The 57,671-nt window shown below is 57.8% G+C and carries 45 protein-coding genes (1 of these 45 running past the window's edge); 33 read left to right on the top strand and 12 right to left on the bottom strand.

The window, feature by feature from the left end; translation table 11 throughout:
- On the top strand, positions 1-68 hold the end of the coding sequence (gene glyA / locus MHM84_RS11850; protein WP_239266386.1) for a serine hydroxymethyltransferase. Its footprint begins 1,201 nt before the window's first position; only the last 68 of its 1,269 coding nucleotides appear in the window; the start codon falls outside the window, past its left edge; its stop codon occupies positions 66-68.
- Positions 69-190: 122 nt separating this feature from the next.
- Here glyA and MHM84_RS11845 read toward each other — a convergent pair whose 3' ends face one another.
- Positions 191-850, bottom strand: a complete 660-nt coding sequence (locus tag MHM84_RS11845; protein WP_239266382.1) for a hypothetical protein — start codon at positions 848-850, stop codon at positions 191-193.
- Between the two features lie 63 nt (positions 851-913).
- Positions 914-1,462 carry a hypothetical protein gene (locus MHM84_RS11840; protein ID WP_239266379.1) on the bottom strand — a complete coding sequence of 183 codons (549 nt, stop codon included), beginning with the start codon at positions 1,460-1,462 and terminating at the stop codon, positions 914-916.
- Positions 1,463-1,696: 234 nt separating this feature from the next.
- Here MHM84_RS11840 and MHM84_RS11835 point away from each other — a divergent pair, with 234 nt between their 5' ends.
- Positions 1,697-2,038, top strand: coding sequence for a DUF6506 family protein (locus tag MHM84_RS11835; protein ID WP_239266376.1), 342 nt, complete (start codon positions 1,697-1,699; stop codon positions 2,036-2,038).
- A 69-nt stretch (positions 2,039-2,107) separates the two neighbouring features.
- Here MHM84_RS11835 and MHM84_RS11830 read toward each other — a convergent pair whose 3' ends face one another.
- Genes MHM84_RS11830 through MHM84_RS11815 form a run of 4 tightly spaced genes read right to left on the bottom strand, consistent with a single transcriptional unit; the run spans position 2,108 to position 4,565 of the window.
- Positions 2,108-2,938, bottom strand: coding sequence for a CsgG/HfaB family protein (locus MHM84_RS11830; protein ID WP_239266373.1), 831 nt, complete (start codon positions 2,936-2,938; stop codon positions 2,108-2,110).
- Positions 2,939-2,976: 38 nt separating this feature from the next.
- The gene (locus MHM84_RS11825) at positions 2,977-3,387 is read right to left on the bottom strand and encodes a curli assembly protein CsgF (RefSeq protein WP_239266370.1); all 411 of its coding nucleotides are present in this window, start codon (positions 3,385-3,387) and stop codon (positions 2,977-2,979) included.
- A 27-nt stretch (positions 3,388-3,414) separates the two neighbouring features.
- On the bottom strand, positions 3,415-3,894 hold the full coding sequence (locus MHM84_RS11820) for a curli production assembly/transport protein CsgE (RefSeq protein WP_239266367.1): 480 nt from the start codon (positions 3,892-3,894) through the stop codon (positions 3,415-3,417).
- Positions 3,891-4,565, bottom strand: coding sequence for a LuxR C-terminal-related transcriptional regulator (locus MHM84_RS11815; RefSeq protein WP_239266364.1), 675 nt, complete (start codon positions 4,563-4,565; stop codon positions 3,891-3,893). The genes MHM84_RS11820 and MHM84_RS11815 overlap by 4 nt, the downstream gene beginning before the upstream one ends.
- Positions 4,566-4,905: 340 nt before the next feature.
- Between MHM84_RS11815 and MHM84_RS11810 the strand changes: the two genes are divergently transcribed.
- The 3 genes from MHM84_RS11810 to MHM84_RS11800 are packed head-to-tail and all read left to right on the top strand — an operon-like array spanning position 4,906 to position 9,545.
- Positions 4,906-6,693 (top strand): type I secretion system permease/ATPase, encoded by a 1,788-nt coding sequence (locus MHM84_RS11810; RefSeq protein WP_239266361.1) that lies wholly within the window; start codon positions 4,906-4,908, stop codon positions 6,691-6,693.
- The gene (locus MHM84_RS11805) at positions 6,693-8,069 is read left to right on the top strand and encodes an HlyD family type I secretion periplasmic adaptor subunit (protein ID WP_239266358.1); all 1,377 of its coding nucleotides are present in this window, start codon (positions 6,693-6,695) and stop codon (positions 8,067-8,069) included. The genes MHM84_RS11810 and MHM84_RS11805 overlap by 1 nt, the downstream gene beginning before the upstream one ends.
- 3 nt (positions 8,070-8,072) lie before the next feature.
- Positions 8,073-9,545, top strand: a complete 1,473-nt coding sequence (locus MHM84_RS11800; RefSeq protein ID WP_239266355.1) for a TolC family outer membrane protein — start codon at positions 8,073-8,075, stop codon at positions 9,543-9,545.
- Positions 9,546-9,609: 64 nt separating this feature from the next.
- Here MHM84_RS11800 and MHM84_RS11795 read toward each other — a convergent pair whose 3' ends face one another.
- Entirely contained in the window at positions 9,610-11,826 is a 2,217-nt protein-coding gene (locus tag MHM84_RS11795; protein WP_239266352.1) for a glycosyltransferase family 2 protein, read from the bottom strand.
- 296 nt (positions 11,827-12,122) lie between these two features.
- Between MHM84_RS11795 and MHM84_RS11790 the strand changes: the two genes are divergently transcribed.
- From MHM84_RS11790 to MHM84_RS11765, 6 genes are all read left to right on the top strand, one after another.
- Positions 12,123-12,953, top strand: a complete 831-nt coding sequence (locus MHM84_RS11790; RefSeq protein ID WP_275445754.1) for an ABC transporter permease — start codon at positions 12,123-12,125, stop codon at positions 12,951-12,953.
- Positions 12,943-14,367 carry an ABC transporter ATP-binding protein gene (locus MHM84_RS11785; RefSeq protein ID WP_239266348.1) on the top strand — a complete coding sequence of 475 codons (1,425 nt, stop codon included), beginning with the start codon at positions 12,943-12,945 and terminating at the stop codon, positions 14,365-14,367. Before MHM84_RS11790 ends, MHM84_RS11785 begins: the two co-directional genes overlap by 11 nt.
- A 22-nt stretch (positions 14,368-14,389) precedes the next feature.
- Positions 14,390-15,448: a class I SAM-dependent methyltransferase gene (locus tag MHM84_RS11780; RefSeq protein ID WP_239266346.1), complete on the top strand. Its 1,059-nt coding sequence runs from the start codon at positions 14,390-14,392 to the stop codon at positions 15,446-15,448.
- Between the two features lie 10 nt (positions 15,449-15,458).
- The gene (locus MHM84_RS11775) at positions 15,459-16,595 is read left to right on the top strand and encodes an acyltransferase (protein ID WP_239266344.1); all 1,137 of its coding nucleotides are present in this window, start codon (positions 15,459-15,461) and stop codon (positions 16,593-16,595) included.
- Between the two features lie 368 nt (positions 16,596-16,963).
- A complete protein-coding gene (locus MHM84_RS11770; RefSeq protein ID WP_239266342.1) occupies positions 16,964-18,712 on the top strand; it encodes a hypothetical protein in 1,749 nt (582 codons plus the stop codon).
- 170 nt (positions 18,713-18,882) lie between these two features.
- On the top strand, positions 18,883-19,644 hold the full coding sequence (locus MHM84_RS11765) for a SapC family protein (protein ID WP_239266340.1): 762 nt from the start codon (positions 18,883-18,885) through the stop codon (positions 19,642-19,644).
- A gap of 318 nt (positions 19,645-19,962) precedes the next feature.
- Here the strand turns inward: MHM84_RS11765 and MHM84_RS21455 are convergent, their stop codons facing one another.
- Positions 19,963-24,117 (bottom strand): hypothetical protein, encoded by a 4,155-nt coding sequence (locus tag MHM84_RS21455; protein ID WP_275445753.1) that lies wholly within the window; start codon positions 24,115-24,117, stop codon positions 19,963-19,965.
- Positions 24,118-24,210: 93 nt separating this feature from the next.
- On the bottom strand, positions 24,211-24,858 hold the full coding sequence (locus MHM84_RS11755; protein WP_239266338.1) for a tail fiber protein: 648 nt from the start codon (positions 24,856-24,858) through the stop codon (positions 24,211-24,213).
- 648 nt (positions 24,859-25,506) lie between these two features.
- Here MHM84_RS11755 and MHM84_RS11750 point away from each other — a divergent pair.
- From MHM84_RS11750 to MHM84_RS11735, 4 genes are all read left to right on the top strand, one after another.
- Positions 25,507-26,805, top strand: a complete 1,299-nt coding sequence (locus MHM84_RS11750; RefSeq protein ID WP_239266336.1) for a DUF3100 domain-containing protein — start codon at positions 25,507-25,509, stop codon at positions 26,803-26,805.
- Positions 26,806-26,834: 29 nt separating this feature from the next.
- Entirely contained in the window at positions 26,835-27,989 is a 1,155-nt protein-coding gene (locus tag MHM84_RS11745; protein ID WP_239266334.1) for a M20 aminoacylase family protein, read from the top strand.
- A 130-nt stretch (positions 27,990-28,119) separates the two neighbouring features.
- Entirely contained in the window at positions 28,120-29,022 is a 903-nt protein-coding gene (locus MHM84_RS11740; protein ID WP_239266332.1) for an NAD(P)-dependent oxidoreductase, read from the top strand.
- Positions 29,019-30,569, top strand: a complete 1,551-nt coding sequence (locus MHM84_RS11735; RefSeq protein WP_239266330.1) for an aldehyde dehydrogenase family protein — start codon at positions 29,019-29,021, stop codon at positions 30,567-30,569. Before MHM84_RS11740 ends, MHM84_RS11735 begins: the two co-directional genes overlap by 4 nt.
- A gap of 44 nt (positions 30,570-30,613) precedes the next feature.
- Here MHM84_RS11735 and MHM84_RS11730 read toward each other — a convergent pair whose 3' ends face one another.
- The gene (locus MHM84_RS11730; protein ID WP_239266328.1) at positions 30,614-31,561 is read right to left on the bottom strand and encodes a LysR family transcriptional regulator; all 948 of its coding nucleotides are present in this window, start codon (positions 31,559-31,561) and stop codon (positions 30,614-30,616) included.
- A 345-nt stretch (positions 31,562-31,906) separates the two neighbouring features.
- Here MHM84_RS11730 and MHM84_RS11725 point away from each other — a divergent pair, with 345 nt between their 5' ends.
- From MHM84_RS11725 to MHM84_RS11705, 5 genes are all read left to right on the top strand, one after another.
- Complete coding sequence (locus MHM84_RS11725; protein WP_239266326.1) at positions 31,907-36,859, top strand: tandem-95 repeat protein; 4,953 nt, start codon at positions 31,907-31,909, stop codon at positions 36,857-36,859.
- A gap of 235 nt (positions 36,860-37,094) precedes the next feature.
- Complete coding sequence (locus MHM84_RS11720; RefSeq protein WP_239266324.1) at positions 37,095-37,880, top strand: SapC family protein; 786 nt, start codon at positions 37,095-37,097, stop codon at positions 37,878-37,880.
- Positions 37,881-37,929: 49 nt separating this feature from the next.
- Positions 37,930-38,148, top strand: coding sequence for a DUF6447 family protein (locus tag MHM84_RS11715; protein WP_239266322.1), 219 nt, complete (start codon positions 37,930-37,932; stop codon positions 38,146-38,148).
- 125 nt (positions 38,149-38,273) lie between these two features.
- The gene (locus tag MHM84_RS11710) at positions 38,274-38,465 is read left to right on the top strand and encodes a DUF2283 domain-containing protein (protein WP_239266320.1); all 192 of its coding nucleotides are present in this window, start codon (positions 38,274-38,276) and stop codon (positions 38,463-38,465) included.
- Positions 38,466-39,093: 628 nt separating this feature from the next.
- On the top strand, positions 39,094-39,606 hold the full coding sequence (locus MHM84_RS11705; RefSeq protein WP_239266318.1) for an opioid growth factor receptor-related protein: 513 nt from the start codon (positions 39,094-39,096) through the stop codon (positions 39,604-39,606).
- A gap of 27 nt (positions 39,607-39,633) precedes the next feature.
- Here MHM84_RS11705 and MHM84_RS11700 read toward each other — a convergent pair whose 3' ends face one another.
- Entirely contained in the window at positions 39,634-40,278 is a 645-nt protein-coding gene (locus tag MHM84_RS11700; RefSeq protein ID WP_239266316.1) for a hypothetical protein, read from the bottom strand.
- Between the two features lie 345 nt (positions 40,279-40,623).
- Here MHM84_RS11700 and MHM84_RS11695 point away from each other — a divergent pair, with 345 nt between their 5' ends.
- The 5 genes from MHM84_RS11695 to MHM84_RS21450 all read left to right on the top strand — a co-directional run bounded on the left by MHM84_RS11695 (position 40,624) and on the right by MHM84_RS21450 (position 48,943).
- Positions 40,624-41,688, top strand: coding sequence for a hypothetical protein (locus MHM84_RS11695; RefSeq protein ID WP_239266314.1), 1,065 nt, complete (start codon positions 40,624-40,626; stop codon positions 41,686-41,688).
- Between the two features lie 508 nt (positions 41,689-42,196).
- Positions 42,197-43,912: a hypothetical protein gene (locus MHM84_RS11690; RefSeq protein WP_239266312.1), complete on the top strand. Its 1,716-nt coding sequence runs from the start codon at positions 42,197-42,199 to the stop codon at positions 43,910-43,912.
- Positions 43,891-44,475 carry a hypothetical protein gene (locus tag MHM84_RS11685; protein ID WP_239266310.1) on the top strand — a complete coding sequence of 195 codons (585 nt, stop codon included), beginning with the start codon at positions 43,891-43,893 and terminating at the stop codon, positions 44,473-44,475. The genes MHM84_RS11690 and MHM84_RS11685 overlap by 22 nt, the downstream gene beginning before the upstream one ends.
- Positions 44,476-44,798: 323 nt before the next feature.
- The gene (locus MHM84_RS11680; protein ID WP_239266308.1) at positions 44,799-47,030 is read left to right on the top strand and encodes a hypothetical protein; all 2,232 of its coding nucleotides are present in this window, start codon (positions 44,799-44,801) and stop codon (positions 47,028-47,030) included.
- Between the two features lie 230 nt (positions 47,031-47,260).
- Positions 47,261-48,943 (top strand): trypsin-like serine protease, encoded by a 1,683-nt coding sequence (locus MHM84_RS21450; RefSeq protein ID WP_275445752.1) that lies wholly within the window; start codon positions 47,261-47,263, stop codon positions 48,941-48,943.
- Between the two features lie 52 nt (positions 48,944-48,995).
- Here the strand turns inward: MHM84_RS21450 and MHM84_RS11665 are convergent, their stop codons facing one another.
- Entirely contained in the window at positions 48,996-50,387 is a 1,392-nt protein-coding gene (locus MHM84_RS11665) for a hypothetical protein (protein ID WP_239266306.1), read from the bottom strand.
- A gap of 138 nt (positions 50,388-50,525) precedes the next feature.
- Here MHM84_RS11665 and MHM84_RS11660 point away from each other — a divergent pair, with 138 nt between their 5' ends.
- From MHM84_RS11660 to MHM84_RS11625, 8 genes are all read left to right on the top strand, one after another.
- Positions 50,526-50,882, top strand: a complete 357-nt coding sequence (locus MHM84_RS11660) for a GtrA family protein (protein WP_239266303.1) — start codon at positions 50,526-50,528, stop codon at positions 50,880-50,882.
- Between the two features lie 2 nt (positions 50,883-50,884).
- The gene (locus MHM84_RS11655) at positions 50,885-51,823 is read left to right on the top strand and encodes a glycosyltransferase family 2 protein (protein WP_239266301.1); all 939 of its coding nucleotides are present in this window, start codon (positions 50,885-50,887) and stop codon (positions 51,821-51,823) included.
- A 115-nt stretch (positions 51,824-51,938) separates the two neighbouring features.
- On the top strand, positions 51,939-53,012 hold the full coding sequence (gene rfbB / locus MHM84_RS11650; RefSeq protein ID WP_239266299.1) for a dTDP-glucose 4,6-dehydratase: 1,074 nt from the start codon (positions 51,939-51,941) through the stop codon (positions 53,010-53,012).
- 17 nt (positions 53,013-53,029) lie between these two features.
- Positions 53,030-53,917, top strand: a complete 888-nt coding sequence (gene rfbA / locus MHM84_RS11645) for a glucose-1-phosphate thymidylyltransferase RfbA (protein ID WP_239266297.1) — start codon at positions 53,030-53,032, stop codon at positions 53,915-53,917.
- Positions 53,914-54,459, top strand: a complete 546-nt coding sequence (gene rfbC, locus MHM84_RS11640; protein ID WP_239266294.1) for a dTDP-4-dehydrorhamnose 3,5-epimerase — start codon at positions 53,914-53,916, stop codon at positions 54,457-54,459. Before rfbA ends, rfbC begins: the two co-directional genes overlap by 4 nt.
- On the top strand, positions 54,456-55,364 hold the full coding sequence (gene rfbD, locus MHM84_RS11635) for a dTDP-4-dehydrorhamnose reductase (RefSeq protein ID WP_239266292.1): 909 nt from the start codon (positions 54,456-54,458) through the stop codon (positions 55,362-55,364). Before rfbC ends, rfbD begins: the two co-directional genes overlap by 4 nt.
- A 174-nt stretch (positions 55,365-55,538) precedes the next feature.
- Positions 55,539-56,312, top strand: a complete 774-nt coding sequence (locus tag MHM84_RS11630; protein WP_239266290.1) for an FCD domain-containing protein — start codon at positions 55,539-55,541, stop codon at positions 56,310-56,312.
- A gap of 10 nt (positions 56,313-56,322) precedes the next feature.
- Entirely contained in the window at positions 56,323-57,351 is a 1,029-nt protein-coding gene (locus MHM84_RS11625; protein ID WP_239266287.1) for a TRAP transporter substrate-binding protein, read from the top strand.
- Positions 57,352-57,671 lie beyond the last annotated feature (320 nt).

The following is a 57,671-nucleotide window of genomic DNA, read 5'->3' as shown; positions in this document are numbered from 1 at the left end:
CCGAGGCCGAAGTGAAAGCCAAGGTCGAAGCCGTCTGCGCACGCTTGCCGGTGTATCGCGACGCCTGATTACGCATGACAGGTTGGTGAAAACGGTCGAGCCGCTCCGAGTCCGGAGCGGCTTTTTCATGCGTCTTCAGCAAAAAAGAAAGCCCCACACGAGGTGGGGCATAAGTAACGCAGGAACCGTCTTAGTTTTGTACGACCACAGAGCTGTTGCCGCTGCCATACTGAACGATGGAAGAGTAGTTTCCATTGGAGAGCTGCTGGACATTGGCAGTGTTGCCGTTGAAGAAGCTCTGCTGAGAAATCACAGATTCATTGTGAGAACCCACCTGCTTGACGAAGGCGTCATTGCCAGACCAGCCGGTCTGGGTGATCTCGGATTCGTTGCTGTAACCTCTCTGGTAAACATTGGCGTAGTTGCCATCACCGTCCTGAGAGATATCCGACCAGTTGTCGTTTCCTTTTTGCGCAACGATGGCGTCGTTGTAATCGCCGTCCTGGTCGATCTTGGAGACGTTGCCGTAACCGTCCTGGTCGACTTCGGCATAGTTTTTCACGCCATCTTGCCAGATCTTGGACGTTGACTCACCGTCCTGATAGACGTCAGCAACGTTGCCGGTACCGTCTTGTTCGACAAGGGAATAGTTCTCGCCGATCTGCTTGATGCGTGAATCGTTGAAGTAACCGTCTTGCTCGATCTTGGAGGTAGAGGCGCCAGTCTGCTTGACTGTGGCATCCTGGTAACCGCCTTCCTGGTCGATTTTGGATTCGTTGGCTGCCATGGCGGCGCCAGAGCTGAAGGCCAGGCTGACGAAAGCGGCGATGAGTGTCTTCTGCATTTTCATGAATGTTCCCTTTGCTTGGATGAGCTTGCTTGCTTGTTGAAAAGGCAGTACGTGCAAGTGGTACTACCGGGTTTCGACCGTGACAGTCATGCCGGTACCGGATCGAGACAATTGCTCGATACTGACTCCGCGACTGGCACTTCCGAACTGGTTGACGGAGGCTTTTGCATTGACGCCGAATTGTTTAATGGCGGCGTTCAATTCATTGCCCGTCTGATTGATGCTGGCGGAAAAATCGTTGCCTTTCTGCAATACGATGCCGAGGTTGTTGCCTCCGGCCTGGCTGATATCGGCAACGTTGTTGTATCCATTCTGATAAAGCCAGGCCAGGTTGCCCTGTGAATAGCCATTCGTAAGGCTTTGCTCAATCCTGGCGCTATTGTCGCTGCCAATTTGCTGGATAATGGCGCCGTTGCCCCGCTGGTTTGGCAGTATTCCCGATACGATCAAGGACTCTTCAAGCTGAACTGAGCCTTGGGTATGTTGTGCGATGCGGGCGGGAGCACTTTCGTTGGCCGACAGGGCGATCGGTAAGGCCAGCATGGCGATGCCGGCAATGATTGGGCAGTACCCTTTCTTGCCATTCCGCTGCCTGAAGCCTGGTGCGTCCATGCCCTTCTCCCGTGTACCCGATTTTTATATTGATGGCTCGTGCTTTGTACCGTTATGTTAAGCATTATTCTGGCGTGTAATAAAAAGTTATCCATAAGCTGTTTTTCTTAAATTATTAATGAGATAACTAATGCTTCTTAAGAATTAAATTACCAAACATTTAATGCCAAATTAGTTGTGGCTAACGAAGCTTTTGTCGAATGAAGCATCCTCGAAATGACAGGAGGAATAGTTATGGTTTCCTGGTTCATAAAAGCTGCAAGAGTGGGAGGCATGGGTATGATTCTTGGCGCTACGAGTGTGGCGACGCAGGCCGCAGAGCACGAAGCGTTTTTCGTGCTGATACCAAAACCGGGCAATACCTCGGTCAGTAGCCAGAGCAGTAATGGCTATACGCTGAGTCTGGCGACCTTGGGGAGCGTGGAAGCCGCGCAGCGTCTTGCTAAAGAGTTGGCTGCCAAGGGCGTCACAGCGATTGAGCTGAGTTCGGGCTTTGGCGAGGATGGATTGTCAGCCGTGCGAGATACCGTAGGCGATAAGGTCAGGGTCGGCCTCGTGCGCTACGACTGGAAATGAAGCAAGGAGAAAGAAAACAGGCCACGCCGAAGGTGGCCTGAAGCAACAGGAACTATCGATTTATACCCCTCAGAGCATCGGTGTAGGCGCTTGGAGATAGTCGTTGAGTACGGAAGTCTCCAAGGCTTCTGCGTCCTTCAGGTTCCACAGGTTGGTGGTGATCCCACGCGCGATGAGATGGATCACTGCCGACTCGATGGCCGACATGGTGGCCAACTGGGTCGGCTCGTTGGTCGTGACGCCCGCTTCGGCCTCCAGCAGGCGCTTGAAGTCGATGAAGCGATAGACGCCCGCCCTGATTTCCTTGGAGTAGATGGTCTTGGTGGTGGTGACGTTGGCCAGCACTTCACCGGAAGAGATCTCGACTGCACGCAGGTTGATGGTCACCTGATCCACCTGATACTGCCCCGAAGTGCCGATACCGAAGTACTCGACGCCGGCTCCCCCGGTGCGAATGTTCGACTCATAGGCAATGATGCCGCCTTCCAGCAGGACGGAGGCAGAGCGCAACGACGGTAACGTGTCCGGTCGGCCGTAACGTTCGGATTCGGCGCGGATGATCTTGCGCTCGGTCAGCAGGTTCTGCAGGCCGACCCGCTCCAGCGGCGTGAACCAGCCCGAATCGACCAGGGCGCCCATCAGCATCGCTGCGGCGCCCTGTGTCACCGCTGTGGAAAACGTGCTCGCCGGGGCTGGCTTGTACTGGCCGGTCATGTCCCGGAAATCGTAGACTGCAGCATAGATTTTACCGGCGGGCGGGGGCAGGGCAATCAGATCCTTGTAAGTCCCGCTGCGTGGCGTCAGCGTCGTCGGTGTGCCTTCGAGCCCTTCCGAATGACTGACAACACCGGCGCAGCCGCTCAGTACAGCGCTGAGCAGTATAAGAATGACGAATCGCATTTTTATGTTCCCTTGAGTTCCCGGAAATGCCGTTCTTGTTATGGATTGAAGTTCAGGCCGCCGACATCGATCGACGTCACATCGCCCGTGACCTTGTCCGTCACGCGTAAGCTCAGCCCGCCGCCCGTGTCGTCGACGATCACGATGAAGTCATCGCTTTCGAAAGAGCCTTGTGTCACATCGCCCGAACCGACATCCGAGATCAACTGCGAGATGAGCCGGCTCTCGAGGCTGCTGACCAGGCGATCGGTCGCTGACAGCGACTCATAACTATCGAGACCGGGGTCCTCGTGCGTGTCCTGGGCCTGGGCCTTGCCCAATAGATAGCTTCCGTTGAGCGGGCTCCCGCCAAAAGACGGATTGATGGGCTGGTAGACCAAGTCACCGGCATTGGCGTGGGTACTGCCGATCAGCAGGGCGCCACCCAATAGGCCAATCATGCGTTTCATGTCCGTTTCTCCTGCGTCGCTTCGGCCTCAGAATTCATCCTCGGCCAGGTCCTTGCTTGGCTGCAGGGCTTGCTGCAGCTTCTGTTTGATTATTCTGTCGCGCACGATGTCGACAGCCTGTTGCGCAATGTCCTCAATACCCGCCAGGCGTGGCGAGACGGTGGTCTGGAAATGGATGCGGGAACCTTCGCTGATCCATATCAGGCTGCCCCAGCGTGCCGAGGGGCGCTCGTGAACCGTCAACGTAACGGCCGAGAGGATGGGATAGTTCAGGCGTTGCTGGCTGAATGCGTCGTAAAACGTCTTGCCCGCCAGGCTGATGGTTCTGTCGACCAGCACGCCGCCCAGTTCGTTACCCGACTGCCCGGGAGATGTAAGCGGTGGCCCATCGGGGCTGGCAGGCGTCTCCTGGACTGATTCGCCATTCATCGCCTCTTCCGCCAGCGTCGTTGCCGAGCAAGCCAGCAGGCAAAGCCAGAGCGGGACCGTTAGCCAGAGGCGTGTCATCCGTTTTCCACCTCGCGCAACGGCAGACTGACGGGAGCAGGGCAATGGCGTCTCATTCGGTCGATGGCCTGAAACCGATTGCAGACGTTCAGCTTTCGGAACAGGTTGTAGAGATGTGTCTTTACCGTGTGGTCGCTGATTTCCAGCTCCCTGGCAATCCGAGCATTGGATGCGCCCAGGCCCAGCAGGTCGAGTACTTCGGCTTCACGGTGGGTAAGCCCCGCCAACGACGCATGAGCGCTGGTTTGCTGAGCGCGGTAAAAGCCGATCAGACGCGCCATCAATGAGCGCGATAACCACCACTCGCCATTCTGCAGCGCGTCAATTCCCTTGAGCAGCTGATTCAGGCTGTCGCGGCGATAAAAAATGCCTTCCAGATGGAGGGAGGCGAGAAGGGCCGCTGCGTGTTCGTCGTCCGTTACATTGAAGGCGGCAATGGTGAGCAACGGGTCATCGAGTGCCGCTTCGTGCCAATGCTGCATGCCTAGCTTGCCGACATGATTGACATCCAGCAGGACGAGGGTGCTTTCCCGGATGTCTCGTTCGACCGGTTCCTCAGGAGAGACAACCGTGACCGGCCACGCCAATCGCTCGACAAGACAGTCGTGGAAAAGCTGCATTTGCGGACCGACGGTCGAGACCAGCCATATCTCAGGCTTCCCTTGGCTCATGAGTGACCTCGAGTTACGGGGCTTATCCGTGTTGATGCCCGGGCAGGTATTGTTGGTTAATGGTTTATAAATTTATCTGTTCTGTAAAGATTAGTTGTCTAGTGTTTTAATGCTGAGGGATCTAGACGTGGCGGGAAAGTAGCGGGAGCAGAAGCGAGAAGCGGGCGAGGCCAGAGTCGAGGCACCCTGAAGAATAGGATGAATTAGACAGTACTGTAGTGGCTTTTCCTCCTTAACCCGAACGGCATTTCTGATATCCTGTGGCCCCTTTCCGCTTGGGCCGAGTGCGTTCGAGCCTGGCTGGAGTTTCCTGTTACAACATTCTCAGTGAGCAGTGCCCATGGCTACCCGTAAAGAAGCCACCGACCTGCAGCGCGCCCTCAAGGCCTGCAGGGGCTCCTTCGTTTCCGTGGGGTTTTTCAGCATGTTCATTAACCTGCTCATGCTGGTGCCCCCGCTTTATATGTTGCAGGTCTACGATCGCGTCATCACGTCACGCAGCGAATCGACCCTGCTGATGCTGACCATCGTGGTCGTGTTCCTGTTCGCGGTCATGGGCGGACTGGAGCTGGTGCGCTCACGCATCCTCATCCGCGTGGGTAACCGGCTCGACTCGATCCTCAACGAGCGTCTCTATTCCGCCATGTTCCGGCGTAGTGTCATGACGCAAGGCCAACAGACGGCGCAGCCGCTCAGCGACTTGACCAACATTCGTCAGTTCCTGACCGGCAATGGCCTGTTTGCCTTCTTCGATGCCCCTTGGGTGCCGGTCTACCTGGGCGTGCTGTTTCTCTTTCACCCCTGGATGGGCATTTTCGCCACCCTGGCCGGCATCATCCTGCTGGCGCTGGCGATCGCCAACGAGAAAGCCACCAAGAATCTGCTTGCCGAGGCCAGCAGCGAGCACATCAAGGCCCAGGACCTGGCTAACAGCAACCTGCGCAACTCCGAAGTCCTGCATGCCATGGGCATGCTGCCCGGCATCATGGGCCGCTGGGCCGGCAAGCATCATGAATTTCTCTCCAAGCAGTCCCAGGCCAGCGACCGCGCCGGCGCGTTGAGCAATGCCTCCAAGACGCTACGCATGCTGTTCCAGTCGTTGATTCTCGGCCTCGGGGCGTACCTGGTGCTCGAAGGCAGCATGACGCCGGGGATGATGATCGCCGGCTCTATCCTCATGGGACGTGCCCTGGCGCCCATCGATCAGATGATCGGCAGCTGGAAGGGCTTCGTCAGTTCGCGTAGCGCCTACCAGCGACTCGACGACCTGCTGGAACAGATTCCCGACGAGCAGCGGCGCATGTCGTTGCCGGCACCCCACGGCGAAATCTCCATCGAGTCGGTGGCGGCGGCGCCTCCCGGCGTGCGCATGGCCACCATTCGCGGCATCAACTTCGACGTGCCCAAGGGCGAACACATCGGCATCATCGGCCCCAGCGCCGCGGGCAAGTCGACGCTGGCGCGCGTGCTGTTGGGCATCTGGCCTTCACAGGTAGGCAAGGTGCGTCTCGATGGCGCCGACATCACCCAGTGGAATCGCGACGAGCTGGGGCCGCATATCGGCTACCTGCCCCAGGACATCGAACTCTTCGACGGCACGATCAGCGAAAACATCGCACGCTTCGGCGAGGTGGATGCCGAGAAAGTGGTCGCCGCCGCCAAGAAGGCGGGCGTCCACGAGATGATTCTGCAGTTGCCGAATGGCTACGACACCTACATCGGCGCCTCCAGCGGTGCCTTGTCGGGCGGTCAGCGGCAGCGTATCGGCCTGGCGCGGGCGCTCTACGGCAACCCGGTGTTTGTGGTCCTCGACGAGCCCAACTCGAACCTCGACGACAACGGCGAGCGGGCCCTGTCGAAGGCGCTGCAACAACTCAAGCAGGAAGGTGTCACACTGTTCGTCATCAGCCACCGGACCAGTGTGCTCAAGAGCATGGACAAACTCCTGGTGCTCAAGGATGGCCAAGTCAGCATGTTTGGCCCGCGGGACCAAGTCTTTGCGCAATTCGCCAAACAGAACTCCAGCCAAGGTAAGAGTCAGGTTGCGCAGCAAAACAGCACTCGCCTGTCGGCCATTCAGGGCGGCCAGGCAGGCAGCAAAGAGACGCAGCCGGGAGAGCAACGTTAATGGCCAACGATATCGAAAGGCGCAGCATAGATATCACGCCGCCTCGCGAGACGAGCGCATCGGAATCATCTCAGGCTAAGGAAAAGCAGTTGCCAACTGGTGACAAGGGCTATCGTCGCCTGGGGGCAATCATCCTGCTGGTGGCCTTCGGTGGGTTCGGCGGTTGGGCCGCCACCGCCGATCTGGCCGTGGCCGTGGTGGCGCCTGGCTCGGTATCCGTCGAGTCGTTCAAGAAAACCGTGCAGCACCTGGAAGGCGGAATCGTCAAGCAGATCGCCGTCCAGGATGGCGACCATGTCGAGGCGGGCGACACACTGGTGGTGCTGAACAATACCCAGGCGCTATCGCAGCTGGAAATCGCCCGTTCGCAGTACCTGATCAACCGCGCAGCCGAGGTGCGCCTGCTCGCCGAGCAGAAGGATGCCGACTCGCTGACCTTCCCGCAGGAGATCCTCGACAGCAACTCCCAGCGTGTCAGTGAAGTGCTCGCCGTGCAGCGCGCACTCTTCCACGCCCGGCGGGATGCTCTCAGGGGCACGCTCAATGCGCTCGACGAGCAGGTCGTGCAGATGCGCGAACAGATCGACGGCCTGCAATCGATGATCGAGGTCAACCAGTCGCGCATGGCCTCGCTCCAGGCCGAAGCCAAGGATTACCGTGAGCTGTTCAAAGAGGGCCTGGGCGACAACCAGCGCCTGCGTGAGCTGGAGCGTCAGGTGTTGCAGTTCAAGGGCGAAATCGCCCAGCATCGCTCCGAAATTGCCCGCCTCAAGTCGCAGATCAGCGAAAACGAAGTCCAGAAGCAGGTCAAGCTGCAGGAATTCCAGAAAGAAATCGGCGAGCAGCTGCGCGAGGCGCAGGCCAATATCGCCGATGCCGAAGAGCGCATGACGGCACTCAGCGACCAGGTCAACCGCACCGTGGTCACCGCCCCGGTCAGCGGCACGGTGGTAGGACTGCAGGTGCATACCGTGGGCGCCGTGGTGCGCCCCGGCGATCCCATCATGGACATCGTGCCGTCCGGTGACGGTTTCGTGGTCGAGGCGCGCATTCCCGATCGTGACATCGACAACATCTACCGCGGTCAGGACGCCGAGATTCGCTTCAGCGCCTTCAACCAGCGCCTGAGCAACGTCATCGAAGGCGAAGTCATCCACGTCAGTGCGGATACCTTCGAGGACGAGGCGACCGGCACCTACTACTACAAGGCACGCGTCAAGGTCACTGAACAGGGGAAACGCGACATGACCGATAACATGCAATTGCTTGCCGGCATGCCTGCCGAAGTCATGATTCGCACTGGCGAGCGTACCTTTGCCAGTTACATTGCCAAGCCGATCACCGACATGCTGGCACGTGCCATGCGGGAGGAATAAGGCGTGTCGTTGACGAAGTCGCTGCTTGGATGGCTCCCGCTTGGATTCACGTTGGCTGCCTTGCCCTCCGCCGTCATGGCGCAGGCGCAGATTGCCGAGCCGAGTGCCACACTCCCCGAAGACAACTATCCGTCAAGCGAGGCCGAGGCAAAGGCAGCGGGTGCGCTGCCCTCGCTACCGGCACTTTTCGCCCTGGCGCTGCAGCACGATGCCCAGCTTTCCAGCCAGCGTTATGACATGGAGGCAACGGCCCAGCAGATCCCCAAGGCACGGGCCGGGCTGCTGCCGCAGGTCGATGCCAGTATCGGCTACGTCTATCAGGACTCGGAAAACTACTACACCGGCAATCCGGCATACGATCCTTCCAATGAGCGCATCGATCCCGAGTACGAAGCGCGTTACCTGGGGCAGACCGAGGACACCACCTGGCAGGTGCAGTTGACCCAGCCGCTGTTCAGCCTGGAGCGCTGGCGTCAGCTCGACAAGGCATATGCCCAACGCGATGCCGCGGAGCTGCAGGTCGCGGTTGCCGAGCGTGATCTTGCCCTACAGCTTTCCGAAGCCTATCTGGATGCGTTTCTCGCCTCGCGCAAGCTCGGCCTGCTGGCTTCCAAGCGCGAAGCGCTGGAATTGCAAGTCAAGCAGGCACAGCGTGCCTTCGACCTGGGTATCGGCGATCGCATCAATCTCTACGAATCCCAGGCGCGCTTCGACCAGGCGCTGGCCGAGCAGATTCGTGCCGAGAACGAACTGGACAACGCGCTCAGCGATCTCGAGCGCCTGACCGGCCAGCTGCCTCGCTTCGATACCAGTACTCTGGGCGATCTCAGCGAGTTCGAGGTGCCCAGCGACTGGGGTGAGCCGCAAACCTGGCTGGAGCGCACCCAGCAGAACGTCGAGGTGCTACTGGCCAAGCAGCAGCAGCAGATTGCCCAGGAAGATACCGACGTGCGGCGTGCGGGCCATTACCCGGAACTCAACCTCAACCTGTCCTATGTGGATCGTGGCTCCAACGACCCGTTCCGCGAGAGCGAGAACGCCTCGGCCAGCGTGGAACTCAACGTGCCCATCTACCGGGGCGGCTACACCTCGGCAAACGTGCGTCAGGGCGAGTTGACGGCGCTTTCCAGCGCGGCGGCGTACACCAACACGCTCAACCTCGCGCAGCAGGAAGTCCGCACCCGCTTGCGCAGCCTGAACGGGGACGTTCGCCAGCTCGAGGCCCTCAAGCGTTCCATCGAGTCCAGCCGTCTGTTCCTGCAGGCGGCGGAGAAGGGCGAACAGCTCGGCCTGCGCGATCTCGTCGATGTGCTCGATGCACGGGCCGACCTCTACGACCTGCGTATCCAGTTCGTCGAAGTGGTACGCCAGTACATTCTGGACTCGCTCAGCCTCGAGGCTGCCGTGGGCGATCTCGACACCCGCGATCTGGTCGAGAGCATGGTCAAGCTGGAAGCGTTGGCGGGGCAGGGGTAATAAACTTCACGGGAACCGCCGGCAGGGCGGTTCCCGTATAGATTATCTGCTTAGTGCATGTCGATCACTGATAAGAGCCGGCCCGTTTCGGTGTGGCTAGCTGACCGGCTTTCAGTTCCTCGTCGGTGAGTGCCTTGACATGCCGATAGGCAGCATCCAACTGGGCCTGACGCGTCTGCGAGTTGGACGGATGGGCCGGCGTTCGGAACAGCGATGTGGTCTTTTTGATCAGTTGGAAGTCGTTGCCGTGAGCGTAACGGCGCCACAAATTCCAGTCTTCCAGGTGTTCCAGGGATTCGTCGAAACCACCGCGTTCCGTGTAGAGCTGACGCGGGAAAAGAATGGACTGGATAGGAATCAAATTGCATTCGGCCAAGCGTTCATGGTCGAAATCCATGCAATGCAGGGGATGCAGGTAATATTCGTATTCGGTGATCTGACGCTGGTCATGATCGACATCGCAACGTACGTCCCACGCTAGCGTAATAGCGGCTATCAGATTGGCATGGCGGCGCAAGGTGTCGACCAATATCTCGATATGGTCGGCATAAAGCAGGTCATCGTCGTCAAGGAAGAGACACCAGGTTCCTTCAGCCATAAACAGGCCCAGGTTGCCAGCCGCACTCCTGCCCAGCTTTTTCTGCGACGCGAAGCGCACACGGCATGGGGCCGATTCCGCCAAGGAGTGAACCAAGTCCCGGTTAGTCTCGCCGCCATCCTCGACAACAATCCATTCGAGATTGGGGTAAGTCTGGTTGAACACACTCAACGCAGCTTGCTTGAGCAGCCAGTCCCGACCCTGGTAAGTGCGCGTGATTACCGACACGAGTGGCGGCGAGCCAAGATCGCTCTCTGGCGCAGGCACCTCAACGAAAGCGCCCTGCCGAGTCAGCTCGTAATCGAACCCCTTGAATACGCCGATGCCGGAGCGGTTGGCCGCTTTACGTTCCCTGCGCAGCGTCGGGAGTTGACGTAACAGCTTCCGGTATTCGCTCAGCAAGCGGCGCCTGGCACCAGGGAAAGGCCGGCGGCTCAGGCTGACGGCGGCCAGCCCCAATGCTGACAACTGGTCGCGCGAGGTACCGTAACGCAGGCGCAGATAAAGGTTGGCCCGAGTGCTCCCCAGGTACTGAGCAGGCTTGACCTGGTTGGCTTCTTCATAGGTGTAATGTGCAACGGTGGCTATCGGGCAGTAGCGCAGCCGGTAGCCGGCCTCCCGGCACCGGAAGGAATACTCGACGTCCTCACCGTACAAGAAGATGCGTTCGTCATAGCCATCGATAGCCTCGAAAGCCTGACGGCTCAACAGGATACAGGCATGCGATGACCAATGCGTTTCCCAGCTTACCGGGTCGTAATGCTTGGGGTGTTCGAAGGGCCGTTGTCGCAGTTCCCAAGAGGCTACGTCCGGCGCATCATGCGTGGCGATATTGACGATTCGGGTGATCGATTCGGCGTCGAACTCCAGATCGGGGTTGGTAATGAGAATATACTCGGCGTCGCTGTGCCGGACCGCCCAGTTGTGCGCCGCTCCGAAGCCCAGGTTGGGGCGTGGATGCAGATCGATGCCGGCAAAATGCTTGCCATGCCTCTCGCGAATCTTCTCGACGACCTCTCGCGTGTCATCCGACGAATCATTGTCGACGAACACCAAGTGCAGGCGGTCCAGCGGGTAGCGCTGCGCCAACAGGCTATCGATCAGCGACGGCAACCAGCGGGCGCTATTGTAAGTCACTACCGAGACAACGACCTTTGGGAGCGTGGCGGGAGGAGAGGCCGCGGCGGCAACCCAGCCTCCTCCCAGGCTATCCAGCTCTGCCAGGCGTCTTTCGCCCATTGCCTGAAGGGCAGGCAGCCCGCTGTAGTCGGCCATGGGGGAGAGCAGCAAGCGCTGCATGCCGTTGTGAAACGGCCTGAGACAGCGTTTGACAGGACCCGGCAGCCGGCGCGCTACGGCCATGCCATGCCAGTAGGTATGTCGCAGGCCCGCACGAGAATACCAAAAGGCATGTCTCCCCCCGGCACAGGTTATCCAATACCCCCGACGTAAGGCTGCGCGCAGGTGCCAGTAGCCCTGCCGGGCATAACGTACGCCGTCTCGCATTGGGCGGGTCAGGCGCCATGAGCGAGAGGACTCCAGCTCGGCCAAGGCCTTTTGGGCTTCATCTCGCTCGGATAAGGCACTCTGCAAGGCCTGGCGTAAGTCATTGACCTGCTGCTCTTGGTCGGAGCGGTTGCGGCCACTCCCTGACCGGGGATCGGTGTCGTTAAGCTGATCCACAGAACGTTCCTGAACAAAGTAAGGGCAATGGGGGCCGGTAGCATATAGCATCGTTGCCTAGGGGTCGACTTGGTAACGGCTATCGTCCCTAGGCTGATTGTGTGCCTGGAGGAGCTGGCATAGAATGGCCGCCTCGTATTGTGAGCCTGGGATCTAACGCTGGGAATTACCGAAGGCTTTGGCCTTGCCAGCCTCAGCATTGCGATGTCCACTCACGATCAGCTTAGCATCTTGGCCTAGACGCGGCCGGATACGTATGCCAGGAAGCGCCCCAGCTGTTTTTCGCAAAGGATGCCATGAATCCCCACGCTTCAAATTCGGTTTCTCCCGCTCATCTGGTTCGGTCGCTTCTACAGCATCGACAGCTACTCGGTAAGCTGATATGGCGTGACGTCATTGGCCGCTATCGGGGCTCCTTGATGGGGTTGATGTGGTCCTTTGTCCACCCCTTGGTAATGCTGATCATTTACACCTTTGTCTTCTCGGTCGTCTTCAAGGCGCGTTGGAACATAGGCGAAGATGAGCCACGTGCCCTGTTTGCCCTGGTGTTGTTCGTCGGTTTGATGCTGCACGGCTTGATCGCGGAGATACTCAACCGCTCGCCGGCAGCCATTATCAATAACGTGAATTACGTCAAGAAGATCGTGTTTCCTCTTGAGTTGTTGCCGGTGGTCATTTTGGGCGGAGCGCTTTTTCACCTGGCGATCAGCTTTGGCGTCTTGATTCTCGTCATTGCCTTGTTGGGCATGCCTTTACACAGTTCGATATTTTTGTTTCCCGTGGTCCTGCTGCCCATGCTGCCGCTGATACTAGGTATTGGATGGGGTTTGGCCGCACTTGGCGTTTTCGTACGTGATATCGGACAGCTGATGGGCATCGTGACTACGATGCTGCTGTTTCTCTCTCCGATCTTCTTTCCCATCGAGGCTTTGCCTGGCCCCTATCAGGTCGTGCTCAGGTTGAACCCGCTGACTCTGATTATCGAACAGGCGCGTGGCGTGCTGCTCTGGGGTGAAATGCCGGACTGGCCGTGGCTGGCGCTTTATATGGTTCTATCGCTAGGTGTCTGCTGGTTGGGGTTTGCCGCTTTCCAGAAGCTGCGCAAGGGGTTTGCCGATGTGCTCTGACATTGCGATTCGCGTCGACTCGTTGATCAAGGACTATCGGATCTATACGAATCCCTCGGATCGCTTGAAACAAGCGATCGTGCCGAAATTGAAGCGTCTCGTGGGCAAGGCGCCCTCGTCCTACTTTCGCGAGTTCAGGGCGCTTGACGATGTCAGCTTCGAGGTATATCGAGGACAAACCGTCGGCGTGATCGGGCGCAACGGTTCCGGCAAATCCACGCTGCTACAGATCATTTGCGGAACATTGACGCCGTCATCGGGAACCGTCGAGGTCAACGGCCGGGTGGCTGCCTTGCTTGAGCTCGGCGCCGGTTTCAACCCCGAGTTCAGTGGCCGCGAAAACGTCTACCTCTTTGCCTCGGTGATGGGGTTATCCCAAGCTGAAGTCAGCGAACGTTACGATGCCATCCTCGATTTCGCCGACATCGGTGAGTTCATCGATCAACCCGTCAAGACCTACTCCAGCGGCATGCTGGTCCGCTTGGCCTTTGCCGTCATTGCTCATGTCGATGCCGATATCCTCGTCATCGATGAGGCGCTAGCCGTTGGCGACGCCTTCTTCGTGCAGAAATGCATGCGCTTTCTACGCAAATTCATGGAGCACGGCACCGTACTGTTCGTCAGTCACGATAGCGCGGCAGTGACTAACCTCTGTAACTATGCCGTCTGGCTGGAGAAGGGGGGCGTTCGCGAAAAGGGCGAGCCCAAGCGTGTGTCGGAACACTATCTGGAAGCTCAGTACGGGAGTGAAGGGAATCAGCAAGACGCGGCAGCAACCGTTCAGGAAAGCGATGAAGATGCCATTGCCGATGACGGAAATGTGCCGGCGTTTCGTGAGACGACGAAAGAGGGGGAAGCGCGGGACTTTGACGAGGCCGACGACTTTCACGACATGCGTCGTGACCTGATGCTAGGTTCAACGCTGCGCAACGACCTCGAATTGTTCACCTTCGATCCTGATGCACCGGGTTTCGGTGAAAAGGGTGGCACGGTGGAGCAAGTGACGCTGAGCGACCGTCATGGACGAAATCTCAACTGGGTCGTCGGCGGGGAATCCGTCGTTCTGACGATCGAGTGCCGTGCCCACCAGCTCCTGAACAGCCCCATCATCGGTTTTATCGTCAAGGATCGCCTGGGGCAAACCCTATTCGGGGACAATACATTTCTGGGAACGCGCCCGCTGAGTGTGCAACCGGGCGAGGCCTTTCGTGCCTTGTTCGAGTTTCGTATGCCCATTCTTCCCATGGGGCAGTACAGTATCGGCGTTGCCCTGGCCGACGGCACCCAGAACGACCATCGCCAGCATCACTGGATACACGACGCACTGATCGTGACCTCCCATGCCAGCTCCTTGGCCCATGGACTGGTCGGGCTGCCCATGCGGCGCATTGCGTTGGAATCCCTGGCGCGCTGAACAGATGCTAAACGAGAGACTCATGAGCCAAGCTGAAACTCCTTCGTCCTGCCTTGCCCTCGATGAAGACCTGCTTTTCGAACCGCACCGGATCGTCGAGCCCTCGAGTTGGGCGGGGCATGTGCCCTTTGGCGCCTGGCTCGTCGCCAAGCATGCGCCGCGCCGGTTGGTCGAGCTGGGCACGCATACCGGTTTCTCGTTCAGTGCGTTCTGTCAGACTGTACAGACCAAGGGGCTCGATACGGAGTGTTATGCCGTCGATACCTGGCAAGGCGACGAGCATGCGGGGCGCTACAGCGATACCATTTTCGAAGAGCTCAGCGCCTATCACGACAAGCGCTATGCCGGGTTTTCCCGTCTGCTGCGCATGACGTTCGATGACGCGCTCGCCTATTTCAGTGAAGGCAGTGTCGACCTGCTGCACATCGATGGGCTGCACACCTACGACGCCGTGCGGCACGACTTCGAAACATGGTTACCCAAGCTCTCCGATCGCGGCATCGTACTGTTTCACGATACCAACGTTCGTGAGCGCGGCTTTGGTGTATGGCAGCTCTGGGAAGAACTCAGCGGGCGCTACCCGCACATTGCCTTCGACCATTCCAATGGGCTCGGCGTGTTGCTCGTGGGTAGCGAGATTGGCGAATCGGTCCATGCGTTGGCCAAGTGCTACGCCGAACGGCCTGCCTGGGTGCGCGGCCTGTTCGCCCAGCTTGGCGGCAGGATCGAGAACGAATGCGAGATCCGTCGCTTGCGGCCTCTTAACGAAGCGCGCGGTCGCGCCTTGGAAGAGCGTGAGGAAATGCTCATCTTGCGCGACAACGCCATCGCAGAGTTGCAGTCCGCCCTGGGCCGTCAGGAACGTCACGCCAATGACCTCGCTCGACAGGAAGAGGCTACCCGGCAACAGCTGGAGGCATCCCGTTCCTCTCAGCAGCAGCTTCAACGCGACCATGACGAGCTGAAGCAGGCTTTCGAGAGTTTGCAGCAACAACATCAGCAAGTGCTTGGCTCGAACAGTTGGAAGCTGACACAGCCGTTGCGTACCTTGATGTCGCGTCTGTCCAACTCGCGTTCCTGATATACAGGCAATGGCTCCATATGCTGAGGTGGCGGCCTCGCGCAACTTCGGGCTCGATCTGGTCCGTGCGCTAGCCATTTTGCTGGTATTGGCGGGACATGGCAGCTTGCTGGCGTTTTTCGACGACATGCAGGTCGCTACACGTCACATGCTGATCTATCAGGGTGGCTTCTTCGGGGTCGAGCTGTTCTTCGTGCTTAGCGGCTTCTTGATCGGCGGTATCCTGCTGCGCCTGTTCGACAACGGCGGCGCTCGCCCCGGTCACCGCGATATCCTGCAGTTCTGGGTGCGTCGCTGGTGCCGCACCCTGCCTAACTACTACCTGTTCCTTCTGCTCAATCTGACCCTTTTCGCCGCCTGGTTCGGCCCTCGGGGGTGGCAGTGGGGCTATTTCCTGTTTCTTCAGAACCTGGCATGGCCTGCCGGGCAACTCATGCCCGAGTCGTGGAGCCTGGCCGTGGAAGAGTGGTTCTACCTGACTGCGCCGCTGGGCTTTGGCCTTGCCTGTCTATTGTTGGCTTCGCGGCGCCACGCCATGCTCGCAGCCATCGTAACCTGCCTATTGCTGTCCAATCTGGCGCGCCTGGGGGTGGTGATTTGGACGGATCCTTCCTGGGACGAAGGCATTCGCAAAATCGTGCTGCTGCGCCTGGACAGTATCGCCTGGGGGTGTCTCATGGCCTGGCTGGCTGCCTATCGAGCCGACTGGTTATCGCGTTGGCGATATCGGTTGGCCGGGGCTGGCAGTGTGCTAACGCTAGGGGCGATCCTGCTCCTGGCGATGGGGGTGCGGCAAGGGTTTTCGCCGCTATGGCACGGCCTGTTGCTTTTTACGATGACCAGTGCAGGCTTTGCATTCTTATTGCCTGCCTTTGCACATTGTCCTCGGCCCAAGGCTTGGCTCGCAGCTCCCATTACCGGCCTTAGCCTGATTTCCTATTCCGCCTATTTGGTGCATTTCTCTCTAGTCATTCCTCTTTTGCGTCGCCTTGTTGGGAGTGAGCATTCACTAACAGGGGTCGACCTGGTCTTGTATCCATTGCTCACTATCGTTATTTCGACGTTAGTCTATTGCTACTTCGAAAAACCGATGACGGCTATTCGGCGTTATATCGGCATCAAACGAGCGTTTCTTAACAAGAGCTAGTCAACACTTTTTCCACGCTGAAAACCGCCTTAAAACACCCGCTTATCAACGCTTGCAAAGCTAACATTATCCCACTAGCATCCACGAAAGGTGATTTAGCTAGTGCATCGTCATGAGGCGGTTTTACATTACCGCTGACGCTACGATGTACGCTTTCTCATCTTAGGGAGCGGGCCAATACCAGTAGCTTTCGTTACTTGGGTGTCAGGCTTTCCCGTCGTGATCAGCGCTGATCGCAGGGACAAACCCTGCGTGAACCGCACGGCAAGGCCGTATCGGCAAGCGCAGGGTTTGGAGCCTTTTTGGATCCAAAAGCGGCATTTAGCCGCAATAATGGCAACAATTGCATATGCAAGGAGACTGCCGACATGGCAATCAGCTTCGACCGTAATTTCTATCTCGAACAAAAACTGGCTCAGCTGCAGGCAGCCGGTAACACCGAGTACACTACCACCGCTGACGTGCTGGCCGCTTTCCAGGAAGCCGGTCTGACTGCCCAGGCACACTACGAAATGTGGGGCGCAGGCGAAGGCCTGAACCCGTCCGCTGAATTCGACACCCAAGCCTACCTGGAAGCCAAGCTGGCCCAGCTCCAGGAAGCCGGTTATTCTGAATACTCCACCACCGAGCAAGTGCTGGCTGCCTTCCAGGAAGCCGGTCTGAGCCCGCTGGAGCACTACAACCAGTACGGTATCGATGAAGGAATCGAAGCCGTTCCGGCTGGTCAGTCAACTGCAGGGCTCACTGCAGCTCTGGCTTCTCTGGCAGCAGCCAACGAAGGTCTGACTTCTTTCTTGGAATCTGCTGCTGAGAACGAGGCTGTTGCTGCCGAGATCGCGGTTGAAGATCCGACTTCAGCGCAAATTGATACTGCGCTTGATGATGCATTGACCACTACTACTAATGCGGTCGACGATCTGCTTGTCAGTATTTCAGGTATTACTGACGACGCATTTGTTAATGCTGGTGCCAATACCAAAGCTGGTCTGATCGCCGATGGGCGTGAAGATGCCCAAAATGCTATCGAGACTGCCCAGACTGCACTGAGCGATTATCAAGCTGAAATTGCTAAAGTGGATGGCCTTGCCTCTGCTATCAGCGCAGCCGAAGCTGCTGAGGAAAGCCTCACTGCAGCGCAGAATTCGCTTACAGAAGCTCAAGATGCTTACGCTGGCGTTGAAGCAACTTTCGAAGCCCAGAATGAAGCTGCAGATGGCGACTTGACTACTAGCGCTGATGTCGTACTTCAGAAGTCTGACGGAGCCGGTGGTTTCGTTGCTTGGGATCCTGCTACTGATACCGTCGCTGATTTGGCCCGCGTTCAAGATACCGGTAACAGCCAAACTCTCTTCACTGTTAATGCTGATGGTGAGCTCGTCGCCGAGAGTGGCCTGTCTGCTTACACGGGACTGAGCACTCTGCAATCCTCTATCCAAGCTGTAATCAATGCTCAAGCTACTGTCGAAGCAGCTGAGCAGGCCGATACTGCTGCGCAGAATGATCTTGCCGCTATTACCGACCTGTCCGCGGGAGATTTCACTACCGAAACTAACGGTCAGGATGTTTATACTCAGCTCAACACTCTCGAGCAGAACCTGACCGCTGTTCAAGAGCAGCAGCAGAACCTTGAGGAAGCTATTTCTACTTGGCAGGGCGTTGTTGAACTCGACTCCCAGCGTACTGATCTTGAAGATGCGATCACTGACGCTGAGCAAGCCATCGAAGGTGAGGAAGGCCTGAATGTCACTCTGCGCGACGGCGCAGAAAACTTTGCCAGCGAAGATGAAGTATATCTCTTCAATGCTGACGAAGGTAACCAAAGCCTGTCTGGCTTCGGTGCATCCGGTCAAGATCGCATCTACTTCGGTGAAGAGTTTACTTTCACCCAGATTCCGGAAGGCAGCGATATTTCCGACAATGTCGGTTCTGTCAACGCTCTAGAAATCTTCTGGGAGCAGGACGGTGCGAACCTGAACCTGTACGTCGAAGAAGAGACATTCGCAGGTAATAGCAGTGCCGGCGCAGCTGCCGACATCACTACTATCACCCTGACCGGTGTTAATGCAGAAGATGTTAGCTTCACTAACGGTTACCTGACCGCAGGTGAAGTCGCCTAAGCCATAGGCTTAGCGATTTGAGGATCTTCTGATCCTCACGTAGCACTAAGCCCCCGGCCCACAAGGCTGGGGGTTTTTCGTTGCTGGTTTTGTGTCGATAATGACCATTTTCTGTGTCGACAATGTCGGCATTTTCTGTCAGTCATTTCTTACAATTTAAAGGAGGGTCTGTGCCTAACTTGTTGGCCATCAGCCCCAAGAAATGCCAAGGGTTGACCTGGCATCCACCGCGTGATCTGAGTTTTGCCGCTCAGCATCATCTAATCCCCCTGCACGCCGGTGAACTCGCCCAGGCTGCCTCGACCATGCCGCTCGCGCTTGTCAAAGGCGAGCAGGGCTGGCAACTGGTCGGGGTGTGTAGCCTGGAGCCTGGCCACAACCTGTTTATCAAGGATGGGCAATGGCTGGGTCATTATCGCCCGCAATGGCTCGCCACATGGCCGTTTGTCGTCGTGCAGGCAGGCGAGAAGAGCATCGTCGCGTTCGATCGCGACAGTGGCTTGCTGGGGGCGGAAGAGGGCGAGCCGTTCTTCGATGCCGAGGCCCAACCGGCTGGGCGGGCTGCTGAAGTGATCGCGACGCTCAAGGCCAACCACGGCAAGCAGCAGCGCACCCAGGCGGCGCTGGCAGCCTTGAACAAGGCTGGCGTGCTTACGCCCTGGCCGGAATCGCTGCAGTCTCAATTGGGCATGGCCATTCCCGGCCTGCACATGATCGGCGAGCGCGCCCTGGCGGAACTGGATGATGAAGCCTTCCTCGCGCTCAGAAAGGCTCAGGCGCTGCCCTTGGCCTATGCCGTCAACCTGTCACTGTCACAAACGCACCTGCTGACCCGGCTGGCCCGAGTGAATCCAGGCAAGGTGTCAGTCGGGGAGAGTTTCGATAGCTTTTTCGGCGATGACGATGAGCTGAGTTTCGATTTTGATCGTTAAAGAAGCGGCAACGAAATGGTGCCGAGTCGCCATAGTCGCGTCAGCGGCGCTGTTGAGCGGCTGCGTGCCGTTTGTGCCGATCATTTGAGGAGTGGGTCGTGTCGACTTTCACAGCCTACTAGTATGTTGTCGCCTTTCTCGGCATGGGCTCCATGGATTGCATCCCGCATGCTGTACCGTGCACCGTCAGCTGCCTGGTTCGTCGCTACTGCGCAGCTATATCCCCACGTCGTGGAATATCGGCCTTATTCAATCTCTCACCACCCGGTGCGGTAAGAAAGGCGCCGCCGGTATCCCGGCGCCGCCTTGCCGTGTTACCTAGCCCCACAGATCTCCATCGTTGGCACTGACCACACGGCCCTCCGTGCTGCCCCACATCAGGTAGTGCATTAACGGATCCATGCCGGCAGCTGCCACATCCGGATGCGCTGACTGGTAGGCCTCGAGGTCCATCCAGGCCGAGGGATCACGCTTCTCCCCCCAGCCGTAGGCCAGGTAGTGCTCGTAGCCGCTATCGAAGTCGCCTTGGCCAACCGCGGCCGCGACATCCGAATTCACCTCCAGATACCAGCTTTCATCGAACAGGGCATTGGGATCACGACCCTCAGCCTGCCCGTACAGACTGTAATGGGTATACGCGTCGATAATGTCGCCTGCCTGGATCGCTGCGGCCACGTCGGGGTTCTGCGCCAGGTAGAAGGCCTCGTCAAACGCCGGGGTGCTGTCCGAGACGCTTCTGCCTTCGCTTTGTCCGTACATGGCGTAATGCTCATAGCCACTGCGGAAGTCTCCCCGCTCGACGGCAGATGCCACATCGGGGTTCTTGCTCAGGTAATAGGCCTCATCGAACGCCACGCCACGCTCGGCGGTATTCCGGCCTTCGCTCGCGCCGTACTGGACATAGTGCGCGTAGCCGCTGGCATAGTCGCCACGTGCCACGGCCTCGGCTACATCCGTGTTATTCGCCAGGTAGTAGCTTTCCTCGAAGATCATTATCGGGGCGTTGATCAGCTCAGGCGCCTTGGCCAACACCACGCGGTCGTCGAAGCGTAGCAGCTCGATATTCTGAAGTGTGTCCGTGCCGGTGGCGGCCGTGGTTACGGTCAGCGTGCCGTCATCGTTCCAGGTCAACGTGGCCTGGTCGAAGCGGGTTTCGAAACGAGCCACGTCCACGCCGGTCTCGCCGTCGAGCTGGTCGTTGCCGGTGCCGCCACTCAGGCGGTCGTTGCCATCGCCGCCAAACACGACATCGTCGCCGGCATCCCCGAACAGCATATCGTCGCCACCCTTGGAGCCCACGGTATCGTTACCGGCTCCGCCATGCAGCACGTCATCGTCAGCGCCCAACACAATGGTCTGACTGGCGCTATCGCCCCAGACGCGCTGGGAACCAGCCCCCCCCGTAATGGTGGCTGTGCCGATCACTGCCGCAAAGTCGACGTTGTTTAGCTCAAGGAGGATTCCCGAGGGTAGCGCCGTCGTGTCGATGACTAGCGCCGTCGAGGCCGGGCTACTGGCGCCTGGGTTGCCATTGATGACCAAGGGCCCGGTCGGCACTGTGCCGATGGGCACGCTGGGTACGAGGGTCTGTACCAACAACGGCGCTGTCTGCGGCAGGGCCCCCAGAAAGCCTGACCCACCGCCAGTCAGCAATGACTGGTCATCCGAACCGGCTTGGGTGTGTGCCTGGATTTCCCGAATCAACCCCGTCAGACCGGACCCGACCGCTACCGGTGCGCCAGTGCCGGTGACTTGCAGTCCATAGCCGGTGGGCACCTGCGCCGACAGGAGGGCCTCGCCCGCCGTTCCCGTGGTGACCAGCGGAATGTCCGCTACGGTGTTGTTGCCAACCTGCTCGGCGCGATCCGCGGTCACGATCGGAATAGTGACCACACGGGACGTGGTGCCGTCGCCATTGTTCACCTCGCCGATGCCAACAGGCACGCCATCGACCGTCTCGTTCGGTGTGGCAGGCGGTGTTGGAGGAGTCGGCGCAGGCGGTGGCGGTGGCGGTGGCGGGGTTGGTGCCGCAACAACCGTAATAGGCGTAGACAGCACTTTTTCGACCGTTCCCATGGCATCGGTATAGCTGATGCCTACGGTAATGGTCTGTCCCGCCAGGTCGGTCTGGACTTGTAGGGTATTCCCCGTCGCATCGGGGATCGGCACCCCATTGGCCAGCCATTGGAAGTGCAGGTTGCCGAGCCCATCACCATCGTCCAGGCTACTGACGTCCAAGCCCAAGGTTTCGCCAACCGCGGCGTTGCCGGTGATGGTGACAACCCCGGTGGGCTCATTGTTGATGTTGCTCACCACGCCGGACGGTATCGATTTGACGGTTTCGGCTGTGCCCTTGAGATCCGTGTAAGTCACATGTACCGAGACGGTCTTGCCCACCACGGACTGCTCGAGTACCAGTGTGGCGTCGGTCTGTCCCGGCAACAGCACATCATTGGCAAACCACTGATAGCTGAACGCCCCCAGGCCATCGGCATCGTCGAGTCCATGAACGTCAACGGTCAGCGTCTCGCCTTCCATTGGAATGCCCAGAAGCACCACGTTGCCTGTAGGCTCGGTGTTGAGGTGGCCAACTGCAGCGGTAGGGGCCGAAAATAGTATTTCTGGCGTGCCTTGGTTATCGATATAGCTCATCGATACGGTAATTTGCTTTCCTACCAGATCAGCATCCAGCAGTAATGTATCAAAACCCTGCGCATACGCGATCTCTACACCATCGGCATACCACTTATGCACGAAGGGTAAAGCCATGCCGTCCCGGTCGGAAACACTTCTTAAGAAGGTTAACGTTTGTCCTTGGGTGGGAGTCCCCACGATCGTCAAGGTGCCGGTGGGCGGATCGTTGACGTTCACCACAGGTGGGGTGGCAGCCGAGTAAACCGTATTCGCATGGCCATCACCGTCTGTATAGCTGACCTTGACGGAAACGGGCTGGCCCACCTGGGCCTGACCCAAGGTCAGGCTGGCAGCGGTCTCACCGAGAATTTCTGTGCCATTGGCGTACCATTGATAGCTGAACACGCCCAGCCCATCCACGTCAGCCAACGTAGCGATGTTCGCTGAGAGAATCTCATATTCCTGGGGTACGCCATCAATGATGACATTGCCGGTCGGTGCGTCATTGACGGCAGTCCCTTGCAGGGTGATCGTGCCATCCGCCGGGCCCGTGCCATGCTGATCACGGATGCGAGTGGAGATGGTGACGGTATCATTCCAGTCGGGGCTGGGGGCAAAACCGACATTGGCCAGGGCCGCATTCACGTCAGCGACCGAACCGGCCACACTCCAGACGCCGGTGCCGGCATTGTAAGTCGAGGTGGCTGAGCCGTAGCTGCCCGGGGATAGCGTCCCCGCCGCCGGGTCGCTCATAGTCAGCGTGGCGGTGACCGTGTCGCCCGTGTCGACCTCTCGGACCACGATGTCGTCCAAGGCGATAAGCCCGGCATCTTCAATAAAGGACTTGCTTTGAGTCAGGGACGTAGCCGTGGGGACGTCGTTGACTGAGCTGACCGAGAGCGTAGTTGATGCTGTGCTCGAGGAGAACGCTGTCGAGCCGCCATTGACAGTCGTATCGGCTGTCGAGGGACTATTTGAGCTGGAGGCGGTGCCCGTAGTTTGGTCCCAGCCACGGAAACTGAATGTCGCAGTGGTCGCATTATCGCTGGCCGGCAGAAAGCGCACCCACGTGTCTGCGGAAAGTAGCAGGGAGGCGTTCGCGTTGACGGCACCGAACGCTGTCCATGTCGTCTCGTCAGTCGAGTACTGCCATACTCCTTCACCCGAGACTCCAGTAATCGCGACACCACTTGCCGAGCCTTCATCGCTGAACCCGACGCCGGACAATAGTGTACTGACCTGGGTTGCTGAAGAGGGGGCGTCCTCACTGGTTTCGGCCAAGGCAAACTCTGCCCCGTTGGTGATGGTCGGTGCGGTATTGGGGACAATCGCAGGGCCAACATCAATGTCGTCAATATCCAGATCCAGACCACCGGAGCTTAACCCGGTAATCACGACTTCATCCAGATTATCCCAGCCGGTGAAGGTGATCTTTCCAGCCCAGCCATCGGGAATGGCGGTATAGACGGCGCCACCATTCGAGGATGAGAATCCCAGATCAAGAGTGGCAGTAGCGACAACAACGCCATCACGCTTGCCCTCGATCTTGATCGAGTCATCACCGAGGCCACTATCTATTTCAAATCCCTTGAGGGCGAAGTCATCGCCACTGGTCGTGCGGAAACTGACTGTGGTGACCTCTTCTGGGGCATTAGGATCGCCCAGGCCCCCATAATCGAAACGCAGAGCGCGATCCCCTGGCGAAGCAATAAGGCTATCACCATCCATGATGGCGATATTGGCGCCACCGTCCCCTGTAAATGTGAAGTCACCGTATGCTGCGGTATGATTGTTCGTAGCCCCGACGATTTCGGTATTGAAATCCAGATCTGAAGCCATTTTCCCAACTCCCAATCGTTTGTTTCATTTTTTTCGTTATTCAGGCGGGCGGACTCGACCGTGCTGCCTGGCATGGTTGCAGCTGGGCCAGCATTAGGGGCGGTGGGGGTATAACCCTTGCACTGCAATGCACATGCGTACCCCTAACTGCGGAGGCACTGTGGGGATAGGAAGATTATTGCCGGTCGCGCCAATAGATTGAGGGCTGAGCTCAGTCATGGTGTTCGGTGCGGCATTCTCCGCATAGCCTGTCAGAGGAATGGGTTGGCCACGCACTTCCCCTGCGGGGTTGGCCAGCCAAGCGTTCGTGCTGACTTCCTCAGTTCCCGGCTGGTTGGCGGCGAACAGACCATGAGTATGCGACGGGAGTTGTGCGGTAGTCAGCGTGACGGAGTTCTGGCCCGATTTCTGGCCCAAGGCTACCGGAGGCAAGTTAACGCCAGTTCCGTCACCCACGGGTGAGCGGCCACGAAGGTCGGGCAACTGGAACGTTGTACTTCCATTGCCGCCATAAGTCGTTCCAATCAGAGAGTACAGCGCTGCGTTCTGATTGATGGTCAAGGTCGCACCATTCGCCTCGGCATATTCCGGGCTAGGGCAAAAGGGGGCCGCCGTCATGCAGATCGAGCCCACATACGGCTCCGAGGAACAAGAGGCGTGAGCGCTTGTGAAGGGCGTCAGGGCAAGCCCGGCCATAGTCAGGGCAATGCCCAGGCGGAGAGTTTTGTTGCGTTTTTTCATCGATTCCTCGCGTACACAACACAGGCGCTATCGCACCTAATTTTTCTGATGACGATGTAGGCAATATCGGCACAGTCCACACCGAACTTTATCCAGCTACCGGTGAGTCATGCTTTATTAGCACAAAATTACTACGCGAGTATGTAAGGGTTATATGCATTCTAGCTCCAGGGTTCTTGAGCATCCCGGAAGGGGGTAGGGTAAAAGAAGGAACCCCGGCACAGGCCGGGGTAGTGACGCATAGAGGAGACGGTCCCGATGGGAGCGAGTAAAGCAGGCGTCATGAGTAGTTTACTCATACCCGCCGAAGGCCAATTGAAACATATGCTCGGTTTTTCGAGGCTTAATTGCAGCTGAGCTTCATGTTGACCACTAAGCCGATAATTGGTTAACCGTCTTTTTTCGCAGCCTTCTCAGCTCCCAACCTCGATTCGAGTTCTTCAGGCGTAACGTTCAACTACCCGCTGCCGCCTGGGTAAACGGCCGGCTGAGAGTCGGCTATCAAATCCTGAAGATGCGCTAAATAACAGAACACAATTGTTCTTTTATTAGAACGCTACCTCCTTCAATACTCAAAATGTCGGTGACGGTTCGGCCTTCCCAGGCTTTGAGCTGTCGTGGCCGGAATTACAACAACAGGACAACTCCATGAAACTCTCCATGCTCCTCGACTGGCGCTTGCACGGCATCGTGGCTGTTGCTGCGCTGATCTCAGAAGCCATTGGGATCATCAAGATTCCCCTTGGGCCCGGCACCTTGCTGCTGCTGCCGCTGTTTTATGCCTTCATCATCGGGCTCTTGCTCAACCCTCACCTGTTTTCGGCCACATCCCGCCTGGTGCCGGTGAAGCTGAGTGAAGCGGCGGCCCCGATCATTCTGCTATCGATCATGCCGTTCATCGCTCGATTCGGCTCGACGATCGGGCCGGCCATCGAACAGATCCTCAATGCCGGACCGGCCTTGATCCTGCAGGAGCTGGGCAATCTCGGCACCATGTTGCTGGCCATGCCGTTTGCCGTGCTCGTCTTGAAGATGGGCCGGGAGGCCATCGGTGCCACCTACTCCATCGCGCGTGAGCCCAACATCGCCATCATCTCCGACAAGTACGGCCTCAAGGGCCCGGAAGGCGTCGGTGTCATGGGTGTCTACGTTGTGGGAACCATGTTCGGGACGTTGTGGTTCGCGCTGATGGCTGGCTACCTGACAACCCTGGATATCTTTGACCCGCGCGCGCTGGCGATGGCTTGCGGCGTCGGTAGTGGCAGCATGGTGGCGGCCTGCTCGGGGGCCATCGTCGGCGCCTTGCCGGAGTTGCGTGAAGAGCTGCTGGCATTCGCAGGGGCCAGTAACCTGCTGACCTATGCCACCGGGCTGTATATCTCCCTGTTCATTGCCTTGCCGTTGGCCGAACGCATCTTCAAATGGTGCTCAGGGCGCCGCGTGGCCCATTCCGTGGGTGCCAAGGTCGCTGCGGAGCCGGAGTTTGCGGCCACGGTCAGTGAGGAAGAACGCCCCGAGCGTCATCTTGGCCAGACCGCAATCGTCATGGCGGTGGTCTGCGCGGTCGCCTGGGTCAGCAATACCATCAATGGTGGCTCTCTCGTGGAGGCGCTGCCGGGCATGCTGATCCTGTATGTCATGACCATGCTGGGCCTGGTCATCACTCGTTTCGCCCCGTTTTATCTGCCAGGCGTCGCCTGGGTCTCCCTGGTCAGCATTGCCGTGACCTTGCCCTGGTTCCCGGGCAATGGCTGGATCGTCGCGCAACTCCAAGCCGTCAATTTCCTTGCCATCGTGACCCCGGTACTGGCCTATGCGGGGCTGGCACTCTCGCCGCGCGAATTCACCATGTTCCGACAGGTCGGCTGGAAGCTGATCATCGTATCGCTGCTGGTATTCACCGGTACCTTCATCGGTTCGGCTGTCGTGGCCCAGGCGCTGCTTTAATGGATAGGACTGCAATTAGGGAAAATGCCATGTCGATGATTAACCGGGATACGCTGCGCGAATGGCGCCATGAATTTCATCGCCAGCCGGAAACCGCTTTCGAGGAGCATCGCACCAGCGCTCGCATCGCCGAGATCCTCGAGAGCCTGGGAATCGAGAAAGTCACCGGGCTCGGCGGGGGGACCGGCGTGGTGGCCTGGGTCGATGGTCGTCATGGCGGCGACCGGGCCATCGGGCTCAGAGCCGATATCGACGCGCTGGACGTGACCGAAGCCAACGATTTTGCGCATGCCTCCCAACACCGGGGAAAGATGCACGCCTGCGGGCATGATGGCCACACTACCATGCTGCTGGGAGCGGCCTGTGCGCTGGCTGAGAATCCCGATTTTGCCGGTCGCGTCTATTTGATCTTCCAGCCGGCGGAGGAGAATGAGGGCGGCGGGCGTGTCATGGTAGAGGAAGGGCTCTTCGAGCGCTTTCCGATGGAGGCGGTCTACGGAGTCCATAACTGGCCGGGGATGGCGGTGGGGGAGGCCGCTGTCCACGATACGGCGGTCATGGCGGCATTCGATGCGTTTAGCGTGAAACTCTCGGGTAACGGGTGCCATGCCGCCATGCCCCATCTGGGCACGGATGTGGTGCTGGCGGCCTGTCAGTTGGTCAACCAGCTCCAGGGCATTATCAGCCGGGAGACACCGGCTCACCAGACCGCCGTCATGAGCGTGACCCAGTTCCATGCCGGGGATGCCTTCAATGTCATGCCCGAAACGGTAACGCTGTGTGGCACCGTGCGCTGTTTCGACGCCGATTTGCGTGATTATCTCGAGACCCGCTTTCGCCAGGCGATTGCGGCCATGGCCTCCTTCCACGGCCTGGAGGCGAGTATCGACTATCAGTCGCGCTACCCGGCGACCTTCAATACGCCGTCACACGCCAATCGCTGTGCCGAGGTGCTGGAAGCGATGCCGGACATACGCCAGGTACACCGAGACCTGCCGCCCTCCATGGCATCGGAGGACTTCGCCTTCATGCTCCAGGAGCGCCCGGGCGCCTACATCTGGCTGGGGAACGGCAAGGACAGTGCGGCCCTGCATAACCCGCATTACGACTTCAATGACGAGTTGACGCCGATTGGCGTGGCGTACTGGACCGCCCTGGTCAGGACGCTACTCAGCGGGCGCTGACAGGGGCAGACCAGCTTCTCTCCAATTCAAGCGTTATTTCGCCATGTCTTTCGGGACATGGCCCAGTGCCCCTCTGCCTGTATTCCGGCGATGGAGGCTCTTACCAGACAAGCACAAACCGGGAGTTGTCATGAAGATTGTAGTGATCGGCTTAGGCCACATGGGTGGCAATATGGCACTGACCCTGCAGGCAGCCGGGTTCACGGTCGTGGGCACGGATGTCGCTGAAACTGCACGGGAGAGCATGGCCTCGCGGGGCCTTACGGTGGTCGGCCCGGATGCGTTGCCGGCCGTCGATGTCTATCTGTTGTCATTACCCACGTCGGCGCATGTCAGGGACGTGATCGAGTCCTCGCCGGGGCTTCTGAAGCAGGCGCCGAAGGGCAGCGTGATTGTCGATACCTCGACCAGCGATCCGGCGGTGACCCGGGAGCTGGCAAAAAAGGTGCTCGACGCCGACCTTGAGTGGCTCGATGCCCCGGTAAGCGGCGGACCAGCGGGCGCTGCCGCGGGGAGCCTCGGCATGCTGCTGGGTGGAGAAGCGTCGACCATCGAGCGCGTCGAGCCCATGCTCAAGGCGATGTCGGCTCGCTACACCCATGTGGGCGCGGCAGGCAGCGGGCATGTGGTCAAGCTGGCCAACAATTATCTCTGCGCAGCGCATCTGCTGACCACGGCCGAAGCCGTCGCGTTGGCAACGCGGGCAGGGGTAGAACCGCAGGCCTGCCTGGCGGGGCTGAACAGTGGCTCCGGCCGGAGTGCCGTGAGTGAAGTCAATTTCCCCAAGTGGATTCTGTCCGAGACCTTCGATTCCGGTTTCACCACCGGGCTGATGCGCAAGGATCTTCGCCTGGCACGCGATGCCGCCAGCGACATGGGGTTGTCGCTGGAGCTTTTGAGCCGGGTCGTGGAGCGTTGGCATGCCGATGCGGATGGCCTGCCCGATGGCGCCGATTTCAACCGGGTCACCGACGCGATTTTGGGCCTCGCACAAGCGGATGGCACACTCTCGAGCCAGGAGGCGGTGAAATGAACTCCCTCAACAACCAGGCCATTGAGCGCCTCAGCGAGCTGCTGGCAACGCTGGGCATGCAGGCTGAGCTTCTATTGAGCAACTGGATTGCCGGCGAGCTGTTGCCGGGCCAGGGCGAATACATTGAGCTTCTCGATCCGGTAACCGGGTTGCCGCTGGTTCAGTATCGCGATGCCGGTAACGCCTTGGTGGAGCGTGCCGTGGAAGCGGCGACCCTCGGCCAGCAGGAATGGATGTTGCTCACGGCCAGCGAGCGTGGCCGGCGAATGACGGCGGCCGCCTGGGCTCTGCGCGGCCACGAGGAGACCCTGGCACAGCTGGAAAGCGTGGTGGCGGGCAAGCCCATCCGTGATTGCCGTGGCGAGGTGAACAAGGTCCGTGAAATGTTCGAATACTATGCCGGCTGGTGCGACAAGCAGCATGGTGAAGTGATCCCGGTACCGACATCGCACCTCAACTATGTGCGCCATGTCCCCTATGGGGTCGTCGGCCAGATCACGCCGTGGAATGCGCCCATGTTTACCTGCGCCTGGCAGTTGGCGCCGGCGATCGCGGCAGGTAATGGGGTCGTGCTCAAGCCCTCGGAAATGACACCTTTCTCGTCGGTGGTGATCGCCATGCTGCTGGAACGCAGTGGGCTGCCCAAGGGGCTGATCAATATCGTCAACGGCATCGGGCCAACCACGGGGGCTGCACTGACCGGCCATCGAGGGATCAGTAAGCTGGTCTTTGTCGGTTCCCCGGAAAGTGGTCGGCGCATTGCCCAGGCGGGTGCCGAGCGCCTGGTGCCGAGCGTGCTGGAGCTGGGCGGCAAGTCGGCCAATATCGTGTTTGCCGATGCCAAGCTCGACGACGCCGTGGCCGGTGCTCAGGCCGCGATCTTTGCCGCAGCGGGGCAGAGCTGTGTCGCCGGGTCCCGCCTGCTGGTACAGCGCGAGGTGTTCGAGGTGGTCTGTGAACGGCTGGCACGCGCAGCGGGGGATATTACCGTGGGGTTGCCCAACGACGAGGCGACCCAGATGGGGCCGGTACAGAACGCCAGGCAGTATCAACACATCACCTCGATGATCGAAAAGGCACAGCAACACGGTGCTCGGTTACTGTGTGGAGGAAGGCGGCCGGAGGGATTGCCGCAACAGGCCGAGGGCTATTTTTTGGCGCCCACCGTGCTTGCCGATGTCACGGAAGAGATGACCATTGCCCAGGAAGAGGTCTTCGGGCCAGTGGTGGTCGTCATGCCGTTCGACACTGAAGAGGATGCCGTGCGCCTGGCCAATGCCACGCGCTTCGGGCTGGCCGGGGCGGTGTGGACGCAGGATCCGGCACGCGCCCACCGAGTCGCGGCTCGCTTGCGGGCGGGTACGGTATGGATCAATAGCTACAAGGCGATCAACGTCATGTCGCCGTTCGGTGGCTTCGGTGACAGTGGCTTCGGACGTTCCAGCGGTGTCGAGGGGCTCAAGGAATATACCGTGGCCCAGAGCGTGTGGGTGGAAACAGCGACGTCTGCCAGCGTGGCCATGGGTTACGGCAACGGCGTTGGCTAATCGCTGGCCCTCTGCAGCCAGGTGCGCCTGGCTGCAGATCTCGATTACTTGCGGGGAGGGTGAGCCTCGTTGCCCGTATTCTTGAGTGAATTGAAGGCTCGCATCCAGCGTTCCAGGTGACGCAGCAACTGCAGGCCCGCCCTGGGCATGCGACGCCCGACCCGCGTGATGATATGGGCATGGGCTCGCCGAAAGCGCTCGCAGTCCACGTCAAGGGCGACGAGCAGACCGTCTTCCAACTCACGGGCCGCCGCGAAGGCAGGCAATAGCGTAAGCGTCAGCTCGGAACGGGCGGCATGTAGCAGAACGGAAAGCGAGTTGGTCTGCATGCTCACCTGTGGCCGTAGGCCCGCCTCTCGGAAACCCTCGTCGACCAACTGTCGAACTCCATGACCGGTGCGCCACAAGGCCAGGGGGTGGTCGCTGAGAGAGGAAAGCGACAAGCCATCCTTGGTGCCGGCCAAGGGGTGCATTGGAGACATCAATGCCACCAGCGGCTGACGGCTGGAATGCCAGAAACGCAGTTGGGGATGGACCCGCTCATGATACATCAGTCCAATATGCGCCTCGTCCTCGACAACTGCCTCGATGATCTCGCTGGTGCTGCCTGTATTCACATCGAGACGGACACCGCGATATCGCTCGGTAAAGGTCCGTAGGGGCGTATCGAGCAGGTCCCCGACGAAGCCTTCACCCACGGTCAGCGACAGGTGGCCGGTTTCCAGGCGCTGGTAGGCATCGAGTTCTTCACTGAAGGTGTCGTCGAGCGCCGAGCGCTTGCGGCAGTATTCCAGCAGCATCTCTCCCACTGCCGTCGGCACCACCCCATTGCGCGAGCGCTCCAATAGCGGTGCGTCAAGCGCGGCCTCGATCAGCGCCAGCTGGCGACTGACAGCAGAAGGCGCGATATTCAGGCGCGCTGCGGCCTGGCGTACGGAACCCGCCTCGATCGTCACCTGAAAGTACACTAACCGCTGGTGGGGAATGTCCATTTTCTATTCTCTGGCTGCCGCGTAATAGGCGGCGTATATAGCCTGTAGCTTCGTCAGTCTCGAGACGTAAATCGACACGCACTTTTCAACGCTTGCCACTAATACAGTTGCCTTATACTGGCTCGGCCAGCTGACGCCAGGACACCTCCCTTCAAGCACCGCTCGACCGTTTCGCATGATATTGCCCTCCGTGGCCCGACACAGCGTGTCGTGGCGCAGTGTAAAACGGCTGGCTCATGGTCATGGATGTTAGGTCATCGCCTTGGTGAGGTCTTATCCGGCAGCGGCTGCCAACGATGTGTATGCCAGCCGGCCCCTTGACCTCACTTATCATGGAAATCGTGAATGAGCGATCTTCAAATCAATCCCGTCGGTACCATCAATTACAACGAATCGACCGATGGTGATGTCGATGCATATTCGGCCAGAACTGACAGCCTGGGGCAGCCGACTCGGGCATTCTGGATATTGGATGATCCGGGTGCGAACGTATGGCAGGGATACCTGGATTCGGGCGGACCTAACGACGGGGCGGATACGATCCCGTTCGAGGTCGTCCAGGGTACCCGGATTCAGAGCTACTCGCTGACGCTGTCCAATGAAGCGATCAATAGCGGTACGAGTTTCTACCTGACCACTACGACGGGGTCCTATTATGAATCCCGTGCGTTGGAAACCTTTACCGGCGGGACTCCACTGGAGGCCGGGCAATATACCCTGACCATGGGCAACGGCACTGTCGTGCTCGATTACGTGCTGACCTTCGATGTGGTTTCCTTCTTGCCACAGCAGGCGCCTTCGCTAACGGCAACGCCGAGTAATCCCGTCTATGCAGAAGACGCCGCAGCGGTCGGCCTGTTCAGCGGCGCGTCAAGCGCGACCAACGATACGGGGCAGACCTTCTCTGCGTTGACGCTGACGGTTAACAACGTGATGAATGGCGGCGCCGAGCAGCTAATCCTGGCCGGCCAGGAAATTGCCTTGGCTGCCGGTAGCAGCGGTAGCCTGAGCGTGGGCGGGAGTTACGCGGTCAGCATGGCCGGCGCCACGGCCACGCTTTCCCTCGTCGGCCTGACGCTGGATGCCGTCGCCCTGGATGCGCTCGTCGAGGGCCTGACCTATCGCAACCTTAGCCAGGCGCCGGTAGGGGGCAATCGCGTCGTCACGCTGACCAGCGTCACCGATAACGGCACTCAAGAGCCTGCAACCCACACGACGACGCTCAACCTGTCTTCCACCGTCACGGTCCAGCCGAGCAACGATAGCCCCGTGATCTCAGGGACGGCAGCGCTGAGTGGGGTCGTGGAAGACAGCGGGGCACGCATCATTACCCAGGCTGAACTGCTTACCAAGGCGATGGATCTGGAAAACGACCCGTTGACGGCGTCTGGCTTGAGCGTCGTGTCCGGAGGCGGCACGCTGGTCGATCAGGGAGACGGCACTTGGCGCTATACGCCAGGCTCCGATGCCAACGGCGACGTGACGTTCAGCTACACGATAAGCGATGGCAAGGCTTCCGCAGTGGCGACTGCGACATTGAGCGTGGCGCCGGTGAATGATGCGCCCGTGATAGGTGCGCTTGGCGGCACGCTGACGTATCGAGAGGGTGATGCGCCTGCAGTGATCGATGCCGATGCCAGCGTAGCGGACGTCGATTCACTCGACCTGGATGGCGGTACATTGACGGTGTCGCTCTCGGCGAACCGGACGGCTGACGAGGACGTGCTGGGCATCCTCAACCAAGGCACGGCAGCCGGACAGGTCGGGATCGATGGCCTCACTGTCAGCTATGGCGGTGTGGTCATCGGGACGTTTGCGGGCGGTACCGGCAACGACGATCTCGTCGTGAATCTCAACCATCAGGCGACACTCCCAGCCGTTCAGGCGCTGATTCGTAGCGTGACTTACGTCAATACCGAAGCGCTGGCCCCCGAGATCGGAGGCCGCACGGTCAGCTTCGTACTGACCGACGGCGATGGCGGTACCAGCCACATCGCCTCGTCCATGGTGTCGGTGAGCGCGCTTAACGACGCGCCAACCGCTTCTGTGGCCAACGGTTACGTCAACGACGGGGCTGCTACCACAACGGGCAACGTGGTCACCGTTACCCCCGCGATGCTTCACGAGGGCGATCCCGACGACGATGACTCGGGCGTCACGTTTATCCTCGAGACCGGGCCGGCGAGTGGTACGCTGTTTCTCGATGCCAATGCGAACGGTGTCATCGATGGCGGCGAATCGCTATCTAATGGCGCCACCTTTACCCAGGCGGATATCGACCAGGGCCACGTCAAATACCGGCATGGCGGTGGCACCGAAACGCAGGACAGCTTCACCTTCGGCATCGCGGATGGTGGTGAAGATGGCGCGGCGCCGCTGAACGGTTTGACCTTTTCGATCGATATCGCCAGTCGGCCGGTCATCGACGGTAATGTCGGCTCGCCGGCCTATGTCGAAGATGCGGCGGCTGTTCTCGTGGCGCCTCAGCTGACGATTTCTGATGCCGATAGCCTGATCATGAGTGGGGCCAGCATATCGATCACCGATGCAGTCGATGGCGATGTACTGTCTTTCACTGATCAGAATGGCATTACGGGCAGCTATCTGGCCGGCACGCTGACACTTTCTGGAAGCGCGACGCGTGAACACTACGAGAGTGCGCTTCGCTCCGTCAGCTACTCGAATACGGGCAATAATCCGGCGACCGGCGTCGGCAACGGTAACCGCAACATTGCGTTCACGATTAACGACGAGAGCATAGCCAGCCTCTCGAAGAACGTAGTGATAGCGGTTGCCAACACCAACGACGCCCCGGTATTGGATAGTGCGGCTTCGCCTGTAATGTCGCATGTCAGCGAGGACGCCGCTGCGCCCATTAACGGCGGCATTGCTGGCTCGACGCTGGTAAGCGAACTGCTCGTCGGAGTGAGCGATGTCGATACCGGGGCGCTGTCGGGTATCGCCGTTACAGGGGCAAGCGACCGAGGCACGCTCTGGTACTCCATCGATGACGGCACAAGCTGGGCACAGATCAGCGCAAGCGTATCGGAGATCAACGCCTTGGTGCTTCATGGCGACGCACGGCTCTTCTTTCAGCCCGCACCCGATGTCTACGGCACGATCGACGACGCAATCACGTTTCGTGCCTGGGATCGCAGTGGTGCGGTCGTGCCGAGCAATGGTGCAAGCGGGATCGACGCCAGTAGTCATGGCGGACAAAGCTCCTTCTCGGCTGCTAGCGATACGGCGGCCATCGTTGTCGCCGGGATTAACGATGCACCGAGTCTGAGCGCGAAGGCGGCGACTGGCGCTCATCACTTGGCCGGTAGCTCGAGCGGTACGCTGTTGTTTTCGGATGTGTCGATAGCCACGCCGGAGGAGGAACAGAGGATTCTCCTTGTCCAGCTTCGTGTCGAGGGCGTAAAGGATGCAGGCAAGGAAACGCTGGTGATTGCCGATAAGGCGCTGGTCCTGGCAAATGCCAGCTCAACGTCGTTTGGCGCTACTGGAACGGCCAACGTGACCGATGACGGTAACGGCGTGTTCCTGGTAAGTATCGAAGTCGGCGGTGGGATGACCGTGGCCGAAGCTCAAACGCTTATCGAGGGCATTCGATACCATAACGTGTCGAGTTCACCGACACTTTCCTCATCGCGCACGATAGAGGTCATAGGCCTGCAGGACGATGGTGGCGGTACCGATACAGCCGTTCTCACCGGCTTGTCGGCCCACGCAACCGTGCAGGCGCCGCCTCCAGCGCCCCCACCGTTGCCCTCGCAACCGGCACCTGTCACGACCACGGTAGATGGCGTTGAGGTACGGACAAGCATCACTACGAACGGCGACGGCAGTGTCACGCGTACGCTCATCGTCCCGGTGGTAACCTCCAGCCGGACGGAGCAGATCGGCAACAATACGCTGGCTGACATTCCGCTCATTACCGACACAGCCGGTACGGCGTTACTTACCGCCCAGGTGCCGGTCGGCCTGGGGCTGCAAATGTCGGGGTCTCCTGTATTACAAACGCCGGAGGATGCACTGCTCAGTTTGCTCAAGCAGATCACGAGCCTGACAGCAGGGGAGCCATCCGATCAGGCGAATCTTACCGGAGGCGGCTCCGGCTTCCTGAGTGGCCTGCCGGGCGATGCATCACTGGTTATCCAGTCGATCCTGGGCACCGTGTCGCCGGTTGCCGGGGTGCCCACCGAACCTTTGACGATCCGTGGCACACCGGTGTCAGATGGCACACTGGCGACCGCCCTGGTCATCGACGCGCATAGGCTGCCTGTGGGGACGGTCATCCAATTGCAGGACGTGGATTTTGCAGCGGTGGTCGGCGAAGTCACCCTGGGAGGTGGAGAGGGGCGGCAGCATGTCTGGGGTGACAGTGCTGCCCAGACGATTGTGCTGGGCGCCGATGATGATGTGCTGCATGGAGGCGGCGGTAACGATACCGTGGGGTCGAAGGGTGGCCGCGATCTTCTGTTCGGTGATGCCGGCAATGACATCGTGTTTGGCGGTGATGGTTATGATCGACTCAGCGGGGGCAGCGGTGACGATACGCTCTTCGGCGATGCGGGCATGGACGCAGCGCGTTTCGATATCTCGTTTGCGAGTGTGACGCTAGACCGCAAAGCCGATGGTACGCTGAGCGTCAGCTCGACGGAGACCGGAAAGGACACGCTGCTCGGCATCGAGCTGCTGCATTTCGACGATCAGGTGATACTGGTAAATACGCCCGATCTGCTGAGTGTCGCAGCTGGTAGTTTCGATGAGGTGTATTACCTGTATCGGTACCCCGATGTGGCTGCTGCCGTCGCTCAGGGCATATTCAGGAATGGCTATGAGCACTATGAACAGTACGGGCAGCAGGAAGGACGCCAACCTGCGATACATGAAGTTGCGTTCGATGAAGCGTTTTATCTTTCACAAAACTCCGATGTGGCTGCTGCGGTAGCTCAGGGCGCGTTTGCCAATGGCTATATGCATTATCAGCAGTACGGTGAACGCGAGGGTCGTGATCCCAACGCACTGTTTGACGAACAAGGCTATCGGAAATCCAACCCGGATGTTGACGCAGCCATCCAACAGGGAATCTTCGATAGCGCCTACGATCACTACCGTGCCTATGGCGAGAAAGAAGGCCGTAACCCATCGTCCTGGTTGGATATCGGGGCCTACCGAGAAGCCAACCCCGATGTTGCGGCTCATGGGATAGATCCTCTACAGCATTATCTGTACTACGGCCTTCTGGAAGGACGAAAGATTGTCGCTGCCGATGATGGATTGTGGGGGTAGGTAGGAAATCACAGGCAAGTAATACCAGACGGAGTCCCGCCTCAAATGAGGCGGGATTTTTCATCGTAGGACGAGCCATTGGTACGCTAAGCCTCCAACATGGGCTGGGGACTATTCGCTATGCCGCGCTTTGCCGCCAACGCAGTGTTCTAGTATGTCCGATAACGCTTTGCAGGTAAAAGAAAAGGTTGTCAGTGTGATCGTCCCATCTTGTCAATAACCATCAGGAGGCGGCATGAGCCAATGGATCGCGGTATCCCGCACCGAACACGTCGACAAATATTTCTGGCCCCGCCAAGGTTATGGTTTTGCCGCCCAGGATCAGGTCGTTCCTGTCCTGATCGCGGAACTGACCAAGTTGCTGCCGCACTATGCGTTGGCCTTTATCCAGCAGGGCGAAGGCTATCAGCCCGTAGCCCTGACCGGGTTGGCTGGGGAACGTAACCTATACGTGCATTCCGATGGCCGCTGGCTGGCGAGCTATGTGCCTTCCGTGCTGCGCGGTTATCCGTTCCGCATGGCCAACACGGACAACGGCCAGCAGGTCTTGGCGATCGAGCAGGACAGCCTGACCGACGAACCTTCCGCTCAGCCGCTGTTCGATGAGCAAGGGAAGCTGGCCGAGAAGGTGCAGCAGACGCTGAATTTTCTGACCCAGTGCGACCAGAACCGCCAGGTGACCGCTGCGGCCTGTCAGGCGCTGTCTCAGGCAGGCGTCATCGAGGCATGGCCGTTAACGCTGGAACGTGGGGAAGGGCAGGAACCGGTGAAGGTGCAGGGGCTGTATCGCATCAGTGAGAAGGCCTTGAACGAGTTGGACGCGGAGCCCTTCGCCAATCTGCGTAGTCATGGTGCATTGCCACTGGCCTATGCCCAGCTGCTCTCGATGAGTCAGCTATCCCAACTGAGCGAGCGCGTGAAATTCCACGCCCAGCATCATGCCAGCCAACCGGCCACCGATAGCCTCGATGAGCTGTTCGGGGAAGGGGATGGCGATCTGACCTTCGATTTCGGCGACTGATCCCGTACCCTAGGCGATGCATTTTTTATGTTAACAGGGGCGTTTAACCATGGCGGATACCGATACCCAAGCGAGCCGGACCGTAACCGTCAACGGCACCGATTACAACCTGGCTGACCTGTCCGAGAATGCCCGTAGCCAGGTGGTGAACCTGCGTGTCACCGACCAGGAAATTGCCCGACTGCAGCAGCAACTGGCGATTGCTCAAACGGCACGGACTGCGTATGCCAATGCGCTGCAGCAGGAACTACCCAAGGCTGAACACTGATGCGCGTGATATTGGTCCTTGCGCTGGGGCTATCTTTGGCTGGTTGCGTGCCGTTCGTGCCGATCATCTGAAGATAGCCTGATCGTCAAAACCGTCATACATCACTTCCAGTGGGAGGAATGACCATGCGCACCACATACGACGAAGCTGACGATATTCTGGTCGTGCATCTTTCCGAGAAGGCCATTGCCAAGGAAGCTTCGCAGGACAGGAATACGCATATCAGCTATGCGGAAGATGGGACTATTGTTGAAATCGTGATTCTGGAAGCTTCCAAGCAGGGGGCATGGCCTTTGTTACGTAGCCATGCGGCTTGAAAGGACATGAAACTAGCCAACTGGCGGATCCTGTCCGAGTCAGGTGGTGAACCTGCGTGTCACCGACCAGGAAATCACCCGGTTGCAGCAGTAACTGGCGATTGCTCAAACGGCGCGGACTGCGTATGCCAATGCGCTGCAGCAGGAACTACCCAAGGCTGAACACTGATGCGTGTAATACTGGCTGTTGTGCTGGTGCTGTCTTTGGCTGGTTGTGTGCCATTCGTGCCGATCATCTAAATCAGGTAAGTCGGGAAAGTGTAGGCGAACTCACCAGTATCAGCATCGAGGCGACCTCTTCATTGGAAGAGGCCTTCGGCTTGGTTTCCGAGTCTTCATAACCTGACAGCTTCGTTGCCTTTGAGCTGGAGGGAAACACGTATATCTATGCCGATACGGAGACTCAGGCTGTCGATGAAGATACGGGTGTCGTTAGTGATAGGCAGGGGCTCTCCTATAATGATTTTGCCATCGAATTGATAGGCGTTACCGGCGAGATCGAGGCTATTGTCTGAACGCTGCCTTCATTGAGTATGCTACTACGAAGGACCATTTTCATCGGGATCGGGCTGCTGTTGGGCAGCTCGTGCCGTTCGTACCGATCATCTAAAACCAGGAGCACCGGCGGATGGGCGAGCCTTCGAATGCATTGATCGAGTTCTACAGCGGCCGATCGAGGGATCACAAGGGCCGCACCCTCGAGGATATCTGGGCCATGCCGCCCTTCTGGCTGGAGCATACCCACGACTATATCCAGTGGTTGTTTCCGATTCCCGAGGCGGGGCGCTTCAACAGCTTTGCCCCGTTGCTGGGGGAGTGGGAGAGAGCCGCCTTTGAGGAATCCGAGACGCTCCAGGCAAATCAGCGCCGCTCGCTGGATGTGATGCTGGCCTTCTTTGGCTTGACCCGTGAAGCGGCATATATCGCGGCCTTACCCGAACTCAACATGCGCGAGCATATCTGGCTGAAGCGTGGGGGGCATAACCACCTGCGGATTTCGCGGATCATTCGCAGCCTGCATCTTTGTCACCAGCCGGCGCTGGCGGCGGCGTTTCAGCACGCCGTCATCGAGATAGGCTCCAGCCAGGGCGCGGTGTCCGAACAGAGCATCGGATATTGGCGGGCAGCCAACCGGTCGTAATACCGGTGGCCTGTATCTGGTGTCGCGTCAGCCCTGGATTTCGAGAATCACGATTTGGAAACCGCGGTTGGCCACAGGCTCGTGATCGTGATTGAGAAAGGGCGACTGTGGAGCGGAGTGGTCCAGGGTAACGACCAGATCGCTCAGCCCGGCCTTTTCCAGGGCGGTGTCCAGTCGCTCGATGAGACGGTCGATGGTATCGACTTCCGGCGGGCATCGGCGAGTCAGCACCAGGTAGTTGGTCTTGAGACTGTGCCGCCCCGCATGTCGGCTGACCTTGGCCAGGCGGCGGATGTCGTTGATCATTCCGCGTGTCGAGTCGCCGCGTTTGAACTCCAGAATATGGGCTGTGCGGCCTCGCTTGCCGGTGCGCAGCACCAGGTCGAATCTGCCATCCGGGCGTAGATCCGGTTCGGTCAGCAGCCGTGCAATGTCGCTATCCCGAATGTCCGACTCTTCAAAGGTACGCTTGACCTGTGCCTCCAGCCGGTAGCCAAAGTTGGTGAAGTGCGTTGCGAAATAGTCGGCGACGCGCATGGCCATGAAGAATTCCGGCATGCGGTGCAGTGAAGAACAAGATAGCCGCTTGGCATCTTCGTGGGCGGCCAGCAGGGCATCCTTGATGGCGCTGAGACGGTTGTTGGGGGATGACTTGATCCGTGCCGATGACAAGACTGGCTCCTTTGGTCATGAGAAGGGCGGCCCGTAAGCCGCTTGCGTTGTCTTCCGAGTTATCGGCAGGAGTCCGAAGTTATTGACCTATATCCGCTTTCTGCCAGGTTCCTGCATCGTCAGGCATCACGTACGCTCGGCTAGCGAGTGGCAACTGGGGCGGCCTGGCATGGCTAAACCAGTCGGCTACACTGGGTGTGCCTGAGTTTGCTTTAGCTTTCTGGTTACAGGCGCAACGTGCCGTGGCCGTAGGCTGCGGTGATCAGGATGATCAACTGATGGAATGGATACTCAGCGCTGAGAACGCGCCCGTTGCCGTCAGCCAAAGTTTATGGAACCCACGCCATGTCAGCTCAGCCGTTCTTTACGTTTACCCCGGTTTTCCTTCCCCTTCGTGGTCTGGCGTTTCAGTGGCCAGACGATATCGAAACACGCCTGACGGAACTGAAAAAAGCCATCGACAACATGCTTGCCGATATCCGGGAAGCGTTCGAGAGAGATGATGCCGACGAGAACGGTGGCGATAACGAGCCCGGTACGCTGGTCATCGACGAGTCGGGAACGCTAGATGCTTCCACCTTTGAAGGTCGGCTCGAGAACGTCGAGACACTGCGTTTCACCAACAATGTGACAGCCAATGCCGATCACTTCCCCAATGTCAGCGACATCGTTCTCGGGAACGGCGCAACGCTGGTCAACCTGGGTAACGAGCAGACCGTCACGGCCCTGGAGGGAAGTCGCGGCGGTGAGGGCGAGCCGCTGACCCTTCAGGAAGCCGGAGAGCAGGTCAATATCGTTACGGACTTTGCCGGGCGCGGTGGGCATGGCGACCCACAGGAGACCCTCGAACTGGTCGTCGAGCCGACCAGCGAGGAGCTGGAGGCGCCTTATCAATACGAGTTCGGCACGCTGACGCTCTCGGGCAATGGCGCGGTAAGCTATGAAGATACCGGGCGAGGCTTCAAGGAAATCGACGCATCGTCGCTGACAGGCGGCCTGACGTTTTCGGGCAATACCTACGTCTGGGAACAGGTCGCCCTGGAGGAAGGTGCCGATACGCTGAACATGGCGGGGCGCTCCAACTACCATTCCGCCGACTACATCACCGGGTTCGATGCCAGTGAGGATACGCTGGACGTGATCAGTGGCGAGTACGGCAGGGTCGAGGTGATCGAACCTGACGTGGACAATTGGGATACCGAGGCACTGATCGACGCCGAGCAACAGGCGGCGACCCTCTCGGCGCAGCATGACGGCGCCTATGTCGCTTTCGAGACGGACGATAGCACTTACATCTTCGCGGATACCCAGGGGCGGATTCCAGGTCAGGTCAGCGATGGCGATTTCGAAATCAAGCTGGTCGGTACTACGGGATTGACGGACATTCTTGCTGCCGAAGGGACGCTTTAGCCCCTGCTAACGACTATGTTGCCCTATACCCCATATAGTGCACAGCTAGCTGTCCGGCGACTCTCTCCATTCTTTGGCGACACTCGTCGATAACATTGGCATCTTGCTAAAGATGAGAGCTTTTTTCTTTGGTTTGGGAAAAGTCATATTTAGCTAGATGCATTTCGGCCGCTGACGCCGTTTATTAATTGAGTGAGAGACATTTATTTGCCATGTAATCGAAGGCCTTTGCTAGGCTGCTCTAAGTGAGTGTTTACTTACAATGCTAGCTCATTCCATTCCCATTCGGCTTCTCTAAGGCTGAGTAGGACTTGGTTCAAGGAACGGCAGCTTTCGGCTGCGGCATAAGCCTATGCTAGGAGTATGCTTACATAGCTCTACAAGGTTTTAACGAAGAGTGTTATCTCAACGCCAAGCTCGACACTCTTCAATCCAATCCCCAGACCAGTGCCAGTTTGCAAGGACGTTCTACCGAATTCTTGCCAATACCTTGCGCAATGGCTATGGGTTGACCCCCGAACAGCACTACAGCCAATTCGGCTATCAGGAAGGACTGGCTCCCAACGCCTATTTCGATCCCGAGGAGTACACCCTGGCGAAGGCACGGAGCTTGTTCGAGTCTGGTAGCTACATCAGCATCGAAGCGGCTCGAGAGGCGTTCGAATCTGCTTGGGAGGGCAACGTTTATCAGCACTACCTGCAGTATGGCACTCAGGAGAGTATCAACCCGTCCAACGAGTTCGATGAGTCGAGCTACCTAGAGGCCAAGCTGGCTCAGTTGCAGGAAAACGACTCGGGATGGACAGATCAGAACACTGTCGAAGATGTGCGTGAAGCCTTTGCGTCGGCTGGCTTGACTCCCCTGGGACACTTTATCCAGTACGGCCAAGAAGAAGGACTGAATGCGGAGACAGTTCCCGCCGATGAGGCGGTCGATGTCGGTGAAGGAGGCACGCCAGGAGACACCTTCACTCTGACGAGTGGAGTGGATGCACTGTCCGGATCGGAAAATGACGATACCTTCCTGGCACCCGGTGGTTCCGGAAGCTCTTCTTTCAATAACCTTGACCGGATCAATGGCGGCGAAGGCTACGATACACTAGTTGTGGAAGGTGATCAGACTCTGCGTGGCACTTTGTCCAATATCGAAGAAATTCGTATCCAAGGCGATGCGGCGGCGACGTATGACGTCGCCTCGATTAGTGGCCTCGAGCAGTTGTGGTTCGAGGACCAGGTGGGCGGCAGCACTTCCGTTCTTGGACTTTCCGATGGGCAAGTCGGCGGTGCTGAGAATAGCGGCGCCGATCCTGGCGATGCTGGCAGTACGGCATTCAATGTGGATCTTGGGCTAGCGTCCGGCAGTGCTGCCAACGTGGCATTGACTGATTCCACCGTCAATCTGGGCATGGCCGCGAACAGCGCTGCAATCGATACGCTGGACGCCGAGTCCGATGGAACCTCCGCAATGAGTGTCAGTAGGAACAATGGGTTCGCGGGTGGTTTGCGCAATATTACGGTCACCGCTTCGGGCGAACTGGCCCTGTCAGGGGGAAGCATCGGCTCGGACGCAGCAGGTGAGGAGGTGGTGTTCGATGCATCGGCCTCCGATGGCAATATCCTCGTCAACGACAATATTCTCGATGCTGCGACGTCAGTGACCGGTGGCTTGGGTAATGACAGCTTGGGCCAGCTAAGCGCTGCAACCATGATCGATACCGGCGCTGGCAATGATACGTTCAATCTGGCCGGTAATAGCGCAGATGTCACGGCCAATACCGGGGAGGGAAACGATCTTGTCGACATCATAGGTGCGACTGGCTCTGTCTCGATCAATACCGGGGCGGGTGATGACCTCATACGGATGGAAAGCATCGCTTCCTCTGCAAGCCTCAACGGGGTAGAGGGTAACGATACTGTCCTTCTGACGACGACAGTGACCAATTTCAATGTCCAGACACTGGATGCCATCAATAGCTTGCAGAACGTGGAAAACCTGGGTTTTAGCGCTGATGGCGTAACGGCCGATGCGTCAGGACTGGAGTACGATTCACTGGTATTCTTCGGTGCCAATGCCACAGTCAACAATTTGGGAGAAAGCCAGACGGCTATCGTTATGAGCAATGGCTCATCGATGACCGTCGGTGGCAACCTGGCCAGTACAGTGAATGTATCCGCTCAGTATAATGAGAGCGTCGAAGGGCAATGGCGAATACCGTCACTCTGAACGTAGCGGATGATGCCACTGGCAGCGACGCTACGCTCGATCTCAGCGGTAATGGCAATTTTGTCTATGCCAATAACACCATGGATCCGGCCGGTGAGGCCTTTGCTACGGTCGATGCTTCCGATATGACTGGAACTCTCGACTACACCAACGCTGCGGGGCTAGAGGAAACGATAACCCTAGGCGAGGAAAATGGCAGCGATACGCTGAATGTCGTTGATGGTTCGACCTATGGCAGCATGGATGTCATCCAGAACTTCAACAGCACGGCAGCTGCGGCTGGTGAAGATATGACTGCGGATGTGCTGACAGGTATTACAGGATCAGCCAATCAAGTGGATGTCAGTCAGGCCGGTAGCCTGAATGCAGCGTTCTCTGCGGCAGCGCAGGCTGATGGGGCAGCAGTCGACGGCGACTTCTTCTTCTTCCAGTTCGAGGACGATACCTACGCATTCGCAGATACGGCTACGGATGGCACCGCTGGTCAATATGACAATGGCGACTTCGCCATTGAAATTGCCGGTGTGCATGACCTATCCGCGAATAACGAGGCTTACGCCTAATTCTAGCCTCTTCGTCCGTTGAATGACGCGCAAGCGTGTATGATATAGAGCCCTTGGCTTCGGCCAAGGGCTTTTTATCTTTTGTTCGCCTACTTCATGATGAAAGCTGGCTAAATTATAAATAACTCTCGCTATTAACCCAAGTTATTGAATTACATTTTGATTACAAATTGTAACTTTTTATTACATTTATGACTTTTCTTAACTGCTAGCCTCTCCTTTGTGAACGGGATGTTCATGAGAATTTAAAACGTGCAAGTAAATATTTCCTGCACGTTTCAACGTTAGGCAGCGACGCTGCGCCACGGTAAAGGAGAGTACTGATGGCCCTGCAAGGTTTTAATAAAGAATATTACCTGAACGCCAAGCTCGAAGCGCTACAGACAAATCCCGAAACAAGCGCCGAGTGGCAGGGACGCGATATTGCAGCATTGGAAGCTGCGCTAAGCGAAGATTATGGATTGACTCCAGAAGAGCACTACCTGAACTTTGGCTACCAGGAAAACCTGACGCCGAACGCTTATTTCGATCCTGATCAGTATGTACAGGCCAAGGCGCAAAGCCTGGTGGATAGCGGCCAATACGATAATGTGACGCAAGCGCGGGAAGCCTTCGAAGCAGCATGGCAAGGCGATGCCTACGAGCATTATCTTCAGTACGGCGCAAGCGAGGGAATCAATCCTTCCAACGATTTCGATGCGTCTGCTTACTACGAGGGAAAACTGGCCGGCTTGCAAGCGGATCCTGCGACGGCGGATGAGTGGGCCAATGCTTCGGTTGATGATGTGAAAGCTGCATTCGACGAGGCTGGCTTGACGCCGCTGGGGCACTTTGTGGAATACGGCCAGGAAGAAAACCTGGTGGCACCCGAAGTCCCCGACGAAGAAGCGGTATCGGTAGGTGGCGACGAAGAGCCGTCTGAGCCGACTTCGCCGCCGGCCGATGAAGACAACAACAGTGAGGAGCCGTCTGATCCGACTCCGCCGCCGGTCGATGAAGGCGATGATGAAGAGCCTTCTGAGCCGACTCCGCCTGATCAGTCCGTTTTCGCCATTACCCCCGCGGAATTGGATGCAGAGTCACATTCCGTTTATTACGATGCGGTGGATGTTGAAAGCTACCAAGTGATTAGTCTTGCTGGGTTCGATGATCGCGGGCAGGAAGTCATTCTCGATGGTATCGGCGATAAGAAGATACTCGTTGAAGATAGTTCCGTGACATTGAACCTCAATGGCATGGCGTCGAGCCAGATCGAATTTACCGGTGCCACTTCCTCGAATGTATTGCTCTACGGGGACACAGAGCTGCAAGAAAATGGGGATTACACGCCTACGGGTATGCTTTCCTCGTTGGCCATCATTGCTTCTAGCAATGCGCAACTGGAATTGGGGGAGTCGGCGTCCGCAGGGCTGGACAACCTGACGATCGCTGGTGATGGAACGCTTTCTCTGAGCGGTAACGCTCTCCCCGAAGGAGCTGTTGTCAGTGCTCAGGACATGGATGGCAGCCTGAACGTCAAAGACAATGTGCTGGATGCCGCAGCTAGCGTAGTGGCAGGTAATGGCAATGATAGGTTAACTATCGACGAGCTTGGTACCGTCAACGAGGCAGACTACACCAGTACGCCAAGCGTAAGCATTAATGGTGGGGCTGGTGATGACAGGTTGGTAGTCACTGACGTCATGACGGTGGACAAAGTGACGGACTCTGAGGGACAGGATGCCAATAGTGGTAAGACTGTGAGCGCTAACGTTACCGATGTCGAAACTGTCACCTTCCAGGGGTATGTCGAAGTCGATGCTCAGGATTTCGAAGGGACGAAGAACTTCATCTTTGCTTCGGGGGGCAGCATCAGCAATGTGAGCGATCAGACCATTACCGCTACGGCTGGTGACGTCGAGGGGGTAGGGTCACCGCTCATCTTGCGAGATGCAGGCCAGACGGTGAATGTCGCTAGTACCTTTTCTGCGCAGAATGAAGTGCTGGACCTGAATGTGTATGACGACTCAGCAGACGACTCGGGGGTTGGTGGCACTCTAAACCTTGCGGGTAGTGGCGCTATCGCCTATGTGGAAGCCGGGCGTCAGTTCGACAATATCAACGCTACCGAATTGAATGGCGGTCTGGAGTTTACCGGTGCCGATTACGTCCAGGAAGACATTCAGCTGGGAAGCGGTGCCGATACGTTGAATGTCGAGGACGCTTCTATCTTCGGCAGTGATGGTGAGCAGATGGATACTATCACCGGCTTCGACGCCACCAACGATACGCTGGATATCGGTGCGTTGGGTGACGTCAAGAGCATTAGCGTTGCGGAAGGCACGGCTATCGACGCAGCGTTTGCTTCCGCCGCTACAGTCTCAGCGGAGAATGACAATGGGTACGTGGCGTTTGAGCTAAATGGTAACACCTACGTGTATGCTGACAGCGAAACCCAATCTACCGATATCAGCGGCAATGTATCCGATGAAACTGGAGTTTCTTATAATGATTTTGCTGTCGAACTGATGGGCTTGCAGGAGGCGATTGCTGATCCGTCAAATCCGGCAGGTTGATCTTATATAACTCGCATATCGCTAGTATGTCTGATCCGTTTTTGACGCTAACCTTACCCACCCGGAGCTTTTGCTCCGGGTTTTTTCTATCGTAGCAGGCCATACGGGGGAGATGCTGCCTCCACCCACAAATCAAATTCTCATGGCGGTATTCAGGATTGCCATCGCTGGGCCGTTAAGCATACTGAGATCAAGCCCATGAAAGCACGACGCGAGTCGTCGAGGATAGTATGAGTACCGTCACTCGTTATACGGATCGCTACGTCTCCCGCCCGGGAGACGGTTACGACGGCGTCGGTCTGGTGTCGACCACCAGCAGTTTGGGGTCGGGCACGTTGCTCGCCAACGGACGCGCGGTGCTCACCGCGGCGCATGTCGTGGACGATAACTACGGCACGATACGCGTTGCATTCGATGGGGTCGACGGCCGCTATTGGGCATCGGTCGAAGAGTACTGGATTCATCCGGGCTATGACACGAATGGTTGTCGCGACGATCTGGCGATTTTATGGTTGGACGAGGCGGTATCCTTGTCCATTCCGCGCTACGAGCTGTATCGGACAACCGATGAGCTGGGGCAGGTCGCGACACTGGTGGGCTACGGCGCCACAGGGCTGGGAAGCTTGGGCCATACCGGCGGTGCCGGTCAGCAACGCTCGATCGTGCAGAATACGCTGGAAACGACCTGGACCGCGGTCAATGCCGCTCTGGTGGGCAATGGCTGGTACACACCGCCAGGATCGCAACTGATCGCCGATTTCGATAGCGGCGGTTCGCGCTACGACACGCTTGGCAATTTGCTGGGGCTCGAGGATACCGGGCTGGGCGATGTCGAAGGCATGATCGCCCCCGGCGACAGCGGCGGGCCGGCCTTCGTCGACGGCAAGTTGGCCGGGGTGGCGAGTTATGCGGCGAGCCTACGGGGCAGTGACGGCCAGCAGCTGGACAGTACCTACAAGATCGATAGCAGTTTCGGCGAATTGGGTGCCTGGCAGCGGGTCAGCCATTACCAGGAGTGGATCGATGATCGGCTGGCGGAGATGGGAAGCTCGCTGCTGGCGGTCGTCGAGGGTCTGGCCCTGTCGGGCGGCGGCGGTCGCGATCTGCTGCTGGGCGAGGGGGGGAACGACGAGTTGCACGCCGCGGGCGGTAACGACCGGTTGTTCGGCGGGGCGGGGGACGACCGCCTTGCGGGCGGCAGCGGTGTGGATGTGGCACGCTTCGAGGCCAAGTACGCCGAAGCCAACTTGTCTCGCAATGCCGATGGCGACTTGGTGGTGATCAGTAACGCCGATGATACTGATACCCTGTCGGATATCGAACTGCTATCTTTCGAGGATCGCGTGGTGCTGGTTCGAATTCCCGAATTGGCTAAGGAAGAAGGCTTTGACGAAAACTTTTATTTAATTTCGAACCCCGACGTGGCATCAGCGGTGATGCACGGCGACTTCTCTAGCGGCTATCAGCATTACCAATTGTATGGAGCTGCCGAGGGACGTGAGACGGGAGCACTGTCCGGCTTCGATGAATCATTTTATCTGCACCAGAATCCCGATGTGGCTGTAGCAGTGGTGAATAACCATTACTCCAGTGGTTACCAGCATTATCGGCAATACGGCGACACCGAAGGCCGCAACCCCAACGTGTTGTTCGATGAGCTCTGGTACCGTAAAACCAACCCTGATGTCGAAGCCGCCATAGAGCAGGGCGTATATGAGTGTGCCTACGAGCATTACTTGGCCTACGGCTCTCTCGAGGCTCGTGCCCCCTCCGCATGGATGGATACATCGACCTACCTTGCTACTAATCCAGACGTTGCATCAGCTGGCATCAATCCGCTGACTCATTTTCTCGAATATGGGGCTGAGGAGGGAAGAGTCATCGTATCTGCTGATGACTGGGCTTGGCTGTAACATGAACAAGCCCAGGCTGGCCTGGGCTTGTTGCGTGAAAGTGATGATACAATCAACGCGATGGGCCTATAGCGTCAGAGTGTTTACGGACTTTTAATTTTTCAAAGCCTTGCTTCACATAAATGCATAGGCTTGCGATAGTGAAGAAAAGCATGATATCGAAGGCGAAGTTCATCCCGAAAAGGTGTTTGGATAGGTCTCGATAGCCTTCACCGAGGAAAGAAATATAAAATTGGCTAACCATAAATAGATACGTGAATATAGCTGCCAGTGAAATGTCTTTGCGTCGGGTTAGCCAAGCAATGCAGAAAATGAGGAAGGGGGAGATAATAAGCTTGGTATCTTTGAATAGATAGTCCTTGGTTAGTGTTATGTTGTGTAATAAGCTTCCTTTCGGGTGCTTTATTATCTTAATATCCTTATCGACATGAAAATAGTTGGTGTCGAACTGCGTTTTTACAGATTTATCGAAGGGGAGCGTGAAGAGGAATTGAGGATGATTTATGACTTCCGTTATAACATCTTTAAAGTCAGGTTTGACCGATTGATAGCAAGCATGGCCTATGTCAGTAGGCACCATACCTTGCTCTTTATCGAATTTATTGCCCCAGACATCGATGCCTACACAGTCGTTATTAACGTGGTCGGGGAGAGGTAGGTTGTGTTGTTTTTCCCAGAGATAGATCCCGAAATATGTCGCATGGTAACGGTTTGGCGTGGTTGTGGAAGACGAGTTGATTAAAATAAAAACACATATTATTTGTGCCAGAATAAGGCCTGTAGAAAACTTTATGCGTTTATGCCTTTCGGACAGAAAAGGAACGAACAGTAAGACCAGCGTAGGGGTATAGAAAAACTGGCTCTTGCATGCGCCGATCAAAAGGGCCAGTGCTGTGGCTAATATCCAGTTGTAGAAGTTGGTATTTGCAGTGAATGCAAAATAAATTAATAGTGGCAAGCAATAAAGTATCAGCTGCTCTTGGTAGAATGATTCGAAGAAGGCTAGGTTCGAGGAGGCCAACAATGGTGTACATGCAAGGATGAAGGCAAAGTAAACTATTCTTGATGGCTGGTAATTTAATAGGCTTCTGAAGATAAGTATAAAGGAAAATGCGTAAGCTACTTTGAAAATGATAGAAAATAGGCGCAAGTCAAATGTTTGTGTAAAAGCACTAGCCAAGGCGGCTAGCAAGTAGACTATGTATGAGTATGAGCTTATGTATAGATCGCTGTATACGGAAAGAGGCAGAAATGGTGACTTGAAATCGTAAAGCAACGTCAAGTCTTCCTGAAAAGAAGGAATGTCTTCCAGAAAAGGGAAAACCACCCGGTGGTAATCGCCAGTATTGATAAGGTAAATATCACTGGAGATGGCTGCAATAAACAGTGAGAAAATCATACCTGCTGTAACGATCTCACTTTTTCTTAGGGCTGGTAACGCCATTCTTAAACCTTCTGAACAATGGTTAGGAACTCGCGTGATCCAGTAAAAAATTGAACACGCACGGTCTAAGGTAGCTATCAGAAATTTCTAGATTGTGCTAGGATAGCGAGCCTCGCCAAGTATGCTTCAGGAATGTACATGCTGCAACGCTTGACACGCTACATCGGTATTGGTGTACTCAACACCATAATACACTGGACTATTTTTTTGGCTCTGCACATGCTTTTCGGGCGTAGTCAGGCCATAAGCAATTTCGTGGCGTTTGGGGTGGCGGTTACTTTCTCCTTTTTTTTCAACGCTCGGTACACGTTTCAAGCTAGAGCGACTTCCCAGCGTTACCTAGTCTTTGTGGCTTTCATGGGAGGAGTGAGCTTGGCTGTAGGCAAGTTGGCTGACTATGTGGATTTGCCATCTCTTGCAACATTGGTTGCCTTTTCTGCTATTAGTCTGGGGTTGGGGTTTGTTTATTCCCAGTGGATTGTTTTTAGGAGCTGAAAATGAAGATCTCACTGGTCGTGCCAGTGTTTAATGAGGAGGATACCCTTCCATTGTTTCATTCTGCTGTGCGTGAAAGTACGGCTTTGAGTGACTATGAGGTGGAAATAGTTATCGTCAATGATGGCTCCGTTGATGGTACGAGTGCTGTTTCCGAGACGCTTGCGAAGCAGGATGAGAAACTTGTTGTCGTCGAGTTTTCCCGTAACTTTGGTAAAGAGCAGGCCTTGTTTGCAGGCCTGGAACATGCAAGTGGAGAAGCTGTAATACCTATAGACGTCGACTTGCAAGACCCTATCGATATAATTCCCGTACTTATAGAGCGCTGGCAGGCTGGATCAGAAGTCGTTTTAGCAAAGCGCGTCGACCGTAAGATTGATAGCTACTTTAAAAGACGGTCGGCTGAGCTGTTTTACCGATTGCATAATAAGATAAGCGAACCGCGAATTGAAGAAAATGTTGGTGACTTCCGGTTAATGTCGCGACAGGTAGTAAATGCCATTTTAACTATGCCTGAGCGCAAATTGTTTATGAAAGGGGTGCTGTCTTGGGTTGGTTTCAAAACAGAAGTGGTAGAGTATGTTCGGGCCGAGAGAGTGGCAGGTGAAACAAAGTTTAATGGATGGAAGTTGTGGAATCTGGCGCTTGAGGGTATTACTTCATTTAGCACTTTTCCATTACGAGTTTGGACGTATTTAGGGTTTGGTGTAGCATTGTTGTCATTATTGTATGCTCTTTGGATGATAGTAGATAAATTGTTATGGGGTAACCCTGTGCCGGGCTACCCATCGCTAATGACCGCTGTCTTGTTCTTGGGTGGTATTCAGCTTATCGGTATCGGTGTGCTGGGAGAGTATATAGGCCGTATTTATATCGAAAGCAAGCGCCGGCCCCGGTATATAGTCAGTAAGATCATTAAAAATAAGGCAATTATGAAATGAGCATTCGTAGGCTGGAGAGCCTAGGCCACTCCGAGGAGAAAAGCGTTAAAGGCTGCCTTTCTCCATAGGCGGCAAAAACGTAGACTATGTCCGGTTTTTTGCAACGGACAAGGCAATGAAGATACTGGTCACGGGTGGCGCCGGTTTTATCGGCTCGGCGGTGATTCGCCATGTGATTGGCGACACTACGCATAGTGTCGTCAACCTCGACAAGCTGACCTATGCGGGCAACCTGGCATCGCTGGGCGATGCCGTGCAGAGCGATCGCTACGCCTTCGAGCAGGTCGACATCTGCGATGCCGACGCCCTGAATGAGGTGTTCGAGCGTCACCGGCCCGGCGCGGTCATGCATCTGGCGGCCGAGTCTCACGTGGACCGCTCCATCCATGGGCCGGCGGATTTCATCCAGACCAACCTGGTCGGCACCGGCGTACTGCTCGAGGCGGCACGCGCCTATTACGAGGCGCTGGATATGCCTCGGCGCGAGGCGTTCCGCTTTCACCATGTGTCCACCGACGAGGTGTATGGCGACCTGGACGGGCCCGAGGGACTGTTTACCGAACAGACCCCCTATGCGCCCAGCTCGCCCTATTCCGCCAGCAAGGCGGGGTCCGATCACTTGGTGCGGGCCTGGCAGCGCACCTTTGGCCTACCCGTGCTGGTGACCAACTGCTCGAACAACTACGGGCCGTACCATTTTCCTGAAAAGCTCATCCCGCTGATGATCCTCAATGCGCGTGCCGGCAAGCCGCTGCCCGTCTATGGCAATGGCAGCCAGATCCGCGATTGGCTGTACGTGGAAGACCATGCTCGCGCATTGGTCACCGTACTGGAAAATGGCCGGGTGGGAGAAACGTACAATATTGGCGGTCATAACGAACATCGCAACCTGGATGTCGTCGAGCGTGTCTGTGCGCTGCTCGAGGAACTGGCGCCCGAGCGCCCGCAGGGCGTGGCACGCTATGCGGACCTGATCACTTTCGTTCAGGACCGCCCGGGGCACGATGTTCGCTACGCGATCGATGCCGGCAAGATCGAACGCGAGCTGGGCTGGCGCCCCCGCGAGACCTTCGAGAGTGGCTTGCGCAAGACCGTGCAATGGTATCTGGACAACCACGCCTGGATCGAGGGAGTCACTAGCGGCGCCTATCGTGAGTGGACCGCAAGGCAGTACGGAAGGCACGAATAAGACAAGGACCGAGCTTCATGAAACGTAAAGGCATAATCCTCGCCGGTGGCTCCGGCACGCGGCTGCATCCCGTGACATTGGCCGTTTCCAAGCAGTTGTTGCCCGTGCACGACAAGCCGATGATCTATTATCCATTGGCGACCCTGATGCAGGCCGGTATCGATGAGATATTGATCATTTCCACCCCCCAGGATACGCCGCGATTCCAGCAGTTGCTGGGTGACGGCTCTCAGTGGGGCATGCGTCTGGAATACGCCGTGCAGCCCTCTCCCGATGGCCTGGCCCAGGCGTTCATTATCGGCGAGTCCTTCCTGGCCGGTCAGCCAAGTACCCTGATTCTGGGAGACAATATTTTTTATGGCCACCATCTGGAAGCCTTGATGGGGAGTGCCATGGCCAAGACACAGGGGGCAAGTGTCTTCGCTTATCACGTCCATGATCCGGAGCGCTACGGTGTCGTGGATTTCGATAGTGACGGGCGCGCGACGTCATTGGAAGAAAAGCCCAAGCGGCCAAAGTCGCCCTACGCCGTCACCGGGCTGTATTTCTATGATAAGGATGTGGTGGATTTTGCCCGCGGTTTGAAGCCTTCCTCCCGGGGGGAACTGGAAATCACCGACATCAACCGCTTGTATCTCGAGCGGGGCGATCTTTCCGTGGAGATGATGGGGCGCGGTTTCGCCTGGCTGGACACGGGAACGCACGAATCCCTGATGGAGGCTTCCACATTCATCGCTACCATCGAACATCGCCAGGGTCTGAAGATCTGTGCGCCCGAAGAGGCCGCTTGGCGTCAAGGATGGATCGATGACGAACAGCTGTTGCGCCTGGCGTCGCCGCTGGCCAAGAGCGGCTACGGTCAGTACCTTCAACGTCTGGTCAGTGACTGGGAGAAGTTGCTGTGAATGTTATCGAGACATCGATACCTGAGGTCTTGATCCTCGAACCGAAAGTCTTCGGGGACGCCCGCGGGTTCTTCATGGAAAGTTTCAATCAGCGCGTGTTCGAAGAGGTGACCGGCTGCCGCCGGGCCTTCGTGCAGGATAACCACTCACGCTCGCGACGGGGGGTACTGAGGGGGCTGCATTATCAGCTCGAGCATCCCCAGGGCAAGCTCGTGCGCGTTACCCAGGGGGTCGTATACGACGTCGCCGTCGACTTGCGGCGTAGTTCCCCGACCTTTGGCAAGTGGGTGGGGATGATGCTTTCGGCGGAGAATAGTCGGCAACTTTGGGTGCCCGAAGGGTTTGGGCATGGTTTCATGGTGCTGTCGGAAAGCGCCGACTTCCTTTACAAGACCACGGATTACTATCATCCGGCCTCCGAGCGAAGTATCCGCTTCGATGACCCCGACCTAGGAATCAAGTGGCCGGAGGTCGAGGCGCTGGCGCTCTCTGACAAGGACCGCGCCGGCACGGCATTTCGACAAGCCGAGGTGTTCGAATGAGCGAGTCTCCCTTGACCTGGTTGGTTCTCGGCGCCTCGGGGCAGGTCGGGCGCGAGCTTCGGCGTGCGCTGATGCCCTTGGGGCGGGGCGTCGCATTGGGGCGCGATGCCTGTGATCTGTCTGTCCCTGGAAGCATCGACGCGGTGTTGGCCGAGCATTCGCCGCAAGTGGTCATCAATGCTGCCGCTTACACAGCGGTGGACAAGGCGGAGAGTGAGCCGGAGCTGGCTCGGCGCATCAATGGCGAGGCGGTGGCTGAGCTGGCGCATGCCTGCCGGGCGCGCAATATCGTGTTGGTTCATTACTCCACCGACTACGTTTTTGCCGGTCACGGCGATCGGCCTTTCACCGAAAAGGACGCCACCGGGCCGCAGTCCGTGTATGGCAAGACAAAGCTGGTCGGTGAGCAAGCGATTCTCACCAGCGGCGCCAAGGCGCTGATTTTGCGTACCAGCTGGGTCTATGCCTCGCACGGGCATAACTTTGTACGCACAATGCTGAAACTCGCTCGGGAACGCGATCATCTGCGTGTCATTGACGACCAAATCGGCGCTCCGACCTGGGCGGCGACGATCGCGGATGTCACGGCAATGGCGCTTCACGCCTGGCAGCGCGAGGGCTGGGCACCAGGCCTGGCGGGAACCTATCATCTGACCTCACGCGGCGCGGTGAGTTGGCATGGCTTTGCAGAGGCGGTGTTCTCGGAGGCGGTCGCATTGGGGTTGTTGACGGACGACCAAGTCCCCGACGTCGAGCCCATCGCTTCTCACGAGTATCCCCAGGCGGCGCCGCGACCTTTCAATTCACGCCTGTCCACGCAGCGTCTGGAAACGACCTTTGGCATCACTCTACCAGAGTGGAGGACGGCGCTAGGCGAATGCTTGCGCACCATGCAGGCGACATAGACTGCACCCTGGTCGCGATTCAGTGCCAACGGCGATGGTTGTTTTCCATCGCCGTTTTTCGTTGTGGATCATATTGCTCTTTGACTAACGTCTAAAGGCAATTCATGTGCGTTTGTTCGATGCTATGTCCGACATAGCATATGTTTCGTCCTACAAGGAGCAGGGCAACGTCGCATGAGCCACGCCGCAACGACACCGAGCCGCACCGCTCGGCCCGACATTGCCGAGTACCTGGCTGAAGCCATTTTCGGCGGGGAGTACGGGCCGGGTGACTTCGTGCCCAAGGAGCTCGATCTGTGCGACCAGTTCGGCGTCAGCCGCAGCACGGTGCGCAGCGCTCTGCAGACGCTAGTGACGGCAGGCCTGATCAAGCGCATTTCGGGCCAGGGATCCCGCGTATGCGAACTGGCCAACTGGCATCTGCTCGATCCTCAGGTCAGTGCCTGGATGGCCAAGTTCGCCCAGCCCAATCCGCGCATTCAGCGCGAAATCTTCGCCTTCCGTGTCGCTGTCGAACCCTTCGTCGCCCGTCTGGCGGCAGAGTACGCCACGGCGGCGGACCTGTTGGCCATCGAGACGGCCTATGAAGGCATGGTTCACGCTCTCGAACGAGACGATCTACGCTGGAAGGGCCGTACCCACGACGAATATGACGTGGCATTCCATGAAGCCGTGTTTGCCGCTTCGCATAATCTGGTCTGGGCACAGATCAGCCATGTACTCAAGCCGGCAATCGCCCTGTTGGTCGAGAAGTCCAACCACAGCGCGCACGAGCTCAACGACAGCATGGAACGTCATCGCCGTGTGATGGAGGCCATCCGTCTGCGGCAACCCGAACAGGCCGCGGCAGCGGCGCTGGCGGTGCTCGAACGCACCGGACGGGATCTGGGTCTCGAAGACCTGATCCGTGCACTTCCCATCCTCGAAGACCAGACAACAATTGGTTAAGGAAACGCTCATGATGTCACGCACTCCGCTCAAGACGCTCACCGCTGCCGTACTCGGTGCCCTGGCTTTCAACGCTCAGGCAGCCGAATACGAGTGGACCTTCCAGACTTCGGAAACCTCCGGTGAGCCGCAGTTCGAAATGAAGAAGGAATGGGCCGAGAACGTCGAGCAGATGTCCGGCGGTCGCATTGCCATCGAGATCCTGCCGGTAGGCGCGGTGGTCCAGGCCAACCAGACCCTGCAGGCCGTCAAGTCGGGCATTCTCCAGGGCCACCTGACCGACCCCAGCTATTTCACCGGCCAGAACCCGGCGTTCGGCATGATCGGTAACCTGGTTGGCGCATGGAGCGACCCTTACGACTTCCTCGATTACATGAACAACGCCGGTGGTGAGGAGCTTTACAACAAGCTGGTCGAGCCCTATGGCCTGCACCTGATCGGCGCTGCGGCGACCGGCCTGGAATCGCTGCCGTCCACCAAGCCGGTGCGTTCCGTCGAGGACATGCAGGGTCTCAAGCTGCGTGCACCGGAAGGCATGGTCTACAACATCTTCGAGAAGGCGGGCGCCACGCCGGTCAACCTGCCGGGCTCCGAGGTGTACACCGGCCTCGAGAAGGGCGTGATCGACGCGGCCGACTACACCGTGTTCGCCACCAACCAGGCCCAGGGTCTGCATGACTTTGCGCCGTATCCGCTGTATCCGGGCTTCCACTCGCTGCCGATGGTGGCGGTGTCGATCAACAACGAAATCTGGCAAGGCCTGCCCGACGACCTCAAGGCGATTCTGTCCACCTCCGTCGATGCCCTGGCCTATGAAATGGTCGCCGAGTTGAAGACGCGTGACATGGAAGCGGTTCGCGAAGCGCGCCAGAACCCGGATATCGAGATCATCGACCTGCCGCCTGAAGAGCGCGCCAAGTTCCGCAACATCGCCAAGGAAGAGTGGGCGGTCTGGGCCGAGAAGAACGACATCACCCAGGAGTTCTACGACTCCGTGGTCCAGTACCTGGAAAACCACAACCTGATGCAGAGCGAGTGATTCGCGACGCTCAGTTCTTCGATCCGGCGTCTTGAAGATTGCGGATCGTCCGGTGCCGGGGCCGTCGTGAGCGGCTTCGTCACCTACTGTCAGACCTCACCGGGAAGCCTTGCTGGGCTTCCTGGTTTTTGATGTAGAGGATAAACCCATGTCCCGAGATCCCCATCGTCGAGATGCCGCCCCCGTGACGCATGAGGACGAAATTGCCGGCCCGACCTCCGGCGAGACCTCCACGGTCCCCGATCCGGTGCGCAGCACCTTCGACCGCGGCGTGGTGTGGTGCGCCCGCGGCGCCGCCTGGCTGGTGTTCGTCGCCATGG

The organism is Halomonas sp. McH1-25, from assembly GCF_022348165.1.
In the GTDB taxonomy this organism is placed as follows: domain Bacteria; phylum Pseudomonadota; class Gammaproteobacteria; order Pseudomonadales; family Halomonadaceae; genus Modicisalibacter.
The sequence above is the reverse complement of the archived record's forward strand: the minus strand, read 5'-3'. Positions and strand labels throughout refer to the sequence as shown.

Bases quoted from the DNA above. Each gene is read 5' to 3' on its own strand.
- MHM84_RS11665 (WP_239266306.1), bottom strand. From the start codon at position 50,387: ATGGCGTTACCAGCCCTAAGAAAAAGTGAGATCGTTACAGCAGGTATG.
- MHM84_RS11655 (WP_239266301.1), top strand. From the start codon at position 50,885: ATGAAGATCTCACTGGTCGTGCCAGTGTTTAATGAGGAGGATACCCTT.
- MHM84_RS11835 (WP_239266376.1), top strand. From the start codon at position 1,697: ATGGTTTCCTGGTTCATAAAAGCTGCAAGAGTGGGAGGCATGGGTATG.
- MHM84_RS11730 (WP_239266328.1), bottom strand. From the start codon at position 31,561: ATGGACATTCCCCACCAGCGGTTAGTGTACTTTCAGGTGACGATCGAG.
- MHM84_RS11840 (WP_239266379.1), bottom strand. From the start codon at position 1,462: ATGGACGCACCAGGCTTCAGGCAGCGGAATGGCAAGAAAGGGTACTGC.
- MHM84_RS11780 (WP_239266346.1), top strand. From the start codon at position 14,390: ATGAGCCAAGCTGAAACTCCTTCGTCCTGCCTTGCCCTCGATGAAGAC.
- MHM84_RS11810 (WP_239266361.1), top strand. From the start codon at position 4,906: ATGGCTACCCGTAAAGAAGCCACCGACCTGCAGCGCGCCCTCAAGGCC.
- MHM84_RS11685 (WP_239266310.1), top strand. From the start codon at position 43,891: ATGGCGAATACCGTCACTCTGAACGTAGCGGATGATGCCACTGGCAGC.
- MHM84_RS11625 (WP_239266287.1), top strand. From the start codon at position 56,323: ATGATGTCACGCACTCCGCTCAAGACGCTCACCGCTGCCGTACTCGGT.
- MHM84_RS11630 (WP_239266290.1), top strand. From the start codon at position 55,539: ATGAGCCACGCCGCAACGACACCGAGCCGCACCGCTCGGCCCGACATT.
- MHM84_RS11750 (WP_239266336.1), top strand. From the start codon at position 25,507: ATGAAACTCTCCATGCTCCTCGACTGGCGCTTGCACGGCATCGTGGCT.
- MHM84_RS11695 (WP_239266314.1), top strand. From the start codon at position 40,624: ATGTCAGCTCAGCCGTTCTTTACGTTTACCCCGGTTTTCCTTCCCCTT.
- MHM84_RS11820 (WP_239266367.1), bottom strand. From the start codon at position 3,894: ATGACACGCCTCTGGCTAACGGTCCCGCTCTGGCTTTGCCTGCTGGCT.
- MHM84_RS11720 (WP_239266324.1), top strand. From the start codon at position 37,095: ATGAGCCAATGGATCGCGGTATCCCGCACCGAACACGTCGACAAATAT.
- MHM84_RS11805 (WP_239266358.1), top strand. From the start codon at position 6,693: ATGGCCAACGATATCGAAAGGCGCAGCATAGATATCACGCCGCCTCGC.
- MHM84_RS11845 (WP_239266382.1), bottom strand. From the start codon at position 850: ATGAAAATGCAGAAGACACTCATCGCCGCTTTCGTCAGCCTGGCCTTC.
- MHM84_RS11815 (WP_239266364.1), bottom strand. From the start codon at position 4,565: ATGAGCCAAGGGAAGCCTGAGATATGGCTGGTCTCGACCGTCGGTCCG.
- MHM84_RS11735 (WP_239266330.1), top strand. From the start codon at position 29,019: ATGAACTCCCTCAACAACCAGGCCATTGAGCGCCTCAGCGAGCTGCTG.
- MHM84_RS11680 (WP_239266308.1), top strand. From the start codon at position 44,799: ATGGCCCTGCAAGGTTTTAATAAAGAATATTACCTGAACGCCAAGCTC.
- MHM84_RS11775 (WP_239266344.1), top strand. From the start codon at position 15,459: ATGGCTCCATATGCTGAGGTGGCGGCCTCGCGCAACTTCGGGCTCGAT.
- MHM84_RS21450 (WP_275445752.1), top strand. From the start codon at position 47,261: ATGAGTACCGTCACTCGTTATACGGATCGCTACGTCTCCCGCCCGGGA.
- rfbB (WP_239266299.1), top strand. From the start codon at position 51,939: ATGAAGATACTGGTCACGGGTGGCGCCGGTTTTATCGGCTCGGCGGTG.
- rfbA (WP_239266297.1), top strand. From the start codon at position 53,030: ATGAAACGTAAAGGCATAATCCTCGCCGGTGGCTCCGGCACGCGGCTG.
- MHM84_RS11660 (WP_239266303.1), top strand. From the start codon at position 50,526: ATGCTGCAACGCTTGACACGCTACATCGGTATTGGTGTACTCAACACC.
- MHM84_RS11755 (WP_239266338.1), bottom strand. From the start codon at position 24,858: ATGAAAAAACGCAACAAAACTCTCCGCCTGGGCATTGCCCTGACTATG.
- MHM84_RS11710 (WP_239266320.1), top strand. From the start codon at position 38,274: ATGCGCACCACATACGACGAAGCTGACGATATTCTGGTCGTGCATCTT.
- MHM84_RS11825 (WP_239266370.1), bottom strand. From the start codon at position 3,387: ATGAAACGCATGATTGGCCTATTGGGTGGCGCCCTGCTGATCGGCAGT.
- MHM84_RS11705 (WP_239266318.1), top strand. From the start codon at position 39,094: ATGGGCGAGCCTTCGAATGCATTGATCGAGTTCTACAGCGGCCGATCG.
- MHM84_RS11725 (WP_239266326.1), top strand. From the start codon at position 31,907: ATGAGCGATCTTCAAATCAATCCCGTCGGTACCATCAATTACAACGAA.
- MHM84_RS11830 (WP_239266373.1), bottom strand. From the start codon at position 2,938: ATGCGATTCGTCATTCTTATACTGCTCAGCGCTGTACTGAGCGGCTGC.
- MHM84_RS21455 (WP_275445753.1), bottom strand. From the start codon at position 24,117: ATGGCTTCAGATCTGGATTTCAATACCGAAATCGTCGGGGCTACGAAC.
- MHM84_RS11740 (WP_239266332.1), top strand. From the start codon at position 28,120: ATGAAGATTGTAGTGATCGGCTTAGGCCACATGGGTGGCAATATGGCA.
- rfbD (WP_239266292.1), top strand. From the start codon at position 54,456: ATGAGCGAGTCTCCCTTGACCTGGTTGGTTCTCGGCGCCTCGGGGCAG.
- MHM84_RS11790 (WP_275445754.1), top strand. From the start codon at position 12,123: ATGAATCCCCACGCTTCAAATTCGGTTTCTCCCGCTCATCTGGTTCGG.
- MHM84_RS11715 (WP_239266322.1), top strand. From the start codon at position 37,930: ATGGCGGATACCGATACCCAAGCGAGCCGGACCGTAACCGTCAACGGC.
- MHM84_RS11745 (WP_239266334.1), top strand. From the start codon at position 26,835: ATGTCGATGATTAACCGGGATACGCTGCGCGAATGGCGCCATGAATTT.
- MHM84_RS11770 (WP_239266342.1), top strand. From the start codon at position 16,964: ATGGCAATCAGCTTCGACCGTAATTTCTATCTCGAACAAAAACTGGCT.
- MHM84_RS11785 (WP_239266348.1), top strand. From the start codon at position 12,943: ATGTGCTCTGACATTGCGATTCGCGTCGACTCGTTGATCAAGGACTAT.